This is a genomic window from Halanaerobium saccharolyticum subsp. saccharolyticum DSM 6643, assembly GCF_000350165.1.
Lineage (GTDB): Bacteria > Bacillota > Halanaerobiia > Halanaerobiales > Halanaerobiaceae > Halanaerobium > Halanaerobium saccharolyticum.
In genome coordinates this window covers 1-57,671 of record NZ_CAUI01000019.1, presented here as the reverse complement: position 1 = coordinate 57,671, position 57,671 = coordinate 1, and the positions used below count along the sequence as shown (strand labels likewise).

Sequence of the window (57,671 nt, the reverse complement as noted above, 5' to 3'; positions counted from 1 at the left end):
TCTGATAATGATCAAAATAGTTTAAAGCTCTGTTATTTAAAGTTAACATCGACTTTACTGCTGGATTATTTTCAGCATCTTCTATAAAGCCACCTTTAAGTGCAGAAATCATAACACCTGTTCCCAGTGGTTTCGTTAAGAGAATAAGGTCCCCTTCTTTAATGCCAGAGTTACTGAGCAAATCATCTGGGTGAACTATTCCTGTTACAGAAAGCCCATATTTAGGTTCTTCATCTACTACAGTGTGACCACCACATAAATTGGCTCCTGCTTCTTTTACCTTATCAGCACCACCCTGCAGAATACGCGAAAGAATTTCTCCCTCTAAACAGGAAGGAAAACCTACAATATTCATTGCTAAAATGGGCTGACCCCCCATCGCATATACATCACTTAAAGCATTTGCAGCAGCAATCTGACCAAATAAATAAGGGTCGTCTACAACTGGTGTGAAAAAATCAAGAGTCTGAATCAAAGCAATATCATCAGTTAAACTATAAACAGCCGCATCATCTGCTTTATCTAAACCAATCAGTAATTTTTCCGGATCAGCAGGAAAATCAACGTGACGCAGAACCTGCGCCAGAGCCCTAGGGCCCATCTTAGCTGCTCAACCAGAAGTTTTACTGTAATCAGTTAATTTTATTTTTTCCATTTTAACACCAACTTTCTAATTGTAAATCTAATAATTTATCTCAAAAAAATTAAACCTTGTCCAAGCTTAAATTGTAACAACATCTCCGCGGTTCAAATTATCAGCAATTTCAAACATATTACTTATATCTCCTACTCCCACTTCTTCCTGTAGTTCATAATAATCAACACAGGTTCCGCAAAGAAGAATTTCAACTCCCTGCTCTTCAAGTTCTTTTAAATAAAAAATAATATCTTCTTTTGTCGCTAATTTAACTCCAGAATTAAGGAAAATAATTTTTTCAGGTAGGGGGTCTAATTCTTTGATAGTAGAAATAAAACCTTTAATTAAGATTTGCCCCAATTCGCGCTCTCCATCTCCCATAGTATCTGATGGAATTAAATAAATTTTAGCTCCACTAGTTTCTGATTCTGAGTCAGCGTTTTCGCTGTCAGTACTTTTAGTTTTTTTAAACATGACTCTAAATTCAGTTTCAGATTCTTCGACAACTGAAACTTCTGCTCCCATTTTCTTGCCTAATTTAGTTAAGTTGGAAGCAGCAGTCTGATTATCAACAATTATTAGCACTTCTTGATTAGAAGTTATAGCCTTTTTAGCAAGTACAACTGGTTTGGGACAGGCTAAACCTTTAGCATCAATTTCTTTCATTATCAATTCCTCCAATTTTTAAATTAATTACAATCTCAAATTTCACTCTTTATATTCTATCTCTAATTCTTTACATATTTTTTCAGCAGCTACATAGGCCATCTCACCCGTGAAATCAACACATTGTTTAATATGATCTTTAGAGCCAAGCTTGTAATCTTTAGTTAAAACTCTGCAGCAGAGAGAACCATGTTCTTCTCTAAAATAATCATGTAATTCAGCTGACAGCTCCATCGTTTTATTTACTTTATTACTTCCCGCCTGCCTTCTGCCAAAAAAATAACCAAGCATCATCTGAGCTCCAATAACTGCTCCACAACTGCAGCCAGAATTACCCATGCCAACAGGAAACGCAGAAGCCATAGCTATTACATCATCGGGAAGATCAAGATCAAATTCTTCAATAAAAGTTTTAATTATCGATTCCGAACAGTAAAAATCACCGTTTTGATAATAGTTTTCTGCTTTTTCTTTGATACTGCTGAGATCAATTATATCATCTTCAAAATTTTTCTGCATCTCGCTGTAATCTGGGCCAAAAATGATTGATTTTAATTTGTTTATCATCCTAACATCCCTCTATTCTAAGATTATATGACTACTTTATTGATTTTATCAGTGATAAGATTTAATTTCAATTTTGTCTAACTATTTTTAGATCTTAATTTTGTCTAAAAGAATAAATAAAGTGGAGCAAAAAAACTAAAAACATCGTCAGTGTAAGATAGGGCAGGCCTAAAATATTGATCTGGTGATATTTAAATAAAAGATATAAAAGCAAAACATTCCAGAAGAAAGAACTAATATAGCTAAGTAAATTTTTAGTTTGAAGTAATTTATAAACAAGAAATATAAAAGTTAAAACCAATAAAATTTGCAGTAGTTTCAAATTAAAATTACTGAAAAGTGTCTTTTCCAATCTATAACTTCTGGTTACCAAACTGCGGTTTACTCCCTGATAATTAGCAGCCAGCTTAGTTAAAATTAAACTAGCTGCTACGCAAATATATGCTATAAAAAACAATATTCGTTTTATATTAGATTTCATTTTGACTACTCTTTAATAACTGGCTGCTTATTTTCGCTCCATTCAAACCAGCCTCCATCATAGACTGAAACATTATCCCAACCTAAGGCTAAAGCATAAAACCAAACTTCCGAAGCTCTCCAACCGGTTCCACAATAAAAATTATTATGATTTTCTGGCTTTATTTCCTGGTCCAACCATCTGGACTCCATAAAGGTATAACTAACCATTGTATTATCAGGATTGCGGTAGTCACTCATATCATAAGCATTTTTACCACCATAACCATAAATTGCACCTTTAATTCTGCCGGCTTTTGGAATATAATCATAACCTGTTGTTTCACCCCTAAATTCTTCTGGGCTTCTAACATCTATAAAATCTGCATTTTGATTGTTATAAACTTCTTTTGCTTTTTTTAAGTCAATAATATATTCTGGGTTTTCTGCTTTTTTAGCCCCAAACTCTACTGGCTCGACTTCAACTTTTTTTGTTTTTAGTTCATAACCGGCAGCCTTCCAGGCTGTAAGGTTACCATCTAAGATTCTAACATCGTCAACACCAGCATATTTTAAAATTGAAGCAAGACGAGCTGCAGGTGTGGTATCTGCTACACTATAAACAACTACTGTCTGTTCTTTATTTATCCCGTGTTGACCAAGTGCTTTAATAATTTCTCTATCACTTTTTCTATTCCAGATCGGACCTTCTTCGATTGCATCAGTATTGATATGTATACTCCCAGATATATGTCCTTTCAGATATTCAGCTTCATCTCCCCAGGAAGCTTCTAAGACAAAAACCTGATCAGCTTTAATTTTTTCGTTTAACCAACTTGGTGGGACAAGCATTTCAAAATTTTCCATTTTAGCTAAGTCATTATATTCTTTCAGATCAACTTCGATTTGGGAAGAGTTGTAACCTAATTCATTTAATTTATTTACTAATACTTCTGAATTATCTCCGTAAACATAAAGCTCTTTATCTTGAGCTATCTCAAATCTTTTGAGTTCATCCTTAATTGCCTGATTAGTTTCTAAATTTTTGAGCCACTTTGAAGAAAACAAAACAGCTCCAGGAATATGTCCTCCTGCTTTTCCATCAATCGCCCAACCATTATAGGAATATGGAGATCTAGAATCAATTAATATCATATCATCAGATTCAACTATTTCACCAATTTGAGCTTCCGCTAAAATAGTACCTGATATTAAAAACAATGTTAGAAATACACAAGCAAAAACAAATATTGATTTTTTCATTAAAAACAGCTCCCACTTAAATTATTTATTCAGAAATCTTTTTGAAGTTTTCTCCCTTAATTTGGTATATATCCTCATATTCTATTTGATTATCACTACAAACTTTTTTAACTTTTTCTAAATCTTGTCCACTAATTCTTCCTGATAAACCACAGGAAGAACTAATCTGCCTGGGCACTGGAGTTATTTTTAAATTTATTTCACTACTTTTTAACTCTCGTTCAAATGCTAAAGCCAGATGAGTCGAATAAAAAGTAAATAGTATATTATACTCTTTCAAAATTTTTGCTCCTTTATGATAAATTTAATGTCGTAAAACTAAAAATAATTATAAATTAAAAATTTATTTTTCTAGATTTTCAGTATCTTATTTAATCGATGTTCTTCGAGATTAAAGCTGCCCCAATAGCACCAGCAAATTGAGAATCTGAATAACTAAAAACTTCTGTTTGCAGCTTTTTGCTCAGCTGATTTCTAATAACTTCACTTTGGGCCAAACCACCAGTGAAAAGAACATCTTTCTGGAAAGTTATCTTGCTCAGCAAAATGTTAATTCTATTGATAATCGAATCAATAATACCCCCAGCTATTTCGCTTTTGCTAACTCCATCAGCTAAGAGAGAAATTATTTCTGACTCTGCAAAAACAGCACACATACTGCTAATCTCAGCTTTTTTATCATCTTTAACTAAATTATCCAGGTTATCAATTTGTTCTTCTAGAGAATTAATTGTCATCTCCAAAAATTTTCCTGTTCCAGCAGCACATTTATCATTCATCACGAAATCAATAACCTTACCCTCATCATTTAAAGATATTACTTTGCTGTCCTGACCTCCTATATCAATGATCGTTCTAATCTTATTATTAAGATAATAACCACCCTTACCATGACAGGTTATTTCTGTTACTGTTTTATCAGCAAACTGCTGCGAAACCCGACCATAACCAGTGGCTACTACTCCCTCTATATCTTTGGCTTTTAAGTCATTAGCCTCTAATAAATAATTAAGCGTCTGTTCTCCACTTCTTTGAGGATTCCAGCCTGTAGGTAATAGTTTTTTATCTACAATCTGATCTTTAAAAAGAACTCCTTTACAGCCAACTGAACCAATATCAATACCAATATAATACATTTTGTAGCTCCTTTACAGCATTTCTAAAAATGCAGTTAAGCGAGTTCCTAATTGACCCTTATCTGATTCCGAATAATCGGTTTCAATATTGATATAAGGAGTATTAGATTCTTTCAGCTCGTCTTTAATTCTTTTTGTCTCAACATTATAAGTATGGCAGGCCTGCAAAATCATGTCTACAACTCCATCAACCTGGTACTCTTCTACCAATCTGTTTATTAGCTCCACCCTGTTATCATTAGGACTCATACAGGAACAAGGAGTATTTAAATATTTTTCTGCAATTGCATCGATTGGACTTTTGTCCTGATCTACAGTCTCTTCATTAGGTTTTAAGCCAGTACAGTTTTCCAAACAAACTACTGAACCGCCATTATTTTCAATTGCTTCAATAACTTTTAGTGTAGCAGCACCCATTGGGCAGCCAGTAACTAAAATTCTCGGTGCATTTTCGCTGATTCTTTTTTCTCCCTGATTATACTTAGCTAAAACTTTTTCAGTAATTGCTTTTGTCCTCTTATTTGCAATTTCTTTATCAAAGGTATAGTTAGATCTATTTAAAACTTTAAAAATTTCAGTTCCATAAATCGGAGCAGGATTCAATTTTGCCAGTTCATAAAATTCTTTTAAGGTATTTCTTTCCTCATTTTTGATTTTTATTTCTTTTTCTAAACGCTCTTCAGTAATTTCTGTCTCAAATTTTTCTTCTAATCGTTCTTTTAATAAGACTACTTCATTTTTCCAAAAATCAAAATCAGCTTCCCGCTCAGCTGATTGAGGCAGCTGCATAACATGCACAGGTGTCACTTCATCTAAGTATTCGTACATTTTTTTCTTACCATCACAGGTTGTTTCACCAACAATAATATCTGCAAAATGGAAATAGGGGCATTTATCGGTAATTGCAAAGCCATAACTTGATTTGATCAGCGGACATAAATTTCTGGGCAAATCTTTTTCTGCTTCGTCAATAGTATCATTGCTGGTACTGCAGAGGGTTACCGGAACTGCATCAGCAGCCCTTATCACCTCATAAGGTGTGAAAACACAATAGGTACCTACAACATTTTTTCCTTCATTTTCTACCATATTTTTCATTGCAATGGGACCATGTCCTTCTAACTCTCCATCTAAAACATCAAAAATTTCTTCTATACTCTGCATAAATTATTTTCCTCCAATTTTCTAGTTTAGTGTTTTTTGCTTTTCATAAATAAGTCCAAATAATATTTGAATAATTTCTCGAATTTTAATATTTTTAAAAGTAATCTTCCATTTTTTTAAATACCTCAGCCCAGGACCATCTTTCAACTTTTTCTCTAAACTTTGGCCCATTCAAATCATTTCCACTTCTTAGTCTATCAATCTGGCTTTCAATTCCAGTCTTTAAGCGGTTTTCAAAATCAGGCAGTTCGGATTCAACTGGAATATGTGATTTTTTTAATTCAGGAAGTTCTACATATTCGACAGCTCCAGTCTTATTTATCTGATCTCCCAGCCAGCTTTTAACTCCTTCTAGATCAGTAGTTACTACTTGCAAGCCAGAAGCTAAAGCTTCAATTAATACTAGCGGCAGTCCTTCGTAAAAAGAAGGTAAACAAAAAATATCAGATTTCCTAAAAATCTTCCCTAATTGAGCTTGAGAAACAAGGCCCGGCATTTCAATCGAACAGTCGGCTGCCATTGCTAACTCTTTTATACATTCTGCCTCTTCTCCACTACCCCCACCTACAAGTTTAAGTTCTAAATCAAATTCAGAACTAAGGTTGCTGCAGACATAAATTAGCGATTTAAGTCCTTTAGCATAGCTTAGCTTACCGGCATAAACAATCTGTATTGGCTTTACAATCTGACTGTTATCTGAAGGATAAAAGATATCAGAATCATAACCACTGCCAACGACTGTAATCCTATCAGAATTAATATCATAAAGACGACTTATTTTTTGCTTCTGATCGCTATGGAGTGCAAAAATTGTATCAACCTTTTTACAACCTGCAATAACATAATCAGCAAATTTTTCGGCTTGGTTTAACTGTCTTAATCCAGTTCCATGACAGATAGCTTTAATCGGAATCTCAGTCACTAAATCCGAAAGCAAAGAAGTCAAGATCCAAAGATGATGGACTAGAATCACATCTGGCTTAAACTCTTCTACTGCTTTAATTATCTGTTCTTTGAAAGCCGTTTTCCATTTTTTAAGCATCTCAACTGTTAAATTTTTATACTTTTCACTCCGATATGGCATAACATTACTCATTCCAACTACCGGAAAAGGAATTTTGTCTGTCCCAAATTTAACTGGATAAAACTTCTGTTTATCTATAGCTCCAAGATCAACTTCTTCTAAATTAGCCGGAACTCCACTAATAACTGCTTGTTCATATCCATTTTTAGCTGCTATTTTGACTATATTCTGCAAGAAAATACCGCTGCCTGTTTTTTCAGGCCTTTGAGCTAAAATATGAAGTATCTTTTTCATCTTATCTCACCTCAATCTTAGCTGATCTCACGATTTGATCTATCTTTATGATTATATTTAACCGGTTTAACTTTACCATTTTTTACTGCTTTAATTAAATCTTTAGTAGTACTAACCCAGTCAGGAAAAGAAGTAACAAATTTACCTACTCTCTCAATTACATGAGTATCGCTACCACCTAAGCAGGGTAGCTCTAATTCTAAGGCCAAACTGTAAGCTTGAAAGTTATGATCGGGTTTAGTACTGCCATTAAAAGTTTCTATTCCAGCTAAACCAGTTAATTTTCTTATTTCTTCACCAATTCCTCTTCCATTATCTCTAAAAGGATGGGCAGCAATAGCAACCCCTCCAGCTCTATTAACTGAATCAATTAAATCCTGAGCTGGAATCTTCTCTTTAGGTAAGTCATTCAATCCAAAAACAAGAATATCACCTGCTTGAGTCAAAACTTCTGCACCCACTATAATTGGAAAATCTTCTTGAACGGATAACTTAGTTGCTTCAGCTTTAATTTGATTACTCTCATGATCAGTTATACAGATTCCGTCTAAACCTATAGACTTTGCTTTAGCAACTATTTCTTCTAAAGAAACATAACTATCAGAAGAATATCTACTTTCATGCATATGAATATCGATTAGCATTTTTAATCCTCCAACCCTCTAACACATCAAATATTTTTATTATCTTGTTACAATCAGCTTATAGCCATCTTCAATTTCACTTTCTTCAACTTCAGCTCCTGATTTTCTGACAAAACGGCTCACATTTTCTTTTGCAACTTCTTCTCCAACAAGTATCTCTAAATCTTCTTGACTATTTTCTAATGCTTCTTTTGTCATTACAACAGGTTCAGGACAAGAACGTCCACGAGCATCTACCTTTTTCATTATTATTTCCTCCTATTGTGTTATTCTAGATTTTAATTATTAATTTTTCAAATCCAATATATCAGCCAAAATTATAATTAAATTTTAAAATTAGAGTTATAATACTTTATTTAAAAATTCCTTTGTTCTTTCATTTTGAGGATTATTAAATATTATATCTGCTTTATTTTCTTCAATTATTTTTCCTTCATCCATAAAAATAACTCTATCTGCAGCTTCTTTAGCAAAACCCATTTCATGAGTGACAATTAACATCGTCATATTATTTTTTGCTAAAGATTTTATAACATCTAAAACTTCGCCAACAAGTTCAGGATCTAAAGATGAAGTAGGTTCATCAAATAAAATTACTTCTGGATTTACTGCCATTGCTCTTCCAATTCCGATTCGTTGTTTCTGTCCTCCGGATAATTGAGAAGGGTAATTATCTTTTTTATCACTTAAACCTATCTGGGCTAAGATATTTAGACCAATTTTTTCTGCTTTTTGTTTATTTATTTTTTTTACAGTAATCAAAGATTCAGTTATATTTTCTAGAGCTGTTTTGTTTTTAAATAAATTATAAGTTTGAAAAACCATAGAACTATTTCTTCTCAGTGCAGAAATTTCATGTTTATTCACATTTTCAGTGTCTATTTTCATATTTCCAATTTCAATTATCCCACTATCTGGACTTTCTAAATAATTTAAGCATCTTAACAGTGTCGATTTACCTGTACCTGATGGACCTATAACTACTATAACTTCACCTTTTTTGATTTCTAAATCAATTCCCTTTAATACTTCAAGATTATTAAATTTTTTATAGAGTTTTTCAATTTTTATCATATATAACCACCTTAATATGCTTTGCTCATCTTTATTTCAATTTTTTGCTGGATAAAGCTAAATAACTGAACAACAATCCAGTATATTATTATTACATTTGCAAAAGCTTCAAAATATCTGTAAGAAGAAGCACCTTCCATTTTTGCAGTAGCCATAACCTCAGTTACTCCTATTGTAAAAGTTAAGGCGGTTCCTTTTATAATATTAATAAAGCTATTAAAAAGAGTTGGGATTGCAACTCGGGCGGCTTGAGGCATTATTATCCGCCTCATAGCCTGAAAATAACTCATTCCAACAGACAAGGAAGCTTCCATCTGGCCTTTGTCTATAGATGAAATAGCTCCCCTAATCGCTTCAGACATATAAGCTCCTGAATTAAGGCTTAGACCAATTATTGCAATTGTAAAACCATTAACTCTATTAAAAAAAGGTATGATTTGCGGAAGACCAAAATATAGAAAAAACAATTGGGTAATTAAAGGTGTTCCCCTAAAAAATGAGACATATATCTTTGCCAGAGAATACAAACCTTTAAATTTGCAATTGCAGATAAAGGCAATAATTAAAGCTATTATTAAACCAAAGATTAGTGATAATAAAGATATACTTAAGGTTATATTTAATTTTTTAAGCATAAACGGGAATAAATTTATAGCATAATTAATATCAAACATTATTATTTTCAGCCTCACTCATTATTATATATATTATTAAATTTAAAAGGATAATTTGAAATTACGCAGCCTTTTTTGCAGCTTTCTTTTTATTCAAACCAGTAAGCATTAGAGCAATAGCTCCATCTCCTGTTATATTACAGGCAGTTCCAAAACTATCTTGAATAGCAAATATTGTTAAAACTAGACCTACACCTGTCTGATCAAAACCTAATATACCAGTAACCAAACCCAAGGAAGCCATAACAGTCCCTCCCGGAACACCAGGAGCTCCAATTGCAAATATACCGAGTAATAAAGCAAATAAAAACATAGTAGGAAGTGGTGGTACACTTCCATAAAGAACTTTAGAAATTACCATAACAAAAAAGGTCTCTGTTAAAACTGAACCACATAGGTGGATAGTTGCTCCAAGTGGTATCGCAAAATTGGTTATTTCTTTTTCTAATACCTTAGACTTATTAGCAGATTTTAATGACACTGGTAGTGTTGCAGCACTAGACATTGTACCAATAGCAGTTAAATATGCCGGTAAGTAATGTTTTACAACTTCAATTGGATTCTCGCCTGATATCATTCCTGCAATAGAATAAAGTACAGTTAACCAAATATAATGTCCAATTAAAACTAAAATTATCACTGTCAGAAAAACTGGTAAGTGCTCAGTTATCGTTCCTTCATATGCCAGCTCAGCAAATGTTGTTGCAATGAAAAATGGTAAAATTGGAATAATTATTTTTTCTACTAATGATAAAATCATATTCTGAATTTCTTCTAGGATCTCAGGAACTATTTCTGCCTTAGTCCAGGCAGCTGATAATCCAACAAAAAGAGCGAGTACAAGAGCACTCATTACCGGCATAATCGATGGTATATCAAGCTGAAACATAATTTCTGGAAGCTCTTTTAATGCAGTTGTTTCTTCTGCTATCTGTAAATATGGAATTATTATTTTACCTGCCAGAATAGAAAATATTGCAGCCCCAACTGACGACAAATAAGCAATTGAAACAGCCTGTCCTAATAATTTGCTTGCTTTTTCCTTTAGTCTAGTTATTGAAGGTGCTATAAATCCGATAATAACAAGTGGTACAGAATAAAAAATCAGTTGTCCTAAAACATACTTAATAGTAGAAATAATTTGCATTAAATCTTTATTTACAAAAACACCTAAAAGAACACCTGTAAAAACAGCTATTACCAGCCTAAATACCAGGTGATCTGTTAATTTCTTTTTGCTCATATTAAATTACTCCTCCAAAATATCTATTTTAATTAATAATTGATTATTTTGTAGTTGTTTCAATATCGAACCATTTCATTGATAAAGAAGATAATGTTCCATCATCATGCATGGCATTAATGGCTTTATTTATTTCAGTTATTTTATTTTGACTATCACTATTTTTGGTAAATGCATAAGCATTAATTTCAGTTCCAATTGTTGTATTTACCCCCATTAATCTTAAATCCATATTTTCTTGTTCAATTACAGATTTAGATTTAACAGCTGACTGCCAACAAGCATCAAGTCTTCCAGATTCAACTAGTTTTTCTAAAGGAGCACCATCGTAATATTTTTTATTTAATTTAAGTTCTTTTTCTTTATCTAAATTTTCTAAAGTTCTTTGGCCATTTCCACCCAACCAAGCACCAATTTTCTTATTTTTTAAATCTTCCATAGATTGATAAGAACTATCTTTTTTTACTATAAAATCATATTTACTATAAGCATATGGTGTAGTAAAAACATACTTTTTTTCTCTTTCTGGTGTAATAGACATCTGATGGGCAACAGTGTCAACTTTATTTGTATCTAACATTCCCATTAGTCCACTAAATTCAGCAATCTTAAACTCAACCTTATAACCTGTCCTTTTAGATATCTCATTCCAAACATCAATTTCGAAGCCTTGTAATTTACCATTTTTTTGGAAACACCAGGGGTTATAATTACCACCTGTACCTACAACTATTAAATCCTCAGCACCCACCTGTGCTGCCCCAATAAGATTAATTGATAAAAATACTGCTGTTAATAAAACTACCGCTATTACATTTTTATTTTTCATTGTTTTCCTCCTTAGTGTTTTAAAAAATACTTTATACTGCTTTTTTATTAAATTGAATGCTGCTATAGGCAATTATAAATAAAATTACAATCCCACTGATTACAGCTATTCTACCATTAGTAGACACTCCACTACCTGATCCAGCCAATCCAAAATTATGAGAAATAGCTGCTCCCACTAAATAACCAACAAAAGCTACAGCCGAATCAGTATTACCTTCACCTGCTAAAATAGTTTGACGAAGTGGACAGCCACCAAGCATTACTGAACCAAGACCAGTTAAAAACATACCTAAAAGATTCCAGAGCCACTGACTGTGGGCTGCTGGCTGGCCTGCAAAACCTGGATTGAAATTACCAAAAATTAGGTTCACTATAAAAGCAAAAATAAAAATTGAAATAAAACCAGTAATTAAATGAGAATCTTTGATTAAATAAAGATCTCTAATTCCTCCGGCCATACAAATTCTACTTCTCTGAGCCAAAATTCCAATAATTATCCCTGCTGCAAGTGCAATTGCCCAGAATGCATAGCTTGCACCAGGACCCTTCTCACTAAAAATTATAAAAGAAGGTCTTACTATTCTAAAAATCAATAAAACAACTGCAATAATTGGTAGTATATATCCATTTATCTGATTAATTTTATAACTCCTACCTAATGTGAAACCTTTTTTAAGAAGTTGGGAGCCAGCTAAAACCCCTAAAACAAAACCTATAATTCCGGCAATAGCATTCCAATCGCCTCCGGCTAATCTAAGCACCATCCGTAAAGGACACCCTAAAAATACAAGGGCTCCAATCATCACAAACATAGCTATTACAAATCTTGTTATAGGTGAAGAACCACCTTTAACTTTGAATTCACCTGTACTGCGAGCAATCAAAAAAGCTCCTAAAATAAAGCCTATAATTTCTGGTCTTATGTTTTGAACAACTGCCGCTCTATGTAATCCAACTGCACCAGCAATGTCTCTGATAAAACAGGCTACACAAATCCCCATGTTAGCTGGGTTACCAAAGACCACTAGTAAACCTCCTAAAATACCAATAATTCCCCCTGTGAAAATAATACCTTTTTTACTATTCATTTTTACCTCCCCCAAGACATAATCATGATTATTATTTCTTTCACATAAATTATAGCATAAATTATTATCGATATAAAGTAATATTATTATTTTTATAATATTTTCTTATAATTCTTGAAATATAATAGTTATGAGCATATAATAAAAACAGTTGGTGCTGATATTTAAGATTATAATTAGCAATATTTGTAGTAAAATAATCATTAATAAAAAACTGAGGAGGAATAAAAATGGATAAGATTTATCTTGATAATGCAGCAACAAGCAGAGATAAAGCGGCTGTAGTAAAAAAAGCAATCCTGAACTATTATGACAATATTGGCTGTAGTCCAGGGCGCGGAGGCTATGAAGATTCTCTTAAAGCAGGTCGAATAATTATTGAAGCCAGAAACACAATTGCTGATTTTTTTAATGTTGACAATATAAAACAAATAATTTTTACTCACAACATAACTTATGCTCTAAATATTGGAATTAAAGGGATTTTGAAAAAAGGAGATCATGTTATAACCTCAACTATGGAACATAATTCTGTTTTAAGACCATTAAATAGACTTGAAAAGAATGGAATTATAGATGTTGATTACATACAATGTGATCAGAAAGGAAGATTGAATCCAGCGAAAGTTAAAGCAGCTATTAATAAGAAAACTAAACTAATCATTTTAACATATGCTTCAAATGTAAGTGGTACAATAATGCCAGTTCAAGAAGTAGGGGAAATTGCAGCTAAAAATAATGTTTATTTTATGCTTGACACGGCTCAGGCTGCAGGTGTTTATGGTATTGATTTCAAAAAACTTAAAGTAGATTTTTTAGCTTTTACAGGTCACAAAGCCCTAATGGGACCAACAGGAACTGGTGGTTTTGCGATAAGTAAAAAAATGGCTGCAGAAATGGAACCTTTAATTGAAGGGGGAACTGGTAGTAAATCTGATCAGGAAACACAGCCTAATTTTTTGCCAGATAAATTTGAAAGTGGAACCATGAATACCATGGGAATCAGTGGTTTAAAAGCAGGGGTAGAATTCATACAAAAAATAGGAATTGAGAAAATAAGAGAACATGAACACAAATTGGGGAAATTATTTTTAGAAGGCCTAAAGAAAATACCTGAAATAAAGATAATTGGCCCTGCCAATCTTAAAGAACAGGTGCCAACATTTTCTATAACAGCCGGTGATAGAGATTTGGGGCAGTTAAGTTTCGAATTAGATGAAAAATATAATGTTATGACTAGATCTGGACTACATTGTGCACCATTTGCTCACAAAACATTAGGTACTTTCCCGGCAGGAAGCCTTCGTTTCAGCATCGGTTATTTTAATACCATCGAAGAAATAGAATTTGCTTTAAATGCTCTCAAAAATATTCTATAAAATATTCTTAGCAGATTCAATAAAAATATTAATTAAATAGTCATCATGACGATTTTTATTATAGGCTAAATAAAATTTGCGTTCATATTCTACATCTGCAATTTTTATTTCAGCAACTCTTCTACAAATAGCAGCTTTTTTAGCTGCTATTTTTGAAATAAAAGAAATACCAAGCCCAGATTCAACAGCAGAAATAACAGCCTCTGTACTTCCCAGCTGACTTATTACATTAAAATCATCCGTTTTAAGACCTGCTTCTTCAAAAGCAGAAATGGTAGCTTTTCTAGTTCCTGACCCTTCTTCTCTCATTAATAAATTTTGATTTTGAAGTTCAGCTAAAAAAACTTTTTCTTGTTCAATTAAAGCATGGTTTAAAGGTGCTATCAAACTTAAGTGATCACTACAAAGTTCTATTGCGTTAAATTTATTATTTTGAGGTTTAGAACCAACTATTATTAAATCCACCTCACTATTTTCCAATAAATTAATCATCGCTCTACTGTCACCAACTGAAACTTCTGTTTTTAAATCATCAATATTTTTATTTAAAGTTGAAATTATCTCTGGCAGTAAATATACCGAAGGAATAGTACTGGAAGCAATTTTCAGCTTCTTGATCTTCATGTTTTTTTTACTTTCAACTCTCTGCTTTAAGTATCCCCATCTTTTCAAAATCTTTTTACCTTCCTGATAAACAATTTTGCCGGCAGGGCTAAGATTAATCTGACCTTTTTCTTTATGAATCAATTCTGTCTCAAAATATTTTTCAAGAGATTTAATCTGCATACTTACGGCTGGCTGGCTAATCTCAAACTTTTCAGCTGTCAGCGAATAACTTTCTAAATCAACTAAATTAATAAAAGTTTTTATCCTTTCAATTTTCATTTTATCATTCCTTTTTTAAATATATGATTATAATAAATTTAAATTTATCTAATAGTTTTGATCTTAATTATTATTATATCACTAATATCAGATTTTTTAAGCTTTCTAGCCTTAGATTTAAATTTAAATTCCTGCTAAGAACAAACTTACTCTAAATTAAGCTGATAATCCTTTAAGCTTCCTGCCCCCTTGTTTATCCAGGTATATAAGATCAAAGTTGCTTGATCAGAGTCTGATTTTAGTTCATGTACTTTACCGGCTTTATTTAAAATAAATGATCGTTCTGCTAAAATTGCCTGCTTATTATAAATAGTTTTTCCCGTTAAAAAAAGGTAACTTTCCTCAATTTGAGAGTGTCTATGTTTAGGATAATAAAAATCTGGGGCCAATAAAACAAAACCTATTATCATCTCCTCCGAATAAATAGGGCCTTCAGGACCGATAATTTCAGTATACGCATATTTTTCAATCATTTCTTGGGAAGGCGCTTGATAACCATATCTCCAAAAAAGTTTGTCCTTCAATTTCTTTAAGTGGTTTATAATCATTTTATAATCATCAGCTTTATTTTCAAGACTAATCTGAGAAAGATAAGAGACAACTGGCTTTGTTTCGGATTTAATTTCAATAATTTCTAATTGATTCTTTAATTTTTCAAGTTTTCCTACAATAAACTTAAGATGCTTTAAAATAATTGTGTCTTCTTTTGGAAAATTAGATTTAACAAATGATAATTCTTTTGAATATAATAAAGTTAATTCATCTAAAATATTTTTTAACATCTATTTTCATCTCCTTTATTCTTAGATAGCAAATACCTTAAACCATTTTAATAACTGATACCTCTAATAATATCAAACTTTAATCGCTTTCCAAAAATTCCGGCTCAAAAATTAAGACTAGCGCAGGAAGAATTAATAAGGCACCCACTAAACAGGCAGCAATAGAAACTGTTACCAAAAAAGCAAAGAATTTAACCGGTAAAAAGCCAGAAACAAAAAGTATTGAAAACCCTACTATTACAGAAAGAGCATTAAAAGTTATACCCCGGCCTGAGGTTGTCAGGGTTTGAATCACAGCCTCTTTTTTATCTAAGTTTCTTCTTTCCTCTCGATAGCGCCAGAGAAAATGAATTGTATAATCAATTCCAACCCCAATCATAATTGAAGAAAGCATTGCTGTAATCATATCAAGTTTGATATTTAAAAATCCCATTAAAGAAAATAGAGAAACTAAAGCTGTTACCAAGGGAACTGCTGCATAAAAACCAGCTGTAAAAGATTTAAATAGGATCATCACTACAGCTATCACAAGAATTATTGATAGAAAAAGACTAATTATCTGACCCCGAACAACTGCATTAACCAGTTCGGAAAGAAGATCACCAAAACCACCTACTAAAGGAAAAATACCCTCTCCATAATTTTTAGCTTCACTTCGAATTTGTTTTAAAACTTCACTAATTTCTTCAGTACTATTAGTTTCAATTCTGGCAGTCAAGAGAGCATTTTCTTCTTTAAAATCAATCATTTTATCAAGGTCACCTGACATTGAAAATAGCAGTAAATACTGGGATAAAGCAAAATCATCAGCTGGGATCTTTTCAAATTCTGCCTGACCATTATGGAATTCTCTATTAATTGTCCTGATAATTTTGGAAACTGCATTTACTTCTCCTACATTTTCAAATTCCTTAATTTTAAGTTCAAAATCACTAATTTTCTGCATCATTTCAGACTGAGTGATATTGCCCCTGGCAACTACAGAAATAGTATTTGCACCACCAAAGTTTTGATTAACTATCTCGGTTGCTTGAACAATATCAGATTCCTTATCATAAAAGCTGATTGGATTGGTGTCAACATTAAGCATGAAAATTCCAAAAGAAATAACTAGAACAAACAAAGAACTTAGAATTAAAATCATTTTAGCTTTTTTGCCGACCAGTTCTGCTGTTTTAAAAAGAATTGCAGCTATAATTCCTTTTTTTATACTTTCTTTATTGTTTTGAGCCTCAACCCGATAATTCTGCAGTGGTGTTTTAACTTTAAGCAGAGATAAAACTGCCGGAATAAATAACAGACTTGCAAAAAGAGCAAAGGTGATCCCAGCTCCTGCCAAGACTCCCAGCTCTCTGGCTGGAACTATTAAATGAGTAGAAAGTGAGAGCAACCCAACAACCGTTGTAATTCCAGCAATAATTACCGGAGCTCCCAGCTTTAATACTGAATCTTTACTGAGCTGAACTGAATTTTTTTCTCCGACTGCAAGCTCCTGATAAGCAGCTATAATATGGATTCCATAATCATTAGTTACAGCAATTAAAATTACCGGCAAAATAACTGTCAGCAGCTGAAACTTCCAGCCCAGAGTTGGCAGCAAAGACAGAGAAAAAATTATTGACATTACAACAACTATAAAAGGTAAAAATACTCCCCGCAGCTGTTTGAAACAGAGAAAAAGAAAAATCAACATAATAACTAAACCAAATGGCATTAAAAGCCTCATGTCATGCTGCATTATTTCTGCATTTAAGGCTCTAATAATGGGCAGTCCCGTTTTTAAAACCCGTGTTTCTGTTCCATATTTCTCATCTGCCTCTGCTAAAATATTATCAATTTTTCCCATGACCTCTGCATCATCAAAATTATCAGATAGAATAACAGCGATATTAACCGCTTTAAAGTTTTTTGCAAAAACTGATCCCATCACCAACTCACTATTTTTAAGCCTTGCTCTTAAACTTTCTTTTTCAGCCTCATCGGCCGGGATTTTATTAACAGCACTTTCTATCAGCAGTTCATCATTTCTACCCTCAATAATATTTACAGTAAAAGGACTGTTAACCTGATCAACTTCTCCTAATTTAGTTAGTTCATCTGAAATAAACTTAAGTTTTTTCAGCAGCTCAGCTTCCAACACATCTTCTGCCTCAACTGTAAGCATGATCATTTCTGTACCACCAAAGATATTTTCGATTTCTTCCAGTCGGCTTCGAGAAGGCATAGATTCTGGAATCTGACTTTTAATTGCTGTATCAAACTCTATAGCCTGTAAATTATAGAGAGAAAAAAGTGTAATTAAAATAAAAATGATGATTATTGGAAGCGGGTGTTCTACTGCCAGGGATGCTATTTTTTCTATTATTTTTTTCAGCATTCAGATCAGCTCCTGTACTAAAAGTATTTACTTAAAGAAAGATATATAAGTTCTTGATTCAATTGATTTAAACTGCTTTCTCTTTTTTGATTGAGCTTGATTACCGCTCCAGTTTCTAAATCAAGGCCTTCTTTTAAAGAAAATATAAGTTTAGGTCTGACTAGAGACATCCCACTTTTAAGATCAGAAATTAGATTGAGCTCCCAGTTATGAAAATAGGCAAAGGGTTTTTCGACCCGAAAAATTAATAATTTATTTACTGAAGCTTGAGCTGGAGCTAATTCCTGATAATAATACTGTCCCAAAAGATAAAGGTTATTCTCAAATTTATAATCCATGCCGATAATTATTTCATTTGTATTTTCTAATCCATTATTCTGATAGTCACTGTAAACAAATTCAGAAAAAAGACCTATATTTTTACTGCTAAAATCACCTTTAAAATCAAATCCAACTTTATTTACTGCCGGATAAAAATTTCTCTGTCGAGGCTTTGGAAGTACATTTAAACTATTACCGCTAAAAACAGATGCGGCAAGATCATAACCCCGCCAGCGCCTGCGGATCAGCTGAACTGCGGCCTGCAGTTCATCGACTTCTGCATGCTGAGTTAAAACTCCTGTCAGCTGCCAATCAAAAGCTGGATAATAGGAGGCGCTGATTCCATCAACTGACTCTCTGGCTTCAAAGGGGTCCAAGGCATTCCTGTCAACAGGGTTAAAATAATTTAGGGGATTAATATTATAGGAACTCCCCCAGCTGAAACTTTGCCTTCCAAGCCGCCAGTCGATCTTATCTGTATAATAATTTAAATAGGCTTCTTTAAGTTCTAAATCAACTTCCCGCTCCTTTTTATCCTGCTGGTAATAACTCTCAAAAATTAAGGCGCCTTTTATATAATAGTTTAAATCAAAATTTAAATCATGCTGATAATCTAATTCCAAAAAGCTTTGATCCCGCCAGCGCTCAGACTCCAGCTCATAAATTACTGAAGTACTTAATTCTCCACTCAAGGAAGCTGCAGTTAGACTAAGTGTAAATATAAAATTTAATATTAAAGTCAAAACTAAAATAAAAATTATTGTGATTAATATATTATCCGCTTTAAAATTAAGCATTCTCTGCCCTCCTCTAAAATCATCTATCACCATTTTACTGACGCTGCAGATAGCGGGTTGTAAATATATTGGGATCAAGCTCAGGATCAAATTCTACTTCCAGCATTTTCAAAATTGTACTGCTTCCTTTCTGAACATTTTTAACTTCAATTTTTCTGGCCAGGCGGTTACCATCAATTTCATCATAGCTGCTTAAATTAATAACCTTAATTAACTCCTCTTGCTGATTATAATATTCTATTTTTTCTCCTAACCAGAGGTCTTTTCTAACCCACATTTTCCCATAGCTGTAGTCAATATCTGGATCAATAATTTCTAAATACAGCTCTATTATTTCTTCATTTTCTGATATAATTTCTGCCCGATAATTATCACTGAAATTGGATCCACTAAAAATACTGATATCATTGTATGTCAAATCTGAGCCAACAAAACTACCATTCTTCTGGCTGCCTGATATTTTTCTAACTCCACCTAAAGCTGGCAAATATAAATACATATCTTCCTGATCATTTGCCTGATCATCTAATAGCAAAAATGAAGTGCCTTCTATATCTGCTGGCTCAGTAAACTGCATCAGTGAGCGATCAACTTCTCCCTCCTGACGATAGTTGTTAAGCTTTCTGCTTCTCATATCACCAGAGCTGCTGTAGAGTTCCATTTCCATTAGCATCTGATGACTTTTAGCCTGTCTGGAAGCCTCCAGTCTTTTTAAAACCTCTGCTCCATCTAATTCCTGGGCCAGACTGAATGATGTGCTCAAAACAAGTAATGAAATTAAGAAAATCGAGATTTTTTTAAGCATTTTTAAGCTTCCTCCTTTTATTTTTCCCTGATATTCTCCCAGAAAAAACAAATGTGTTTTTGAGTTGCCTCTTTCAGCTCTTCAAAGCTGTCCAGTTCAAAGAGCAGATAACGCATACGGTAATATATCAGAGCACTGACAAATTCATTAGCAGTAAATGCTGGCTCTAAATTGCTTTTTATTTTTCCCTGCTGCTGCAGTTGAGCAAAAAATTTAGTGATTCTTTCTATATTATTTTTCATGCGGCTCTGCAGCCTTTTTTTAACAACCGGATTATTATTCTCGCGAAGCATCATTTTTAATAGTTTAACTTTATTATTATCCTGCATTTCTTCAATAACAATATTGGCAAAATAATTTAAAACTTTAAGCGGATCAGTATCTGCTGCCATAAATTTTTCTTGAAATTTTTCAGACTCCAGATTCAAAGGTGCCAGATAATTAAAAAGTTCTGAAAAAATATCTTCTTTGCCGCTGAAATGATTATAAATTGAGCTGCCTTTAATCCCAACTGCTTTAGCTATCTCCCGCATTGAAGTGCCGTGATATCCTTTGGCTGCGAATAAATCTAAAGACTCATTCAAAATCTTTTCTCTAGTAGAAATCACCAACTCACCTCCAGAATTAAAATATAATTATTTTATATTATGTAACTTCTGCTTAAGTAGAAATACTTTCAGCTGTCTTACAATTTAATTATAACTAACGTTTGTTAGTTTGTCAATAAAAAAAAGTCTCAGCTAAAAATAGAAACTGTCGCTTGCTTAAATTATATCAGCTTATTATTACAGGATTGTAAATTATAAATTAAAAGCCTGTAAATAATTTTCTAATATGTTAACTACTTTTTAGATTATAAAGTAAAAAAGTAATACAATTAAAATATATAATGAATTAAATCTCAAAATACTGGGAGGTAAAAATCATGAGGAGATTCTTTTTTCTGAGCTTAATAGTTATTATAGCTTTTTCACTTTCAGTTCAGGCTCAAATTAGAGTTGGTGAGTTTCCACAGAATGTAGAAGATGAGTTTAATCTAGAACCGGAAGCAATTGAAGTTGAAGTCTGGCAGCAGAATTTAGACGTGCCCTGGGAATTGGTTTTTCTACCCAAAAGCGATAGAGTTTTAGTTACAGAAAGGGACGGAGTGGTAAAACAAATTATTGATGGTAAGCTCCAGTCAGAAAATTATCTGGATCTCGATATTAATTCTCGAGGAGAAGGTGGCCTCATGGGAATGGCCCATCATCCAGACTTTCCAGAAAAACCATATATCTATTTAATGTATACTTATACTAGAAGTAATAGGACTTTATATAATAGAGTTTCCCGATTTAAAGATCAGGGTCAACAAGGAGTTGAAGAAGAGATTCTTATTGATCAAATTCCTGCTGGTAATAATCATAATGGGGGCAGAATTGCTTTTGGTCCGGATGAAATGCTCTATATTACAACAGGAGATACTTTCAATAGAGAAATTGCTCAGGATTTAGATAACCTTGGAGGTAAAATCCTCCGCCTAACACCTGAGGGAAAGATTCCCGCGGATAATCCATTTGATAATTCTCCAGTTTATAGTCTCGGTCACCGCAACCCTCAGGGACTGGCCTGGCATCCAGAAACAGGTGATCTCTTTATTTCTGACCACGGCCCTTCTGGTGAAGATGGTCTGAGAGCAAAAGACAGAATTAAAGTTGTTAAAGCCGGCAGTAACTTTGGTTGGCCGGATAAAATCGGCTATTTTGAAGCTGAAGAATATGCGAATCCACTGATAATGTGGGAAGAAGCCGTTCCACCCTCGGGTATGACCTTTTATCGTGGAAATTTGTATGTTGGAACTCTCCGCAGCCAGTCTTTAGTCAGAATAGGACTTAACAGGAAAAACAATACTTTTGAAGTAGAAAAAATTGAACATCTATTCCGCAATGCCAATAGCTCTATTTATGGTAGAATCAGAACTGCTGTTGCCGGTCCAGATGGCTATCTTTATTTCTTAACCAATAACCGTGACGGTAGAGGCAGACCACGAGAAGGTGATGATAAGATTTTAAGGTTTAAAATTGAGGAGTGAAAAATATGGAATCTCAACTCAAAAAGGCAGTCATTAACCACAGGCAAGAAAAAATCAAGAATTATCTCAAAGAATTAGAAAATGATAGAAGCTTTTCGCTGGCTTCACTTATTGATGAGTTGCTGGATTTAATGCTAATGGAGTGCAGTCTGCGTTATGGATCCTTTCATTTTGTGAAAATGAGTCTGTTTTTGAGAGAGCTTTCGCAGAAAAAATACTTTTCCAGAGAATCTGAACTGGAAATGGCAAGAGTTGTACTGCTTGGTCTATCCGAAAGACACTTTATTAAGCTTGAAGCTGACAGCAGCGGCTATAAAGAAGAGAGGATAAATCAAAAAACTTTCGCTAAACTGGCTGAAGAAATAAACAAAGGCAACACCCATAATGCTTTCTACTATGCACTGGGAATTCTGGAAAAAGAACCGAAAAAACTAAAAGAATTTCTTTTGAACCTCGGAATGGAAAGAATTCCAGACAGCCTGGGCCACAGTGTCAGCTGTTTCTTTCCGGTAATGAGAGATCTGATCAATCATCATCAGGATCTTTCGGCAACTGCTGTTTTAAGTTATGTAATGTATTTAAGCCGCTACAGCTATCAGGGGAAATATAATGCTGATCAAGAAAAACGGGAAAAACCCTCTCCAGATAAGCTAGAGGACTTAGGCTTAAAAGCAGCCTCGGGTGGTGGAATAGTTAACTTACACCATATGATTACCTACTATATCTTTTTCATGCTGGAAGAAAGTTCATTTTATGAGGAGCTACCACCCTACAGTATTTTAGAAAGTTACTTTGGCAGTAAAAATATCGATCAACAGCGCCTGGAACTTGCTGATTCAAATAATGATAAAGCAAATATCGCAGATAATTATCAGCAGTTTAAAGATGATTTTTCTCTAGAAAATTATAAAGACAATCTTGACTTTCTCTTTTATAATTTAGATCAGAACTATACACAAACTGTCAGTCATCTCCACAGATTATTTGCTGAATATTACAGCAGCAGCTGGAATCCACATTATTATACTGGCCTTTACTGTTCTTTAGGAATCTACAGTTCTGATAAAATAAATAATAGAATAATTAAAAAAATGGCTGTGATACAGGCAATTGAATATTTTACCAGTAATGTACTTTGATAAATAAAAAGCCTTCTTTGCTTATTTCACAGTCAAAGAAGGCTTGATTTTTTATTTTTTTTTACTATTAAATTATATAAAAGCTAGAGTTACCACAATTATTAATGTAGTTATAATTGCTATAAAATAATAACCCATCCCAACAGCAAGGCCAATTCCAGCAACAGACCAGAGTCCTGCAGCTGTGGTCAGTCCTCTAATTTTATTATCATTTTTAAGTATTGTCCCTGCACCTAAAAATCCAACACCACTTACAACCTGAGCTGCAATTCTAGCAGCATCAGCATAGGCCTTTTCATCACCTAAATCCATTGCTAAATTATAAGAAGTGAGCATAATTAAACATGATGTTACAGCCACTAAAGCATAAGTTCTGATACCTGCAGCTTTATCTCTTTTTTCTCTTTCGGTACCTACTATGCCACCCAAAATAGCCGATAAAAAAAGTCTTAAAGCATATTCGAAAATTATAACCTCACCTCTCATTTTGAAAATAATTTTTGCTAGGCTTCTGCTATAACATGAAGCTCATCAACAGGAAAAGAAATGCTTACTTCCCCGCCAACATTATATTCTTTTTTATTAATTGGATTAACTACATCAACCGTAATAATATTTCCATCAGGCATTTTTAGTACATATTGATAATAAGATCCTAGATATGTTTTTCTTATTACTTCAGCATCTAGAAAACCTTTACCCTGTTCATCCACAATTAATGATTCAGGTCTTACTGCAATTGTAACTTCTTCGTTTTTATTTAATTCTATTTTTTGTTCAATTCCTTCAATTTTATTGTAACCTAAATCAATATCGATTAAGTTTCCTTCTTTTTTACTGACTTTTCCACTCAGAAAGTTAACCTTACCAATGAAATCAGCTACAAATTTTGTGTCAGGTTTATAATAAATTTCTTCTGGAGATCCAATCTGTTCAATTTCACCTTTATTCATAACTACAATTCTATCTGAAATACTCATTGCTTCAATCTGATCATGAGTTACATATAAAGAGGTAATCGAAAGCCTTTTTTGAAGTTTCCTAATTTCATCCCGCATTGATTCTCTTAATTTTGCATCAAGATTAGAAAGCGGCTCATCAAATAATAAAACTTTTGGTTCAACTACTAAAGCTCTTGCAAGTGCAACCCGCTGCTGCTGACCTCCTGATAACTCTCCTGGGTTTCTATTACCATAACCACTTAATCCTACAAGTTCCATAATTTCTGCTGCTTTTTCTTTAACAGCTTTTTTATTCATATCTTTAAATCTTAAACCATAGGTTATATTCTCAAAAATGGTCATATGGGGAAAGAGACCATAACTTTGAAAAACCATTGCTGTATCCCTTTTATTGGCAGGCCTATTAACAACATCTTCTCCACCTAAATATATGCTACCTGAGCTTGGAGTCTCAAATCCAGCAACCATTCTTAAAGTTGTAGTTTTTCCACATCCAGAAGGTCCTAAAAGCGTTACAAGTTCTCCCTCTTCTATATTTAAGTCAAAGTCATTAACTGCAATGACTTTATCATCTGATTTTTTTGATTTAAATATTTTTGTAATATCAGTTAATTTAACTGCTGTATCATTCATTTTTATTCCTCCTACAATTAAGTCATCATTTCACTTAAATCTTCATCATCACCAATAAATTTACCCATTAAATAAAAGACAAACATAACTATCGCTATTAAAATTAAGGATAATACACTTGCTGCTCCCAATCTCATAATCTCTGTCTGAGCTAAAATTAGAGTTGTCAGATGGTTCCATCTTGCAGAAACTAAAAAGATAATCGCACTTACTGCAGTCATAGCTCTAACAAAACTATAAGAAAGTCCTGAAAAGAAAGCTGGCTTAATTAGTGGTAAAGTAATTTTACTAAAAGTATAAGCACTATCTGCACCTAAATCTGTGGAAGCTTCTTCTATAGAAGGATCAATCTGCTTTAAGGAGGCAATCCCTGCTTCTAAACCAACCGGCATATTTCTAAAAATAAAACATAGGATTATTATTGCTGCCGTACCAGTTAATAGAAATGGTTTTTCATTAAAAGCTAAAACATATCCTATACCAACAACAGTTCCAGGCACTGCAAAACTTAGTAATGAAGAAAATTGTAGTATATGTTTTCCATAAAAGTTTTTACGAACAACTAAGTAAGCAACTATCATCCCTAAAAGACCAGTAAATGGTGTTGCTACACTCGCTAGGAATATAGTATCTTTAATACTATTAAAACCTACATCCCAAGAATATTTGAAATGTTCTAATGTCAAAGAATAGTCAATTCCCCATAATTTAAAGAAAGAACCTGCTATCACTGTTAAATAAAATAAAAGTATAATAAATGTTAGAGAAGATAAAAATCCAAGCAATAAATTTTTAGTGGTCTTTGAGACCATATCTTGTTTAGCCCCAGTTGGCTTTCCAGTTACTGTTATAAATGATTTTCTTGAAATCCAATATTTTTCTACTATAAAAGCAATTAGAGCTGGGATCAAGAGCATAATTGCTAAAGCTGAACCTCTTGGAATATTGTACATACCTGTAAATTGGAGGTAAGCTTGAACCGAAAGTACATCATAATTACCTGCAATAACCATTGGGTTAGCAAAATCAGCTATAGATGTTACAAATACTAAAAGCCAGGCACTTGCTACTCCTGGAATAGATAGTGGAAAAGTTATTGAGCGAAAAACATAAGATTTTGTACTCCCTAAATTTAAAGCAGCATTTTCTAGCTCCGGACTTATCCTTGCTAAAACACCTGTTAAAACTCGATAAGCGATTGGAAACATACATAAAGTCTGAACAAGAACTAAACCATGCAGCCCATAAATGCTATAACTAGTAATTCCTAAAATCTTTTTTGTAATTAAACCATTTCTCCCTAAAAGTAAAATTATTGAAATTGTAAGCATAAAAGGTGGAGAAATAAGGGGTAACATAACAATTTGTCTAAAAAAACCACGACCTGGTAATTTAACTTTATAAAGACTATAAGCTGCTATATAACCCACAATAGTTGATGAAGTTGCAACAATAACTCCCAATCTTATACTATTAAAGAATGTTCTACGTAGCCATTCTTTTTCAAATATGTATTTATATTCAGATAAAGAAAAACTGCCATTTGGCATGACACTTTCTATAATTACTTTGATTAAAGGATATACCACAAATAAAGCAATTAAAGAAAATATCACTGTTACAGTTATTCTAGTAATAGAATCTTTATTTCTTTGCATCTTTTCACCCCTTTAAAATTTTGATGGGCAGAAATTAATCCGCCCATCAATTTCCTATATCTTTCTATCTAAAAGTTACTGGCTATAAATCTCATCATTCCATCTTTCAACAAGTCTTTCTTTATTTTTTCCTGCCCAAACATCATCCTGATCAATTGTGTTTACTTCAGAAATTGGAACTGCACCAGGCTGTAATTCAGCATCTCTAAAGGGCACTACAAATGTATCAGCATATATTTGTGCTGCTTCTTCACTTAACAACCAGTTATATAACTCTTTAGCTGTTTCAGTTTCGTCGCCACCTTTGATTAAAGAAATAGATGCTACCTCATAACCTGTACCTTCTTCTGGGAAAGTGATTTCTAGAGGATAACCTTGTGATTTAAGTTTTACCTGATCATGTGCATACCCAATTCCAATTGGTACTTCACCAATAGCTGCGTTTTTACCAGGAGCTGAACCTGATCTTGTATACTGAACTACACTTCTATCTAACTTCTTCATATATTCAAAAGCTTCGTCTTCACCCATGATTTGTACCATAGTAGCTAAAACATTATAAGATGTTCCAGATGTTCCTGGATTTGCAACCTGAACTTGATTTTCATATTCTGGCTTTACTATGTCTGCCCAAGATTTAGGCGCTTCTAAACCAAGCTCTTCTAAACGACCAGTGTTGCTTACAAAACAAAGTGGACCAGCATAAATCCCTGTCCAATAATTATCTGGATCTTTAAAGTTTGCTGGAACATGCTGTGCATTTTCTGCTTCAAATGGAATTGTAAGTCCACTATCTTTAGCCTGAATATGTCCAAGTCCTACTCCCCCAACCCAGATGCTGGCCTGAGGATTTGCAGACTCTGCCATCATTCTAGAAACTGCTTCTCCTGTAGATAAACGAACCCATCTAATCTCTACACCTGTCTCGTCTTGATACCTTTCGAATACTGTACGGGCTAACTCTTCGTCAAGACTGGTATAAACATTAACACTTTCTGCTAAAATTGGTGCTGACATTAAACCAATAATTAAAACTGCTAATAATAAACTTAAAAATAAATTTTTCATAAATAAATTCCTCCTAATTTTTTTTATGTTTATTGAAAAAACTAATAGAAGTTACTTTTCACCTCCCGTTAGATTAACTATCTTCAACACTAACACAAGAAAATTATGAAAACAATAAGCAAAGGTTTAAACTTTTTTTAAGACTAATTTTTAGTTTAAACAAAAGTATAATTTTTTTAAAAAAAACCATTGCTTTTATACTTTTGTTTAAACTAATCCAAATTTTTTAAAGGAAATCTACTATTTCTGAAGAATAAATATTTAAGTGAAGATTTTTAGAAAGGTGAATTTAATTATGTCAAAAAAGACTAAAGGACAAATTGAAGCTGAAATCTCAGAACTTATAATGAAATTTGAAAAAGAATATATTGGGCGAGGACCACAGAATATTAAAACATATATTATAGAGGACAATATTTTAATCAAGGAAAAGGGAGTTTTAACTCTAGCAGAGCAACAACTTGCTAAAGAAGAAACGGGTGTTAAATTAATCAAAGAACTAAGAGTAAAGTTAATAGAAAACTCTCGTGAAATTTTATCAACTCTAATCAAAGATATTACCTCTCTTGATGTACTAGCTGTTCATTCTGATATCAGCACAGAAAATGGTGAAAGAATAATTGTTTTTTCTCTAGAAGAAAATTTAGAAAGAAAGATAATGAGCAAATAGTGTAAAAATTCTAATTATAGCTTGCTTTTAATTAAATTTAATGTTAATATATATTAGACACAACAAAATGGTAACTAGATACACGGCAAACTACTTTAGGTAGGGGGCTGTCTAGAGAGTAACCATCATCAAATAATTCCTTGCTTTTTCTATGGGATTTTTTGGTGATGGTTTTTCTGTTTTTTAGATAAAAATTCCAATTTTATAAAGAGGTGTTAATATGAAGAGTAATTCTGTTAGAAACACTGATAAAGAAGAAATGTCTCCTCGGGAGAAAGAAATCGCTGTTATTTTTAGGAAAGTAGAAAAAAAATACTGGGGTAAAAAATCAAATCATTTAAAAATATATTTAGTTGATGATTTGATTATAATAAGAAGCTGCGGTAATTTAAGCCCAGCTGAAGAAGAATTCGCAAAGACGGAAGAGGGCAGGATTTTATTAAAACAATTAAAAATAAAAGAAATGAACGGAATAAAAAATGTACTCAAGTTTATGTTAGAAAACAAATTAAATACTCAGGTCTTATCTCTTACTATCGATACTAATCCAGAGTTAAATGAAACAATTATTATTTCAAGATTAAAGGAACAGTTGAAATGAAAACATGCAGAAAATTATTAATTGCTTTTTTATTACTTTCTTTACTCAGTTCTACTACTAAAGCTGCAGAAGATAAATTAATAATTTATACTGCTTTACAGCAAAATGAGGCCCAAACCTATATTAATGCTTTTGAAAACTATAGTGGTATTAAAACCAAATTAGTTCGCAAATCAACCGGAATTTTATTGAATATTTTAAGAAGACAAAAAGACTATAGACCGGAAGTTGATATTCTATTTGGTGGTCCAGCTGAACTATATTATTTAGCTGCAGAAGAAGATCGATTCTATAAATATTCATCCCCTTATAAAGATCAGATACCTTATGAATATATGGATAATCAAGATCGCTGGTGGGGAATCTATATTGGCTCTATTGGTTTTGCTGTTAATAATAAAAAACTAGAAAAGCTAGGGATTAATCCACCCAAAAGCTGGCGCGATTTAGCAGATCCTCAGTATAAAAATTTAATTACTATTCCCAACCCAGTTTCTTCCGGAACCGGTTATACAATTCTTTCTACAGTCTTGCAAAGTTTCTCAAATGAAGAAGCTAAAATAATACTTAAACAGATTAGTCAAAATATCAAAGAGTATACAAACAGTGGCGCTATGGCTAGTAAATTAACTGCTTTAGGTCATTCTGCAGTTGGAATTTCTTTTAGCCATGATATACAAAAGCTTCAAAAAGAGGGCTATAAGTTAGAACTAATTATACCAGCCGAAGGAACCGGTTATGAAATTGGTGGTATGGCAATTATTAAAGACAGTCATAATCTGGATAAAGCAAAAAGCTTTGTTGATTTTATGTTAAGTGAAAAAGGACAAAATCTCTATTCTGAAATTGGAGAATATCGTTTACCTACAAATTTTTTAGCTAAAATACCTGAAGCATCAATTAAATTAGAAAATGCTAATTTAATTGATTATAATTTAAAATCATCTGCACTAAATAAAAAAAAGAACCTTGCTTTCTGGCAGCAGGAAATATATTTTGGAGGAGAAAATATTGAGTGATATTAAAATTCCTTTTTATTTAAAATTAAGTATAATAATCTCGCTTTTAATAATCACAACTGTTACTGGTATAAGTTATACCCTCTTAAAAGAGACAAAACAAGCTTATAAGGATCAGATTACTTCAAGTAGTAATTTGCTGGCAAATATAATAGTAAAATATAGTGCTGAACCAATAGTTATGGAAAACTATTCCTCCCTTACAAGCATTATTAACAACTTAAAAAATGACCCTGATTCTAATATAAACAGAGTTTCTGTGACAAATGCTCAGGGTATAATCGAAATTTCTACTGATGAATCGACTATTGGACAGAAAATAAATATTGATTCTAATGCGAAAAGCAATCGATTAGAATTTAATAATGACTATTTGAATGTTAAAGCTCCAATAATTGCATATGACAACCTTTGGGGATTTTTAGAATTTAGATATTCTTTATCATTTCTAAACCAGATGATTTATAATACTCGTTATCAGATATATCTAATGTCTATAATTTTTATAATTTTCGGACTCCTAATTTCATTAATTATTTCTAAGAATATAGTTAAACCAATTAATAAATTAGTTGAAAGTTCAAGAAAAATTGCTGAGGGAGATTTTAATAATCCTATCTCAGTCAAAAGCAAAGATGAATTTTCTTTTTTAGCAGAAACACTTGAAGAAATGAGAATAGATTTAAAATATTTTGTCAGTAAAGTTGCAAAAAAAGCTATCAGTTATGAAGGAGATTTGAAGATCTTTAATATTACTACTCTCTTAAAATTATTAAATACTGCTAAACATAATGGAGGCCTTGTCTTAAAGCAAAAGAATAAATTCGGAATAATCTATTTTAAAAATGGAGAGATTATTAATGCTATTTTAGATGATTCAAAAGGTGAAAAAGCCCTTTTTGAATTTTTGCACTGGCAAAGGGGAGAATTTAAATTTAGCCCCAATTTAAAAAGCGATAAAAAAATTATTGATAATAAGTTTAATGAGTTATTATTAAATCTGGCTCGACAAGTTCAGAGTCAAAAAATTTTCAAGCAGTTAATTCCTTCAGAAAATATTATTATCTACCCAGCTGTATCAAAAATTAAAAGAGCTGCTGATTCGATTAATCTCAACAGTGATGAAGAAACTATTCTCAATCTGATTAATGGTCAAAAAACACTACAAGATTTAAGAAAAATTTTAGCTTGGAATCCAGAAAAAACTTTTGAAATTGCTTATCGTTTAATAGTAGCTGGACTAATTACAATAAGAGCAGAAGAATTAAATAAAAGCAAAGATTATAATTTAGACAATATTATACCTTTTCCACAAAAAATGTAATATACTTCAAAGGAGGCAAGTTTATGTTAAGCAGCTTAAAAAATTCTTGGTTCAGATGTTACCAAATGGGTATTTCCAAAAAAATAAATTTCCCTCAAGAAACTGCAGCTAGAGAAATTTTGGAACAATCCCATAACTCAAATGAGAAGCTAATCAAAAGCTTTAATCATAACGTTGAATATATTGTTAAAAATTATCATCTAGATAATAATTGCTATTTATTATTTGATGAAAAAGGCATTTTAATTAAATCATATATACCTAAAAAAATTAAAAAGATAAGTTACTTAGATAAACTCAAAGAAGGAGTATACTTCACAGAAAAAAGTTGTGGAACTAATTCAGTTTCTCTGGCAATGGAAACAGAGGAAACAGTTTGTTTTTTAGGGGATGAAAATTATTGCGAATTTTTACAGCATTGGATGAGTATAACTGCTCCAGTTAAAACAAATAATAAAAGTGCCTATTTGTGCATTTTAAATGACAATTTGACTAAGAATAAAAAAGAAGATTTACGACTAATTCTAGAGCTCTTACGCAGCAAAATTAGCAATGATTTAAATTCAATTAATTATTACAAAGAAAATAGTGATTCGCTTACTGAAATTAGAAGTAAAATTTTAAAGCTTTCTGCAAATGGTTTAACTATTAAAGAAATTAGTGAAAATTTAAATCTATCTGAAGCTGCAATTAAATACCACCGCAATAAAATCTGTCAAAAATTATGTGCAGCAAATATAGTGCAAGCAATAGCTAGATCTATTAAGATGGGATACTTGCATCTGGATACAATCCATTAAAAAAAGGCGGAATTATCCGCCTCCCAAAATTATATTTACCTAATTTCTAAATCTTTATTATTTTTTTTAGCCTGATACATTGCATAATCAGCATTTTTAATTAAATCTTCTAGATTTTTACCATCATTAGGATAAATACTAATACCAGCACTCAGGCTAATATTTATTTTTTCTCCTTTTATTGACAATGGTTCATTAAATTTATTTATCAAACGCTGAGTAATTTTTATTGCTTCTTCTTGAGAAGAAATGTTACTTAAAGCTAAAACAAATTCATCTCCACCCATTCTTGCCAGTTTGTCTTCGGACTTTAAATTATTTTTCATTCTAAAAGCAATTTTTTCTAAAACTCTATCTCCAAAATCGTGTCCATAATTATCATTGATTTCCTTAAATTTATCAATATCTATGAAAATAATGGCTGCTTTAGAATTTAATTTATTTGCTTCTGTTTCAATCTCTTTAAATTCATTTACAAATAATTTTCTATTTGCTAGTCCTGTTAGCTTATCATGATTGGCCTGATGTTCGAACTTATTTATTAAATAAATAACAATTATAACAAAAGCAATAAAGAAAATACTCATTAACAAAATATTAATACCAAATAAATATTGATGTTTATTTAATTCAGCTGCCATTACTTGATCGTTATAAGTAATTCCAACAACATATGAATTCCATCCCTGATGTTTATCTTGATTACTGACTAAAGTTGGAAAAAATCTAAGGCTGTACTTTAAATTATCTTCTTCAATCTCTGCTGACTGCATTTTGCCAGTTAAAACAGCCTTTCGAGCTAAATCTTCTCTTACGTCTGACACATCAGGATCTAAATAAGGTTTTTTGCTGCTTCTCAATTTGGCCACACCATAATTGATCGGCTCAACACTGTAAAAAGCAATTTCTTCTACTATCTCATATTCTTTAGTTAATTCGCCTGCATCTGTAAACATGTTTAATTGTTTAAAACTTGGATACTTATCCTCAACCGCTATACTAAGCTCTATTAGATATTTATTATCAGGAGTTGGCAGATAGCTATACTTTTTTACTTCACCAGTCTGGGTTGACAAATCAATACGGTCAGCCTCAAAAGAATCCCCTTCAAGCCGCTTCTTGACTATATTAGCAAAATTTCCAAATTTAGAAAAATCAAGTCCTAAATCATCCTCATTAGTCGTCCTTATTATTTTTAAATCAGTGTTTATAATATAAATATCATAGTACTTAAATTTTTCTTTTAATTCTTCTAAATTCCAGCCCATAATATCAGAATTATTTTGATACTTATCTACTATTAACTTTGAATATTCCTTCATCTCTTGATTTAATTCCTGCTCCACTACTTTATAAGAACTATCTATATAATTAACAGTTTGAATGATATTTTTTTCCACTAACTGCTGATGGCTCTTATACTTGTCTATAATAATATTTTTAATACTGCTGTATTGACTAGAAAAAATAAAAATCATAATCATTGCTAAAAGTATTATGATTATATATTTAAAATTTTTAAATAATTTGTCCAAACTACCTCCTCCTAAAAGATAATTATTTTTCTATATTATACCACACAATTAAAAAAAAGACAGCCCTGATCTACAGAACCGTCTTTTTGAAATAAAGTTCCAAATAAACAAGCTAGATCTTGCTATCTGGCAGATATATATATTTACCTATTTATGTCGCTTTTTTAATTCTTCTCTTATCTGATCCGGTGTTATTCCTTTTTCAGCCAGTAAAACCAGCATATGATAAACTAAATCAGCAGTTTCATAAACCAATTCTTGATCTGGATCATTTTTAGAAGCAATAATTACTTCTGCTGATTCCTCTCCAACCTTTTTTAAAATTTTATCTATCCCCTCTTCAAAAAGGTAAGTAGTATAAGATTCTTCCGGCCTTTCTTCTTTTCTTTGTAAAATCAAATCATAAAGAAAATCTACTACTTGATCAATTTTAAAGTCAGTTTCTATGCTCTGAGCCTGCTGCTGCATTTCCATCATTTTCTCAGCCTTTGCCTCAGTTTCCTCTGCAATTTTACGATAAAAACATGAATTTTCCCCTGTATGACAAGCAGGTCCAGCCGGATCAACCATAAACAAAATAGTGTCCTGGTCACAGTCATAATAAATTTCTTTAATTTCTTGTGTATTGCCGGAACTTTCCCCTTTATGCCATAGTTCCTGCCGAGAGCGGCTGTAAAAAACTGTTTCTCCCTTTTTTAAACTTAAATTAAGTGACTGCTCATTTACATATGCCACCATCAGTACCTCTTTAGTCTGATAATCTTGAACAACTGCAGGCATTAATTCCTGAGAATTATATTTAAAATCAATCTCTTCTAATTGATTAATAATTTCTAACACTAAATCACCCTTTCTGTTCTGATATATAAAACTTTTATGATTTATTTTTTTCAATTCTGACTGGTATCTCTTCTTTTTTAAGCTCAAATTTTACATCTCTGATAGCTATTTCCCCAAAATGAAAAATCGAAGCTGCTAAAGCTGCATCTGCTCCTGTATTTTTAAAAACATCTATAAAATGTTGAATACTACCAGCACCACCAGAAGCAATAACTGGAATATTAACTGCCTCTGTTACAGCTTTTAACATCTCCAAATCAAAACCATCTTTGGTACCATCAGAATTAATACTGGTCAATAAAATTTCCCCAGCTCCCAGCTCTTCCAGCTCTTTAACCCAGTCAATTAAATCAATCCCTGTTTCCTTACTGCCGCCGTGAATGAAAATTTCCCAGCCATTACCCGAATCTCTTTTAGCTGCATCAACAGCTCCAACAATACACTGAGAACCGAATTTAAGTGCACCCTCTTTTACCAGCTCTGGGTTTTTGACTGCAGCTGAATTTACTGAAACTTTATCAGCTCCAGCTCTTAAAATAAACTGCATATCTTCTACAGTTCTGATTCCACCACCAACTGTCAGCGGAATAAAGACCTGTGCTGCAACTTTTTCTACCAGTTCAGCTAAAGTTTTACGCTTTTCCTTAGTTGCAGTAATATCTAAAAAAACAAGCTCATCTGCTCCCAGATCATTATATTCTTTAGCAGATTCGACTGGATCTCCAGCATCTCTTAGGCCAACAAAATTTACACCTTTTACAACCCTGCCATCTTTGATATCCAAACAAGGTATAATTCTTTTTTTAAGCATTTACTTCACCCAGCTTTTTTAAAACTTTTTTCAAATTTACTTTATCTTGATAAATCGCCTGACCGGTAATTGCACCATAAAAATCTTCAGCAGCCAGATCATATAAGTCTTGATTCGAACTGACTCCACCAGAAGCAATAATCTTTAAATTGGTTTCCGCTTTTAACTTTTTTAAACCTTCAAAATCAGGTCCGCTGAGCATGCCATCTCGGCCGATATCAGTATATAATATATATTTCACACCTAGAGCTTCCATTTCTTGAGCAAAATCGAGCATATCTCTTTCACTTGCTTCCAGCCAACCAGAGGTTGCAACTTTTCCATCCCGGGCATCAATACTAACTAAAATACTTTCTGCTCCAAATTCTTCAATTATCTCTGATAGAATTTCTGGATCTTTAACTGCCAGAGTCCCAATTATAGCTCTTTTTACTCCCAGATCTAACAGGCGTTTTACGTCTTCTTTTTTTCGGACACCGCCCCCAGTCTGAATCTTAAGCTCAGTTTCTGCTGCAATTTTTTTGATAACATTAAAATTTTTACTCTCACCTGCCGAGGCACCATCTAAATCAACTAAATGAAGCCAATTAGCTCCATTCGCCGCAAAATCTTTTGCAATCTGAAGTGGATTCTGACTATAAACAGTTTTGCGTTTAAAATCACCCTGCTTCAGTCTAACTACCTCACCTGCTTTCAAATCAATTGCCGGCAATACTATCATCTATAACAGCTCCCTAAAATTTTTTAAAAGTTTAATTCCATTATCTCCACTTTTTTCGGGATGAAACTGAAAAGCAATAACATTATCTTTTCTGATAACTGCTGGAATTGTAGTCCCATAACCAACTGTAGCCAATACCTCATCTGTAATCTCAGCTAACTGATAGGAATGCACAAAATAAAAATGGGGGTTTTCTGGCAGCCCTTCAAATAATGGATCATTTTTAACTATTTCCAGCTGATTCCATCCCATATGTGGAATCTTGTATTCAGTCTTCATTTTGATAATATCTCCTTTAAGAAGTCCCAGCCCTTCTGTTTTTTGATCCTCAAAACCCCACTCAAATAAAAGCTGCATCCCTAAACAAACTCCTAAAAATGGTTTGCCAGTAGCCACAAAAGCATCTATAAATTCATCAAATTTATTTTCTTTTAATCTTTTCATTGCTCCTGGAAAAGCACCTACTCCTGGCAAAACCAGCCCTGAATATTTATCTATTTCCTTTAAATTTCCTGTTTCTAAAATAATAGTCTTTTCTCCTATAAACTCCAGCGCTTTTTGAATGCTATTTAAATTTCCTGCTCCATAATCTATAATCGCTATCATTTAAAGCACGCCTTTCGTTGACGGAATTTTATCTGACTCAATTTCAACTGCATCTTTAAGTGCTCGAGCTAGTGCTTTAAATACAGCCTCAATCTGATGGTGGCAGTTCTCACCATGTAGTATCTCTAAATGTAGTGTAATCCCTGCATTAAAAGCAAAAGCCCGCATAAATTCATTTACCATTTCAGAAGGGAAATCTCCAACCATTTCTCTGCTGAATGGTAAATCGGTATATAAATAAGGACGGCCACTAATATCAACAACTGCTCTCACTAAAGTTTCGTCCAACGGAACTAAAGCACTACTAAAACGGGTTATTCCCTTCTTGTTACCTATTGCCTTAGCAAAAGCCTTACCTAAAGCAATACCTGTATCTTCGATGCTGTGGTGAGTATCAATATGAAGATCACCTTTTGCCGAAAGCTCCAGATCAATATTGCCGTGGCGGGCAATTTGCTCCAGCATATGGTCAAAAAATCCGATTCCAGTTTTTATTTCACTTCGACCTTCCCCATCTAAATTTACACTGGCAATAATTTCTGTTTCTGTAGTTTTGCGCTGCTCAACTGCTACCCGATCTCTACTCATCTTAAATCACTCCCAATTTTTTTCTTTAAATTCTGCAAAAGCTTCTAAAACAGCTTTATTTTCTTCTTGACTACCAACAGTAATTCTAATTGCTGGATTCTTTTTTGAATAAGATCTTATTTTTATCCCACGCTGATTTAAAATCTTTTTAAATTCTAAAGTTTTTTCCCCTTCAATATACAAAAAATTGGCCATCGAAGGATAAAGCTGCCAGTTTTGATACTGATTTAAATTTTGATAAAGCTTTTGTCTTTCTTTTTTAATAAATTCAATTCTTTCTTTTATAATATCATTATTGTTGAGTATTAAACAAGCCAACATATCAGTTAAAGAGTTTAAATTATAAGGTTTTAATACTTTTTTTAGCTCTTCGACTAAGACTTCATTCCCATATAAATAACCAAAACGAATGCCTGCTAGACCAAAAGCTTTAGAAAAAGTTCTAGTCACTGCTAAATTAGGATAGTTTTTAACATCAGGCATCAGATCAATTTCACTGAAGTCTGCATAAGCCTCATCTACTATAACCGGTCCAGCAAAATAATCAGCCAACTTTAAAACCAAATCTTTTTCTATAGTTTCACCAGTTGGATTATTGGGAGAACAGAGAAAAATCAGTTTCGGTTTTAATTTATCAATTTTTTCTTTTAAATTTTTAAAATCAAATTCTTCATCTAAGAAAATTTCCTGATACTGCCCACTGTTTAATTTGGTGAAATATTTATACATCGAAAAAGTTGGGGCCTGTGAAAGCACAACATCTCCAGATTCAACAAAAGTTCTAATCAGCATATCAAGGATTTCATCTGAACCATTACCAACTATTACTTCTTTGGTATTGACTTCTTGATTCAGTTCTCTGCTTAGATAATCAGCTAAAGTCTGATGTAAACGTTCCGAGTAAATTTCAGGATAGCGGTTTATATCATGCTTATCAAATTCTGCCTTAAATTTTTTCTTAATTTCCTGCGGCAAATCAAAGGGAGATTCATTACCTGCTAAATTAATTTCAACCTCAAAGTTGTCTTCTTCCCCATAGTAAGGAGAAATTTCTTTAACTTCAGGTCTCAGCAGTTCTTTTAAGTTTTGCTCTTTTTTATTTAAATTATTACTGCTCATTATTTCCTCCTTCAATTTTTAATACTTATTTGAGTACTAAAATCTATATTTATATTCTAATAATTTAATTTTCTTTTCTAATTCTAACTGAGTTAGCATGAGCATCGAGTCCTTCTCCCTCTGCCAAACAAATTACATCGCCACTGGCTTCTTTAAGTGCCTCTTTACTGTAATGAATAAATCCTGAGTACTTAACGAAATCTCTGACAGATAAAGGTGAAAAGAATCGGGCGGTAGAATTTGTTGGCAGCACATGATTTGGTCCTGCATAATAATCGCCAATTGGCTCAGGCGTATATTCCCCTAAAAAGATCGAACCTGCATTTTCTACTGCTGGCAGTAGTTCAAATGGATTTTTAACTGCCAATTCTAAATGTTCAGGTGCAACCAAATTAATCATTTCCATTGCTGCTTTCTGGTTTTCAACTTCAATCATCAAACCAAAGTTTTCCAGTGATTCTTTGATAATATCTTTTTTGCTCATTTTTTCAATTTGCTTTTCTAATTCTCTTTCCACTTCTCCAATCAGCTCTGGTGCATCGGTAACCAAAATTGAAGATGCAAGCGGATCATGTTCCGCCTGACTCATTAAATCAGCTGCTATATAAGCTGGATTAGAATCTTTTTCTGCCATAATCATAATTTCACTGGGACCAGCAATCATATCGATTTTAACTTGTCCAAAAACTAGTTCTTTGGCCATTGAAACATAAATATTACCTGGCCCAACAATAATATCAACACCAGGAATTGTTTCAGTTCCATAAGCTGCTGCAGCCACTGCCTGAGCTCCACCAACTTTAAAGATCCTATCAGCACCGGCAATTTCAGCTGCTGCTAGAATTACTGGACTTACCTTTCCCTCTTTATCAGGAGGTGTTAGCATTATTATTTCTTCAACCCCAGCTACTTTAGCTGGAATAACAGTCATTAAAACAGAAGACGGATAAGCTGCTCTACCTCCAGGTACATAGACTCCCGCCTTTTTTAGTGGTCTACAGACCTGACCGGTAATAATTCCAGGCTTTTTTTGCTTCTGCCAGGACTTATCTTTTTGTTCAGCATGAAACTCTTCTATATTTACTGCTGCATTTTTTAAAGCTTCAATAAAATCAGTATCCACCTCTTTTAAAGCAGCTTTGATTTCTGCCTCAGTTACTTCAAGTTCTGAAGCATCAAATTCAACTCCATCAAAACGAGAAGTATAATCTAAAACTGCTTGATCTCCTTCTGCTTTTACCTTCTTTAAAACATCTGCTGCAACATCTCTATATTTAGCTAGGTTATCTCCAGAGCGACTATCCAATAATTCCTTAACTTGATCAACATTTTTTCGGCCATCTTTAATTCTTTTAATTTTAAGCATTATTATCATCTCCATTAACTACTTTATCTAAAGCTTCAATAATAATTTCAATTTCTTTTTGTCTTGTTTTCATACTTACTTTATTTACAATTAAACGAGCAGATAAATCTCTAATACTCTCATAAATCACAAGCCCGTTTTCCTTTAAGGTTCTGCCAGTCTCTACAATATCCAAAATCGTGTCCGCAAGTCCAGTTAAAGGAGCCAGCTCAATTGACCCATTAAGTTTTATTATTTCTACTGGTTCACCTTTGCTTCTAAAATAGCGTCGAGTAAAATCAGGATATTTGGTTGCAACTTTTCGCTCCAGTAATGTATCTTTACGATCCGGCAATCCCGCTAATGCAAATTCACAGACTCCATATTTCAAATCTAAGACTTCATAAAGATCGCGATTTTCTTCTAATAATGTGTCTTTCCCCACAATTCCTAAGTCAGCAGTGCCATACTCTACGTAAATCGGCACATCAGCTGGTTTAACAAGAATAATTTCTAATTTTTCACTTTCTATTTCAAAAATCAACTTACGTGATTTAAGCATATTTTCGGGTAAATTATAATCAGCCTGACGAAAAAGCTTAACTGCTTCTTTAGCCAGTCTTCCTTTAGCCATGGCAATACAGAGATTATCCATTATTCCCACTCCTCTATTTTATTTAAGATCAAATACTCCAGTGCTTCTTTCTTGTTTTTTTCAATTATGGATTCTTCCCCATTATTTTTTCTTAATTTTAGTGTATCAGCTTTTAAATAAATTTTGTAATCTACCTGCTGAAAGTCTAAATATTCTCTATCTGCCTTATTATAGACCTCTGCTACAAAACCAATATTTCTTAAATCTTCGGCCAACTCATAAGCAAGTTTGAAATCATTTTCTTTTTCAAAAGAGATCAAAAATCTTTTTTGTATGTTCTCACTAAAATTTTCAGTTTTATTTAAATAATCAAGAAGATTTTCTATTTCTAAAGCAAAACCAACTGCTGGTTCTTCAACGCCAAATTTTTCTGTTAAATTATCATAACGCCCACCACTTGCCAGTAAATTACTATATCCTTTTGCATAACCTTTAAATATAAGTCCTGTATAATAACCATGCCGAGAAATTAACATTGGATCAAAAGTAATATATTTAAGAGCATCAAAAATTGCTAATTTATTAAATAGTTCTTCTAATTTTTTTAAAGCTTCTTTTGTTTCAGATGATAAAGGCATATTCTTTAATTCTTTAACAACCTCTTTCGGATCACCAAATAATGATGGCAATCTTAACAACACTTCTTCTGCATTTTTGCTAAGCTCAATCTCTTTAATATAATTTTTTATTCCAATTCTATTTTTAGCAGCCAAAAGCTCTCTTAGGTCTCTCTTTTCATTTTCTGCAATTTTTAAATCTGTAAATATTTCATTTATTAAATCAGCATGTCCTATATCAATCAATGGTTTTTCTACTCCTACTTTTTTCATTGTTTTTATTAAAAGTAGAATCATTTCTAAATCAGATTTCAAAGCTGCCGAACCTATCAGTTCGACTCCAGCCTGAGTTTTTTCTTTAAGACTTAAACTTTGGGAATTCTTTGATTGAAAAGCTGAACTCAAATAAGAAAACTTTAAAGGGCGTGGACTATCTTGAAAGCGACTTGCTGCCAATCGAGCAATTGGCATTGTCAAGTCAGGCCTTAAAACTAAAATTTGTCCTTTATCATCAACAACTTTAAACATCTCACTTTTATCAACCAAACCCTCAATACCCGCATATAATTCTAATGACTCCAAAGTTGGAGTAATTACTTCTCTATAGGCATTTGCCTCAAAAACCTCTCTAATTATTTTATAAATAGTTTTTCTCTTTCTTAATTCTGCTGGTAAAATATCTCTAACACCTTCTACAAATGCATTCATCTATTTTGCCTCCCACCTATTATTTTAGTGCTTTATCATATTAAAGTATTAAAATGTTGTATTAATTATAATTATATTTAAGTCAGCTGTCAAGTTATTTAAGCAATTTCTTTTGATGTCTTAATTTTAACACTATTTGACTTTGATTTAAAATCAATAAAGGTCTGCCGGGAAATTAAACCCTGACAGACCTTTGTTTTTACCAAATATTAATTTAAAAATAACTCAGGTTTTTTTGTTCTTCCAATCTATCTGTTGCAGGGGGAGGAGTAATAGAAAGTTCTGTTATTTCCTTCCTCCACTTTTCATTCATTTCTATATCCAGTGCTCCAAGAGAACCTTTAAGTTGTTCTAAATTACGAGCCCCTATAATCGCCGATGTAATTATAGGATTGGACATAACCCAGGCTACTGCTAAAGAAACAGGATCAACGCCTCTTTTATCAGCATGATTAGTAAAATCTTCAGCAATTTGATAATATTGTTTTAAGCCATAGCGAGCTGCATAATCTTCTCTATCTACTAATCTTCCTTTACTGGGCCGCTTATCTTTGCCATATTTGCCGGTTAAAAGCCCGCCACCTAAAGGACTGTAAGAAACAACACCTAAATCTTCTGCTTCAGCCATCGGCAATATTTCAACCTCTGCCTGTCTTTTGGCCAGATTATACATGGGCTGTACACATTCAAAGCGGGATAAACTCTCACGCCTAGAAATCCCTAATGCTTTTTCTATCTGCCAGGCTGCCCAATTACTAACTGCTGGATATAATATTTTACCCTCTTTAACTAAATCATCCATAGCTCTTAGAGTCTGAATCATATCTGTCTTAGAATCAAAACTATGTACAAAATAAAAATCTATCCGGTCAGTCTTTAATCTTTTTAAACTTTCTTCCACCCCAACTTTAATATGTCGACGAGAAAGACCTTTGGCATTAACATCTGCAGCAGTTTTCCCAAAAACTTTAGAGGTGATAACTAATTCATCCCTACAGTTGTTTTCCTGCATAAATTTACCTAACAGTTCTTCTGAGCGCCCTTCATTATAGACATCTGCTGAATCAAAAAAATTAATTCCCCGCTCAAGTGCTGCTTTAAACATTTTACGCGACATTTCTTCATCAGCAAGTCCACCAAAAGGCATTGTCCCAAAGCAAAGTGAAGAAACCTGCACTCCGGTTTTACCAATAGTCCTATATTCCATAATTAACCCCTCCCAAATTGTTTGCTATCTATTCTTATTATATTCAATTTGACAGCTGAATACAAATTATTCTTAAAATTTGCTTTCCTCTTCTGTTATGCTATGATAGATATAAAGATACTCATTTTAAGATTAAATTTAATTTTACACATTATAAAAGTATCGAGGAGAGGAAGGAAAAATATGTTTTTTGACTATCACCTACACTCACATTTTTCTGCTGATTCAGATATGACAATGGACGAACTTTGTCAGGCAGCGATTCGAAAAGGTTTAAATGAAATAGCTATAACTGACCATCACGATATTGATTATCAAGATGATACAATCGAGTTTTTAATTGATAAAGATAAATATTTACAAGAGATAAAAAAAATGCAAAAAAAATATGAAAATAAATTAACTATCAAAAAAGGCATAGAAATGGGACTCCAATCACATATTCTTAAAGAATCCCAGCTATACCTTAAAGATGATTTTGATTTTGTGATTGGATCTTTTCATACTGTGGAAAAATCTGATTTATATAATGGTGATTTTTTTGAGGGATACAGTCAGTGGGAGTCCTATATTAAATATTTAAAAACTGTATCTAAAGTAGTAAGAAAATATGATAATTATAATGTACTGGGACATCTTGATATCATTAGACGTTATGGTGATTTTGAAAACAAACCCAAACTACTAGAAAATAAGGAAGCCGCTTCAATCATAGAAAGTATCTTAAAAACAATTATTCAAAAAGACAAAGGCCTTGAAGTAAACACTTCTGGCTATAGATTGGATGGGGAAAATCCACTCCCCAGTTTTGATATTTTAAAACTATATTATGAACTTGGGGGCCAAATTTTAACTATAGGCTCAGACAGCCATAAAACTAAAGATATTGCGCAAAAATTTGATTATACTATTCAAAAACTTAAAGAAATTGGTTTTGAAGAACTAACTACTTTTAATAAAATGAAAGCAATACCCCACAAAATATAAGTTATCTTTTAAAAAATTAAATCAAATATATATGAATTTAAAGCAGGAGCCTAAGACTCTCCTGCTAATTTTTTTAATAATTTTGCTGTATCGGCTGGATCTTCAAGGTAAAATTCTGCTTCTGTATTCAAATCATCTTCATTCTGGACATATACTGTAACTCCATCTTCTAAAGCTTTAAAAGCATCTTCATCTGTCCGATCATCTCCAATATATATTCTTAGTACATTATCCAAATTAAAATGAGCTTTGATTTGATCACTAATATAATTAATTGCTTTCCCTTTATCCCAACCAGCCGGTCTAATCTCTAAGATTTTCCTGCCCGAAAGAACTTGATAGGCAGTGTTTTCAAATAAAGCTTTAAATTTTTTTTCTTCTTCAGACTGTTTTTCTTCAGAATTAAAATGAAGTGCCAAGCCAAAACCTTTATCTTCTAGCTCAACCGATTCTGATTTCAGAAATCTTTCTTTAATGGTCTGATATTTTTTTTTGCTTAATACATCAATTTTTTGATTTTGATGAGGATAAATCACTTCTTTTGTAAAAAACATATCGATTTCTAAACCATGGCTGCCGGCATAATTACTGTGACTAAGGTTAATCATCTTTTTTAGCTCCTTTAATTTTCTGCCTGAAACAAGGCTTATATAATAATTAGTGCTTTTTTCTAATTTCTTTAAAATTTTTTCAGTTTCAGGCAGAGCAAAAGCAGAAAGTGGATCAGCTTTAAAAGGAGCTAGGGTCCCATCATAATCTAAAAATAGCAATGTTCTTTCTGCTTTTGATATTTTTCTTTTAAGCAAATCTAAATTGTTTACATCTAAAATATATTTTTTATTCATAAGATTCCACCCATTTTTTCAGAAAATAGTCACGCCACCAGTTAATATCATATTCTTTAAGATCAGCTTCAGCTTTCTGCAGCCTCTTTTTCTTTTCGGTTTCTGGCATTTCTAAGCCCTGATAAATACTATCAGCTAACGCTTCGGTATTATAAGGATTTACTTTAAGTGCACTGTCCAAGTATTCGGCTGCCCCTGCAAATTCGGAGAGCAAAAGCACACCTGAATCTTGAACAGCCAGATATTCTTTGGCTACAAGATTCATACCATCAATTAAAGCTGTGATTAAAGCTAAATCTGCTGCTTTATAATATGGTAGAAGCTCGGCCTGAGGCACTGAACCGTAAAAATACTTAACAGGTGCCCACTGATCTTTTTGATATTTACCATTAATTTCAGCTATCTTTTTCTCTATTCTTTCTTTCATTTGCTGATATTCTTCAATTCCTGTTCTACTGGGAGCAACTCTCTGGACAAATGTAACCTTTCCTTTATATTCAGGATATTTTTCGAAAAACTTATCAATTCCTTTTAGCCTTTCTTCTATACCTTTAGTATAATCTAATCTGTCCACAGCAAAAATTAATTTTTCAGTATCATAACTTGCTTTCACAGCTTCTGCTTCTGCAAGATAGTCATCATCCTGAGCCAGATTATTGAACCGCTGATAATCAATTCCCAGAGGAACACTTTCTACCTTGGTTTTAGATCCCTGATAAAAAACTTCTCTAGCAGAAAAATCAACTTTTGCACCAATTTTTTTAGCACAGCTTAAGAAGTTAAAAACAAATAAATCAGTATGAAATGCTATGAAATCTGAAGCCAGCATCCCTTCTAAAATCTTTTGACGCCAGGGAATAGTTCTAAAAGCTTCCCAAGCCGGCCAAGGTATGTGCCAGAAAAGAGAAGTTTTAGCATTGCTTTCAGATAGGAATCCTGGAACTAATGCTAAATGATAATCATGAATCCAGACTAGATCATCTGAGTGAAGTTCCTCTTTAATACTTTCAGCATATTTTTTATTTACTTTCTGATAACTCTGCCAATATTCTTTTTTAAAATTAGCTTTTGAGATAAAAGTGTGACTAATCGGCCACATTACTTCATTTGCAAATCCATAATAAAACCCATTTTTTTCTTCTTTACTAAGCTTAATCCTTTTTAAAGTATAACCTTCAGCATCAGGTACCTTAACCTTATTGTTCTGATCAACTACTTCAAAGTCAGCTTCACCTCTACCCCAAGCAATCCAGAGTCCTTTGTCTTTTTGCATCATTGGATCAAGACCGGTTGTTAAACCACCTGCAAGTTTTTCTATTTCTATATTTTGATTCTGATATACATGTTTGTATGGTTCACCATTGGAAACCAGAACAAGTCTTTTACCTTCTAATTCTGCTTCCATAATTTTTTGCCTCCTAACTTTCATAAACTTTTTCAATATCCTACAATATCAACATAACAAAAATCACTCTTTAAAAAAGTAATTATTTAACAAAAAATTCGATAAATTTTATAGAAAAATAAAACTGCAAAAAATAAACGGCTTAAGCCCTTTAGAATTAAGAGACTTAGCCGCCTAGATGATTTTATTTTTTTACTGATTAATTGATAGATTTATATTCTTTTTTCATGATTTTTAATTTGACTAATATTTAAATCTCTAATTCTTCCCCAATTTCTATAACCTTAGATTTACAGCCTATCTGTTCAAATTTACTGGACAAACCTTTTGCCTGCAGTAATTCCTGCCTTTCTTCTGGATCATAATGATAAGGCACTGCCATTTTAGGATTGAGTTTAATAACTTTCTCTAAATAATCAGAAAAATGGTCGTTAAAACAGGCAGTAAATAATAGTTCTATTTCTTCCCCAGGATCCGAATAATTTGAAGCATCAGCAGTTTGATATAGACCTTTATAATAATAAGCTACAGAGCCTTCTGAATTATAACAGTCAACATCTAAGACCTTTATTTCCTCTTCAATTAAATCTCCAGCTTTTACAACTTCCCCTTTGATATCAAATTTATCGTAAACTGATTGAGGTGCATAAACCTTTGTCTCTTCTGTTATTACTGTTTCTAAATCGTCTAAATTAATATGATCATCATGCTCATGTGTAATTAATACAATATCTGCCTCAAAATCAGCTTCCATTTCAAAACTGGGATCAATTACAATTTTCTGCTCAGAATCAACCAATAGAGCTGAATTACCTAACCACTTAACTTTGATAATAATCATCTCCTATTAAAAATATTAATTTCAACTAACTTAATTTTAGCACAAATTAACTAATAAATAAAATACCCCCTCAGCTAAGAAGGGGGCTTAATAATTAACTATGCTTTTTAAGTGTTTAATTCTCTAACATGAGTTTCGTCTCCAGCAGCAACTTTTTCTCCAATTTCAGATGTTATTGTACTACCACTGTCAATATTTTTAGAACTAAAATCATCTACTCCAACATAAGAGAAAATTCTACAATTTCTACCTATTGTTGTTCCTTCTGGTATTGTAGCTCTCTTAGCAATTACATTTAATCCATTTTCTAAAAGGTCAGGCTTATCTTTATTTGGAGTTAGATCGTCACCATAACCAATTTTACAGTTAGCCATAATTTCTACTTCTTTATCAATTATAGCCTTTTCTACAACTGTGTTACTCCTAATTACTGTGTCATTAAAAATGATTGAATCTTTAACAACAGCACCTTCTTCAACATAAACACCCGGACTAATAATTGAGTTTTCTACAACTCCATTAATTATAGATCCATTGGAAATAAGACTTTTAGAAGCACAGGCATCTTTTCCAAATTTAACCGGAGGTTTTTCCTCACTTCTGGTATGAAGTTTCCAGTCATCATTATAAAGATTTAGACTTGGAATTGGATCAGTCAACTCTAAACTACTTTCCCAGTATGCAGCAAGTGTACCTACATCTTTCCAGTAGTCATCAAATTCATAAAGATAAACACCTTCTCTTTCAATCATTGGTGGTATAATATGATGTCCGAAATCTGAATCTTCTTCACTACAGTATTTTTCTAATACTTCCAATAGAACTTCTTTTTTGAAAACATAGATACCCATTGATGCCAAATTGCTGGGTGGATTTTCTGGTTTTTCTACAAAATCTGTAATTCTCATATCATCATTATAATCTAAAATACCAAAACGATTCGCATCCTCATAAGGAACAGGTTGAGCAGCTATAGTTAAATCTGCATCTTTTTCTTTATGATACTCAACCATTTTACTATAATCCATCTCATATACATGATCACCGGATAAAACAACTACATCTTCCGGATCTTTATTCTTAATAAAGCTCATATTTTTATAAATTGCATGAGCTGTTCCTTCATACCAATCTGTACTTCCTGGCTTACCTCTAAATGGCTGTAAAATTGTAACTCCACCCATTCTACGATCTAAGTCCCATGGCTTTCCAATACCTATATGATTATTTAATGACAATGGTAGATACTGGGTTAAAACTCCCACATTATAGATACCAGAGTTAACACAGTTACTTAAAGCAAAATCAATAAGTCTAAACTTACCTGCAAATGGTACACTTGGTTTAACTCTATGTGCTGATAAAATGTCAAGTCTAGTTCCTCGACCACCTGCCAAAATTAATGCTAATGTTTTCATAGAATACCCCCTATTTTTTATAACTATAAAATTTTTATGCATCTCATATTTATATATTAGGCAAAATTAGGTAGAATCCTTTATTTTTTTGTTTGCCTTTTAATAATTTAATGGTCAAATTATCTATTTCCTTAATTTTCTGATAAATATAGTTTGTTTATAATATTTATGCTATAATATTATTATAGAAGGATGGTGGCACAGATGCAAATAATAACAATTTCAAGGCAAACAGCAAGTGGTGGTGAAGAAGTTGCCCAAGAGCTAGCGAATCGTCTTGGTTTACAATTAATTGACCGCAAATATGTATTAAAAGAATGGCTGCCTGAGGTTGCTGATGAACATCAGCTTCACATGCTCGAGCAAAGTTCAAAATTTTATACTAAGATTTTGAATCCAAACGATAAACAAGATAAACAGATTAGTTTTGCCGGCTATATTGCTCAAAAATTAAAGAAACAATCCAAAACTACAAACTTAATTGTTTTAGGATTGGGTTCTCAAATAATATTTAAAAATAATCCTTATGCTCTTCATTTTAAAATAGTCGCTTCTGAAGAATATCGCTGCAAGCAGTTGAAAAAAAATTATGGTCTGCATCATAATGAAGCAATTAGAGAACTTGAATTGGCAGACCGTAAACACCGCCGCTACGTCTGGAGAATACATAATAAAGACTGGGAACAAACAACTCTTTATCACCTGACATTAAATATGGATGGTCTCAGTCTAGAAGAAAGCCTATCAATCATAATGAATATTGTTGATCTAAAAAAGGAAAACCCTCAAGCTCTAAATAACAAAATAATAAAAGAAAAAAAGGTTGAAAATAACAGTCAAAGAAACTTTGGTCATGAAAGTGAAAAGGAATTTGCTAAAATACTGGATATGCATCATATTAAATGGGAATATGAACCCAGTGAATTCCCTTTAGAATGGGATCCAGAGGGAAATGTGATCATGGCCTTTAGACCAGATTTCTATCTAAGTGAACACAAAACTTATGTTGAACTGACAACAATGAAACGAAAGTATACTACTGAAAAAAACAAAAAAGTAAGGCTGCTGCAGGAACTATACCCCCACATTAACATCAAGATTGTTTATAAAAAGGATTTTGAGCAGCTGGCAGAAAAGTTTGAACTTAATGGGAGTGATAAATAAATGGACACTCAAAAATTAGAAAAAATAATTATTTCTGAAGAAGAAATTTCTCAAAGAATTGATGAATTAGCAGCTCAATTAAATAAGGACTTTAAAGATAAAGAAGTAATTATGGTCAGCATTTTGAAAAGTTCACTTTATTTTATGGCAGATCTCAGCCGCAAGCTCAAATTTCCAATTAGGCTTGATTTTTTGGAATTGAATCATTATGCGGATGAAGATAATTCAGGGGTAATTAGAGTAACTAGAGATTTAGAATTTAGTATTTCTGGAAAAAATGTCTTGATTATTGAAAATATTATAAGAACAGGTTTAACTCATAGTTATTTATTAAAAAATCTTGGTGCCCGGAATCCTAAAAGTATAAATATTTGTACTCTCCTCCATATTTCAGATAATAAACTTTTAGATCTACCGGTCCAATATACTGGTTTTGAAATTGAAGATAAGTTTGTAGTGGGATATGGACTTGACTATAAAGAACAGTATAGAAATTTATCATATATTGCAGAATATAAAGAAAATCCTCAGTCCAAAAACTGAGGATTTAATATATTCTACTTTAATTTATCTAATTCTTTCTCAATTTTTTTCATAGCTGTACTTGCTTTTTCTTTAATAAATATTTCTGTTATATCATCAGTGAAATTAGATTTTTTAATATTAATTTCTACTATTTTAGCTCCTTTACTGTTGGCTACAACAGGAATTAGAGAGGCAGGCTGGATTTCTCCAGTTGTACCAATTATAATGAATAGTTCTGCTTTTTCTGCTTCTTCAAACGATAACTTTTCTTCACGTTCTGGTATCGCTTCACCAAAAAAAACAAAATCAGGTTTTAATACATCTCCACATTTTTTACACTTTGGAGGCAGCTCTGATAACAATTCATCATTAACAGAATATTTTTCTCCACACTCAGTACAAATTAAATTACGGGAATTACCATGAAATTCAAATACATTTTTACTCCCCGCATTTTGATGAAGATTATCTATATTTTGGGTAATTACTGCTTTAACATATCCCTCTTTTTCTAATCTAGCAATAACCTTATGAGCATCATTTGGTTCAGCCTTACCAAAATAATCATAAAATATTTTTTTAATTGTATCCCAGCTTTTTTCTGGATGTTTATAAAAATTCTTAAGATCTAAAATAATTGGATCATAATCATTCCAAAGACCGTCTTCACCTCTAAATGGAGGTACACCACTTTCAACTGAAACCCCGGCACCAGTAAAAACTGTTGTATGTTTAGAGTTTTTTATAAGCTCAGCTACTTTTCGGTATTTATTCATATTCTTCACCTCATAAGTATTATACCACACTTTTTGAAGGAATATTAGTTAATATTTTGAATAATTTCTTTAATCTAAAAAATCAGCTTTATCATCTTCAAATGTCCTCATAAAATCAACAGCTTTTTTATTAATCTTAAAAAATTCTCCTCGCTGTCTTTCCCTAAAATAGCTGCTCTGTTTAAAACTAACAAAATTGTCGTTATCAATCTGATAAATTTCCATTAAACTCCAGCCCCAATCAAATTTATTTCCTATTTCCTGGCTGAATATTTTTTTAGAATTTAAAATATTCTCGACTTCATAGTTTGTATGATTAAATGGCTCTACATTCTCATCTTTGTTATAAGTGATTAATTTTTTAATATCTTCTTTATTATTGTCCATTAATCTTTCAAATTTAATATGATCTTTGTCTTTTTCTACTGCTTCAATTTCTTTTTTATTCAAATAATAACGGTTAAAATCATATAATACTTTCATTTTAAGATATTTATATTCCTTAACATCGGAAAAACGCCCTTTAACTTTTTTAACAGAATAATTTATAGCTTTTCTTTGTTTTAAATTATTATCTTTATCATTTTTAACTAATAAAACAATGTCTCCTATAACAGCAGCACTTCCCACTTCATTTCTATTTAATAAAAGTCTATCCTTTCTATTTCCTAATAAGCTTATTATACTGACTTGATTATCAATATCTTTTATTTTATATAAATTGATTTCACTTAATAAACTCATATTCTTCACCTCAAATATGATTATCTAATAAATTACCTAAAATCTTTTTTTCTGCAAATAGTGCATTTGTGCCTCCGGTATGCCAGAATAATAAATCTGACCCCTTTTCTATTTTTCCTTTTTCTAAATAATCAATCATTCCAGCAGCTGCTTTCCCGGTATAAACTGGATCAAGAAAAATCCCTTCATCTTCTGCAAAAATCTTTACAGCCCTATTAGCCCTAGTGGATGGAATTTCATATCCAGCACCAACATAATTATTATCAACTATTATATCTCTATCACTTAATTTAAAATCAATACCCAAAAGATTTAACGCTGCTGTAGAAAGTTCAGCCACTTCTTTTAGATAACTGTCATCCTTATGACTAACATTAATACCATGAACTTGAATATCATCATTTATGAATTTGTTAGCTGCGGTTAAGCCCCCCAGTGTTCCACCAGTACCAGTAGCATGAAAAACATTTTTAAAGTTCAAGTCTTCCTTAAATTCCTGTGCTTTCATCTCTAAATAAGCATTAACAAATCCCAAAGTACCAAGAGGAGATGCGCCTCCTGGAGGAATTAAATAGTAATCATCTTCACTTTCAGAAATTTCTTGGGCATAATTTTTAGATTCTGCTTTAGCTCTATACATTGCTTCAAATTCATCTTCATTTTCTTTAAATTCAATGATTTTAATTTCAGCTCCTAATACTTTATCAAGTAAAATATTAGCTTTAGGATCTTTTATACCTTCACCAATCACATCAACCAGATATAATATTGGATTTAAATTATATCTACGGCAGGCAATTGCAGTCTGTAAAGCATGATTAGATTGAGTCGCTCCATAAGTAAATATATTTTGAGCTCCCTGTTCTAGAATTTCTCCAAATAGAAACTCTAATTTCCTGATTTTATTACCACCAAAAGTACTAAAACCACTTAGATCATCTCTTTTTAAATATATATTTACTCCATAGCGAGCAGAAAGATTCTCTAATTTATATATTTGAGTCGGAAAAAATCCTAATTCTGCTCGCTCTATCCTATTAATTTTATTTTTCAACTTCTGATATTTTGCTAAGTTATACATAAAATCCCCCTATGTTTAATATTTTATATTAATTTCTGAGTCATTTTTTATTTAAAGACCATAAATTATTTCTTTTTTATATCTTGATTTTTTACCTTTTCTTAACTCTTTTAATAACTTGGTTGTGAATTTTTCTAAATTATAATTTTCAATTTCAGTTAAATCAATCCATTCATACGACTGAGCCTCTTCGTTCAAAACTACATCATTTGATTTACTACTACAGATAAAATCAACAAAGATGAAGTGCTTCTTATTTTGAAATGATTCAGAATAAATGCTTTCATTAATACCGAGCAGTTCAATCTCAAAAACATCGAGTCCGGTTTCCTCTTTTACCTCTCTAACAAGAGCTTCTTCCATACTTTCTCCAGCCTCAATATGACCACCAGGGATTACATATTTATGATTCCATTTATTTGACTTGCAGATTAATACTTTCGCTTCAGAATTTAAAATAACCGCACCTACTGTAGCTTCTGGATATCTCATCTTATTCTCCTATAATTTTGACTAACACTCTTTTTTCGCGCTGACCATCAAATTCACCATAAAATATCTGTTCCCAGGGCCCAAAATCAAGTTTACCATCAGTTACAGCAACAACTACTTCACGACCCATGATCTGCCGCTTTAAATGAGCATCAGCATTTTCTTCATATCCATTATGGGCATACTGTGATATTGGCTCATGTGGAGCTAATTCTTCCAGCCATTCTTTATAATCTTGATGGAGACCGCTCTCATCATCATTAATAAAAACACTAGCTGTAATATGCATTGCATTAACAAGACATAAGCCTTCTTGAATACCGCTATCTTTCAAAACTTTCCTTACCAGCTTAGTGATATTGCGAAGTTCAACTCTCTCCTCAGTGTTAAAATAAAGATATTTTCTAATTGATTTCATTTAACTCACTCCTCTTATAATATACTTAGTGATATTGAAATATATCACCATTTAAATCTAAATTTAATTTTTTTATAAGTTTTAAAATTTATCAATTTTTAAAAGTTCAAAGCAAAGATTACAGCAACTGCAAAAGAAATTAGAGGTGCTACAACAGTAACAATAAAGTAATCAAAATAACTTTCTCTAAATTTAAGCCCTGTATAGGCAAGCATTGCCAGATAAGAACTATTGTGCGGGAGTGTATCTAAACCAGTTGAAGCAATAATTGTAATTCTATGTAATTTTTCTGGATCAACTAACTGAACTATATTTTCTCCAACAGTACTTAATGTTAAAAGTATTCCTCCGGAGGCACTTCCTAAGAGTCCTGCTGCAATATTGGTAATTAAACCAACTAATAAATAAGGATGTAACGGAAGGTTTAATAAAGTCTGCAGAAAACCCTTAAACACTGGCAGTGAAGAAATAACTCGACCAAAACCCATGGCAGAAGCGGCAAACATCAAGGGTAAAACTGCGTTTGAAATACTCTCATTTAAAATTTTAAACAAATCTATTTTTTTAAAGTTTTTAATTATCGAAACTATAACCCCTAAAAATAATGCGAGCACTGGATCTTTTGATAAAACTGCAAGTAAAATAAAGACTGTCAATAAAGGCAGTGTGGCTGTAATAAAGTTCATCATTTTAGCAAGTTCTGGCTTCTTCAAAACACTTTTACTTATTTTACCCCCACTTTGGGCTAGAAATGAAATACTCCTGTGTCTTAAATATAAAACAGCAGCTAAGGCTCCAGCGGAAACGCTAACTAATCCTAAACCCAGACCAGCTAAAGCAGAAGTGTTTAGATAATCCATCATGATTAAATTATGAACCTGGGGGCTCCCGGGTAAAGGAAGTCCAACAACAACTGTTCCACCTGCTATAGCAGCTAAGATGAGAGATTTTGGTAGATTAGCTTCTTCAAAAACAGATTTAGCTATTGGATAAATGGTAAAAATTAATACAAATCCAGAAATCCCCCCTAATGACAAAAGCACACTAACAAAAAAAATACCTACAGCTGCATACTTATATGATAAAACATTTAAAACAAATTCTCCAATCGAAGTGGCATCATCCGATTCTTCCATTATTTTTCCTAAAATAGCACTCAAAAGGAATATAAATAAATAGTCTTGAACAAAAGCTGCAAAACCAGGTAAGTATTGAGTATTCAGCACTTCTAAAACATTTAAGTTGTTCAAATATAAAATTACTATGGATGACAGTGGTGCAGCAATAACTATGCTTACTTTTAGAATAATAAGCGTAATTAAGATAACAAATCCAATTCCAATACTTAACAAAGTTATTCTCCTTTCAAAAAAACCTATCAAGATTAGATTGCCTTGATAGGTTAAAATTTCACTATTAAATTAAAGAGTGATGATCTGATATCCCTGCTTTGTAAAAGCTTCCATTGAAGGGTGTCCACTCATATCTCCCTTTAAAGGAATATTCGTGCTTTGATTATATTCCAGCACTCCAAGACTGGCTGAACAAGCTTTACAGATGCAGTCAATCAATCCTCTTTCTTTTGCTTTAAAATAATGTTTGTTATTCGACTCTTCTAATTTTTGAACTAAGGTTACCGCTTCACCTTCAATAATTATTTTAGCTTCCTTACCTTTATCAGCTAGATCTAAAGCATTAAGTAAGATATGTTGAAAACACATCATATTACTATTGAAAGCAAAAAAGGCAAATTTATTCATTTTATAACACCCCCATTTTAATATAATTCTCTATTTAATAATAAAATCCTTTAATTTGGAAGTAAAAATATCTTTTCTAAAATTCATTAAAATGAAAAAAGCATTTATTATTAACTAAAATAACTCTAGTAACAATAAATGCCTTCAAAACATATTTAATTATAAGTAATTATCTAGCTTACAATTGCTTTTGTATCTTTAGCAATTACTAACTCTTCATTTGTTGGAATAACCATAGCTTTTACTTTAGAATCATCAGTTGTAATAATTTGTGCTTTACCTCTAATATCATTGGCTTCTTTATCGATTTTAATTCCCATATATTCTAAGTCAGCCAGGATTTCTTCTCTAGTTTCAATAGCATTTTCCCCAATACCGGCTGTAAACACTACTGCATCTACTCCACCCATAGCTGCAGAATAAGATCCAATATATTTTTTCACTCTATAATTAAAGATATCTAATGCTACCTGAGCCTGATTATTTCCTTCTTCAGCAGCGTCTTCAATATCTCTCATATCGCTACTAACTCCAGACACTCCATAAAGACCACTTTCTTTATTTAAAACACTGTCAATTTCGGAAGCGGTCATATCTTCTTTGTCCATGATAAATGGAACAATTGCTGGATCAATGTCTCCACATCTTGTTCCCATTACTAAACCCTCAAGCGGAGTAAAGCCCATACTTGTATCTATAGATTCACCATTTTTTACTGCAGCAATACTTGCGCCATTTCCTAAATGACAGGTAACAATTTTAAGATCTTCAAAATCTTTGTCCATCATCTCAGCAGCTCTTCTAGCTACATAACCATGAGATGTACCATGAAATCCGTATCTTCTTACTCCATATTTTTCATAATATTCATAAGGAAGAGCATAAGTATATGCTTCTTCTGGCATAGTTTGATGGAATGCTGTGTCAAATACAGCAACCTGAGATGTTTCAGGCATTAATTCTTTACAAACTTCAATCCCCATTAAATTTGCTGGATTATGAAGTGGAGCTAAATCAGAAATATCTTCGATTTCTTTCATTACTTCATCATCAATTAAAGTAGAATGTGCAAATTTTTCTCCCCCATGAGCAACTCTATGACCAACTGCTTTAATTTCATCCATATCTTTTAAAACACCGTGTTCATCAGAAAGAAGTGTCTCAATTAATAATTCTATCCCTTCTTTATGAGTTGGTATTTCATGCTCAATTTTAATATCTGTTCCTTCTTTTGTTTCATATTGCAAAAATGAATTTTCAATTCCAATTCTTTCAATAATCCCCTCAGCCAAAACATCTTCATCTCTCATATCAAATAATTTATATTTTAAAGATGAACTTCCACAATTAATAACAAAAATTTTCATTAATATCACTCCCGGTTGCTTTATTTGCTTAGGTTTTAGTACCATACTCGCTTCTAAACTGCTTGATAAAATTCTTAAATTTAATTTAAAAAGGAGACTGCTGGTTTGGACTCCAGCAGCCTTTTATTTATAATGACAAAACTAAATAGCTATTTTTTACTTCTCTCCACACTTAACTAAAAGCTGTTCCCAGCGGTGGTCTACTTCTGCCTGGATCTCTTCTATCATATCTCTTTTTTCTGCTTTTGTTACATGCTTGAAGCGTCCCTGTGCTTTTAGGAATTCTTCGATAGGCAGCTTTTTCTTTGGCTTGTAGTTTAATCTCCACTCACCGTTTTCTATCTCATACATTGGCCAGTAACATGTCTCTACTGCAAGTTTACAGAGTTCCATTAACTTTTCTGGTGGATATCTCCATCCTCTTGGACATGGTGCCATTACGTTTAAGAAGGTCGCTCCTTCTGTATAGATAGCTTTTTTTGCTTTTGTATGCAGATCTTTTAAGTTACCAATAAATGTTGTTTGAGCTACATATGGTAAGTTGTGATCTGCCATGATTGCTGTCATGTCTTTTCTGAATTCAGATTTTCCTCTTCCTTCTTTTCCTACTGGTGTTGTTGTTGTATCTGCATAACGTGGTGTTGCTGATGATCTCTGGATTCCTGTGTTCATATAGGCTCCATTATCATAACAAACATATGTCATATCATGGTTTCTTTCCATTGCTCCTGATAATGACTGGAATCCGATATCATATGTTCCTCCATCTCCACCAAAGGCTATGAACTTATAATTTGTATCTTTATCTATTTTTCCCTGCTTTTTTAGGGATTTATAGGCTGCTTCTGCTCCACTTGTTGTAGCTGCTACGTTTTCAAATGCATTATGAATAAATGAATCTCTCCAGGATGTATATGGATACATAAATGTTGATACTTCTAAACATCCTGTTGCACATCCTATTACTGCTTCATCATCTTCTTCTAATGCTCTCAGCACTGTTCTTACTGCTACTGGGGCTCCACAACCTGCACACATTCTATGTCCACCTGTAAACTTCTTTCTTTTTAATTTAATTCTTCTTTGAATTCATATTTCATT

At 32.5% G+C, this 57,671-nt stretch carries 60 protein-coding genes and 1 pseudogene (1 of these 61 running past the window's edge); 11 read left to right on the top strand and 50 right to left on the bottom strand.

Annotated features, from left to right (window positions below; genetic code table 11):
- The 16 genes from selD to yedE all read right to left on the bottom strand — a co-directional run.
- On the bottom strand, positions 1–655 hold the 5' portion of the coding sequence (gene selD, locus HSACCH_RS07825; protein WP_005489028.1) for a selenide, water dikinase SelD. It extends 386 nt beyond the left edge of the window; only the first 655 of its 1,041 coding nucleotides appear in the window; its start codon is at positions 653–655; its stop codon lies beyond the left edge, outside the window.
- Between the two features lie 66 nt (positions 656–721).
- Positions 722–1,303 carry a sulfurtransferase-like selenium metabolism protein YedF gene (yedF, locus tag HSACCH_RS07820; protein WP_005489026.1) on the bottom strand — a complete coding sequence of 194 codons (582 nt, stop codon included), beginning with the start codon at positions 1,301–1,303 and terminating at the stop codon, positions 722–724.
- Between the two features lie 42 nt (positions 1,304–1,345).
- Positions 1,346–1,822 (bottom strand): C-GCAxxG-C-C family protein, encoded by a 477-nt coding sequence (locus HSACCH_RS07815; RefSeq protein WP_040477274.1) that lies wholly within the window; start codon positions 1,820–1,822, stop codon positions 1,346–1,348.
- 142 nt (positions 1,823–1,964) lie between these two features.
- On the bottom strand, positions 1,965–2,351 hold the full coding sequence (locus HSACCH_RS13930) for a hypothetical protein (RefSeq protein ID WP_005489023.1): 387 nt from the start codon (positions 2,349–2,351) through the stop codon (positions 1,965–1,967).
- 5 nt (positions 2,352–2,356) lie between these two features.
- Positions 2,357–3,592: a sulfurtransferase gene (locus HSACCH_RS07805; protein WP_005489022.1), complete on the bottom strand. Its 1,236-nt coding sequence runs from the start codon at positions 3,590–3,592 to the stop codon at positions 2,357–2,359.
- A 25-nt stretch (positions 3,593–3,617) separates the two neighbouring features.
- Positions 3,618–3,872, bottom strand: coding sequence for a DUF3343 domain-containing protein (locus tag HSACCH_RS07800; RefSeq protein ID WP_005489020.1), 255 nt, complete (start codon positions 3,870–3,872; stop codon positions 3,618–3,620).
- Positions 3,873–3,963: 91 nt separating this feature from the next.
- Entirely contained in the window at positions 3,964–4,728 is a 765-nt protein-coding gene (locus HSACCH_RS07795) for an acyl-CoA dehydratase activase (protein ID WP_005489019.1), read from the bottom strand.
- Between the two features lie 12 nt (positions 4,729–4,740).
- On the bottom strand, positions 4,741–5,892 hold the full coding sequence (locus HSACCH_RS07790; protein ID WP_005489018.1) for a double-cubane-cluster-containing anaerobic reductase: 1,152 nt from the start codon (positions 5,890–5,892) through the stop codon (positions 4,741–4,743).
- A gap of 94 nt (positions 5,893–5,986) precedes the next feature.
- Positions 5,987–7,210: a glycosyltransferase family 4 protein gene (locus HSACCH_RS07785; protein ID WP_005489017.1), complete on the bottom strand. Its 1,224-nt coding sequence runs from the start codon at positions 7,208–7,210 to the stop codon at positions 5,987–5,989.
- Positions 7,211–7,227: 17 nt separating this feature from the next.
- Positions 7,228–7,854: a PHP domain-containing protein gene (locus HSACCH_RS07780; protein WP_005489016.1), complete on the bottom strand. Its 627-nt coding sequence runs from the start codon at positions 7,852–7,854 to the stop codon at positions 7,228–7,230.
- A gap of 39 nt (positions 7,855–7,893) precedes the next feature.
- Positions 7,894–8,100 carry a sulfurtransferase TusA family protein gene (locus HSACCH_RS07775; RefSeq protein WP_005489015.1) on the bottom strand — a complete coding sequence of 69 codons (207 nt, stop codon included), beginning with the start codon at positions 8,098–8,100 and terminating at the stop codon, positions 7,894–7,896.
- Positions 8,101–8,196: 96 nt separating this feature from the next.
- On the bottom strand, positions 8,197–8,928 hold the full coding sequence (locus HSACCH_RS07770) for an amino acid ABC transporter ATP-binding protein (protein WP_005489014.1): 732 nt from the start codon (positions 8,926–8,928) through the stop codon (positions 8,197–8,199).
- A gap of 11 nt (positions 8,929–8,939) precedes the next feature.
- Positions 8,940–9,602, bottom strand: a complete 663-nt coding sequence (locus HSACCH_RS07765; protein ID WP_005489013.1) for an amino acid ABC transporter permease — start codon at positions 9,600–9,602, stop codon at positions 8,940–8,942.
- Between the two features lie 61 nt (positions 9,603–9,663).
- Positions 9,664–10,845 (bottom strand): dicarboxylate/amino acid:cation symporter, encoded by a 1,182-nt coding sequence (locus tag HSACCH_RS07760; RefSeq protein ID WP_005489012.1) that lies wholly within the window; start codon positions 10,843–10,845, stop codon positions 9,664–9,666.
- A gap of 43 nt (positions 10,846–10,888) precedes the next feature.
- Complete coding sequence (locus HSACCH_RS07755) at positions 10,889–11,674, bottom strand: transporter substrate-binding domain-containing protein (protein ID WP_005489011.1); 786 nt, start codon at positions 11,672–11,674, stop codon at positions 10,889–10,891.
- A gap of 31 nt (positions 11,675–11,705) precedes the next feature.
- Entirely contained in the window at positions 11,706–12,764 is a 1,059-nt protein-coding gene (gene yedE / locus HSACCH_RS07750; RefSeq protein ID WP_005489010.1) for a YedE family putative selenium transporter, read from the bottom strand.
- Positions 12,765–12,994: 230 nt separating this feature from the next.
- On the opposite strand from yedE, the gene HSACCH_RS07745 reads away from it, so the two are divergent.
- On the top strand, positions 12,995–14,143 hold the full coding sequence (locus HSACCH_RS07745; RefSeq protein WP_005489006.1) for an aminotransferase class V-fold PLP-dependent enzyme: 1,149 nt from the start codon (positions 12,995–12,997) through the stop codon (positions 14,141–14,143).
- Here HSACCH_RS07745 and HSACCH_RS07740 read toward each other — a convergent pair.
- The 6 genes from HSACCH_RS07740 to HSACCH_RS07715 all read right to left on the bottom strand — a co-directional run bounded on the left by HSACCH_RS07740 (position 14,138) and on the right by HSACCH_RS07715 (position 20,718).
- Positions 14,138–15,028 (bottom strand): selenium metabolism-associated LysR family transcriptional regulator, encoded by an 891-nt coding sequence (locus tag HSACCH_RS07740; RefSeq protein ID WP_005489005.1) that lies wholly within the window; start codon positions 15,026–15,028, stop codon positions 14,138–14,140. The genes HSACCH_RS07745 and HSACCH_RS07740 overlap by 6 nt on opposite strands.
- Positions 15,029–15,174: 146 nt before the next feature.
- On the bottom strand, positions 15,175–15,810 hold the full coding sequence (locus HSACCH_RS13590) for a dimethylsulfonioproprionate lyase family protein (protein ID WP_005489004.1): 636 nt from the start codon (positions 15,808–15,810) through the stop codon (positions 15,175–15,177).
- Between the two features lie 79 nt (positions 15,811–15,889).
- Positions 15,890–18,187, bottom strand: a complete 2,298-nt coding sequence (locus tag HSACCH_RS07730; RefSeq protein WP_005489003.1) for an efflux RND transporter permease subunit — start codon at positions 18,185–18,187, stop codon at positions 15,890–15,892.
- Between the two features lie 17 nt (positions 18,188–18,204).
- Complete coding sequence (locus HSACCH_RS07725) at positions 18,205–19,305, bottom strand: DUF1302 family protein (protein ID WP_005489002.1); 1,101 nt, start codon at positions 19,303–19,305, stop codon at positions 18,205–18,207.
- Positions 19,306–19,339: 34 nt separating this feature from the next.
- Complete coding sequence (locus tag HSACCH_RS07720) at positions 19,340–20,110, bottom strand: outer membrane lipoprotein-sorting protein (protein ID WP_005489001.1); 771 nt, start codon at positions 20,108–20,110, stop codon at positions 19,340–19,342.
- A 17-nt stretch (positions 20,111–20,127) separates the two neighbouring features.
- Positions 20,128–20,718 carry a TetR/AcrR family transcriptional regulator gene (locus HSACCH_RS07715; protein ID WP_005489000.1) on the bottom strand — a complete coding sequence of 197 codons (591 nt, stop codon included), beginning with the start codon at positions 20,716–20,718 and terminating at the stop codon, positions 20,128–20,130.
- A gap of 317 nt (positions 20,719–21,035) precedes the next feature.
- On the opposite strand from HSACCH_RS07715, the gene HSACCH_RS07710 reads away from it, so the two are divergent.
- Together HSACCH_RS07710 and HSACCH_RS07705 are read left to right on the top strand one after the other, a co-directional pair.
- Positions 21,036–22,181 (top strand): PQQ-dependent sugar dehydrogenase, encoded by a 1,146-nt coding sequence (locus tag HSACCH_RS07710; RefSeq protein WP_005488999.1) that lies wholly within the window; start codon positions 21,036–21,038, stop codon positions 22,179–22,181.
- A 5-nt stretch (positions 22,182–22,186) separates the two neighbouring features.
- Positions 22,187–23,320 carry a hypothetical protein gene (locus HSACCH_RS07705; RefSeq protein ID WP_005488997.1) on the top strand — a complete coding sequence of 378 codons (1,134 nt, stop codon included), beginning with the start codon at positions 22,187–22,189 and terminating at the stop codon, positions 23,318–23,320.
- Positions 23,321–23,392: 72 nt separating this feature from the next.
- Here the strand turns inward: HSACCH_RS07705 and HSACCH_RS07700 are convergent, their stop codons facing one another.
- The 4 genes from HSACCH_RS07700 to HSACCH_RS07685 all read right to left on the bottom strand — a co-directional run bounded on the left by HSACCH_RS07700 (position 23,393) and on the right by HSACCH_RS07685 (position 27,641).
- The gene (locus HSACCH_RS07700) at positions 23,393–23,806 is read right to left on the bottom strand and encodes an MgtC/SapB family protein (RefSeq protein ID WP_005488995.1); all 414 of its coding nucleotides are present in this window, start codon (positions 23,804–23,806) and stop codon (positions 23,393–23,395) included.
- Between the two features lie 17 nt (positions 23,807–23,823).
- Entirely contained in the window at positions 23,824–24,915 is a 1,092-nt protein-coding gene (locus tag HSACCH_RS07695) for an ABC transporter ATP-binding protein (RefSeq protein WP_005488994.1), read from the bottom strand.
- A gap of 17 nt (positions 24,916–24,932) precedes the next feature.
- A complete protein-coding gene (locus tag HSACCH_RS07690; protein ID WP_005488993.1) occupies positions 24,933–26,573 on the bottom strand; it encodes an ABC transporter permease in 1,641 nt (546 codons plus the stop codon).
- A 75-nt stretch (positions 26,574–26,648) separates the two neighbouring features.
- Positions 26,649–27,641 (bottom strand): ABC transporter substrate-binding protein, encoded by a 993-nt coding sequence (locus tag HSACCH_RS07685; RefSeq protein ID WP_005488992.1) that lies wholly within the window; start codon positions 27,639–27,641, stop codon positions 26,649–26,651.
- A gap of 295 nt (positions 27,642–27,936) precedes the next feature.
- On the opposite strand from HSACCH_RS07685, the gene HSACCH_RS07680 reads away from it, so the two are divergent.
- The 5 genes from HSACCH_RS07680 (at position 27,937) to HSACCH_RS07660 (ending at position 32,055) form a co-directional block, all read left to right on the top strand.
- A complete protein-coding gene (locus HSACCH_RS07680; protein ID WP_005488991.1) occupies positions 27,937–28,311 on the top strand; it encodes a DUF2294 domain-containing protein in 375 nt (124 codons plus the stop codon).
- A gap of 220 nt (positions 28,312–28,531) precedes the next feature.
- Positions 28,532–28,912, top strand: a complete 381-nt coding sequence (locus HSACCH_RS07675) for a Na-translocating system protein MpsC family protein (RefSeq protein WP_005488990.1) — start codon at positions 28,532–28,534, stop codon at positions 28,910–28,912.
- Entirely contained in the window at positions 28,909–29,931 is a 1,023-nt protein-coding gene (locus HSACCH_RS07670; protein WP_005488989.1) for an ABC transporter substrate-binding protein, read from the top strand. Before HSACCH_RS07675 ends, HSACCH_RS07670 begins: the two co-directional genes overlap by 4 nt.
- Positions 29,924–31,255, top strand: a complete 1,332-nt coding sequence (locus HSACCH_RS07665) for a DUF4388 domain-containing protein (protein ID WP_005488988.1) — start codon at positions 29,924–29,926, stop codon at positions 31,253–31,255. Before HSACCH_RS07670 ends, HSACCH_RS07665 begins: the two co-directional genes overlap by 8 nt.
- Positions 31,256–31,278: 23 nt before the next feature.
- The gene (locus tag HSACCH_RS07660) at positions 31,279–32,055 is read left to right on the top strand and encodes a response regulator transcription factor (protein ID WP_005488986.1); all 777 of its coding nucleotides are present in this window, start codon (positions 31,279–31,281) and stop codon (positions 32,053–32,055) included.
- Between the two features lie 35 nt (positions 32,056–32,090).
- Here HSACCH_RS07660 and HSACCH_RS07655 read toward each other — a convergent pair whose 3' ends face one another.
- From HSACCH_RS07655 to HSACCH_RS07605, 11 genes are all read right to left on the bottom strand, one after another.
- Positions 32,091–33,590, bottom strand: coding sequence for a GGDEF domain-containing protein (locus HSACCH_RS07655; RefSeq protein ID WP_005488985.1), 1,500 nt, complete (start codon positions 33,588–33,590; stop codon positions 32,091–32,093).
- 147 nt (positions 33,591–33,737) lie between these two features.
- On the bottom strand, positions 33,738–34,370 hold the full coding sequence (gene hisIE / locus HSACCH_RS07650) for a bifunctional phosphoribosyl-AMP cyclohydrolase/phosphoribosyl-ATP diphosphatase HisIE (RefSeq protein WP_051056337.1): 633 nt from the start codon (positions 34,368–34,370) through the stop codon (positions 33,738–33,740).
- A gap of 94 nt (positions 34,371–34,464) precedes the next feature.
- Positions 34,465–35,241, bottom strand: a complete 777-nt coding sequence (gene hisF, locus HSACCH_RS07645; RefSeq protein WP_005488982.1) for an imidazole glycerol phosphate synthase subunit HisF — start codon at positions 35,239–35,241, stop codon at positions 34,465–34,467.
- Positions 35,234–35,962, bottom strand: coding sequence for a 1-(5-phosphoribosyl)-5-[(5-phosphoribosylamino)methylideneamino]imidazole-4-carboxamide isomerase (gene hisA, locus HSACCH_RS07640; RefSeq protein WP_005488979.1), 729 nt, complete (start codon positions 35,960–35,962; stop codon positions 35,234–35,236). Before hisA ends, hisF begins: the two co-directional genes overlap by 8 nt.
- The gene (gene hisH, locus HSACCH_RS07635; RefSeq protein ID WP_005488977.1) at positions 35,963–36,568 is read right to left on the bottom strand and encodes an imidazole glycerol phosphate synthase subunit HisH; all 606 of its coding nucleotides are present in this window, start codon (positions 36,566–36,568) and stop codon (positions 35,963–35,965) included.
- Positions 36,569–37,156 carry an imidazoleglycerol-phosphate dehydratase HisB gene (gene hisB / locus HSACCH_RS07630; protein WP_005488975.1) on the bottom strand — a complete coding sequence of 196 codons (588 nt, stop codon included), beginning with the start codon at positions 37,154–37,156 and terminating at the stop codon, positions 36,569–36,571.
- Positions 37,157–37,162: 6 nt separating this feature from the next.
- Entirely contained in the window at positions 37,163–38,275 is a 1,113-nt protein-coding gene (gene hisC, locus HSACCH_RS07625; RefSeq protein ID WP_005488974.1) for a histidinol-phosphate transaminase, read from the bottom strand.
- A 64-nt stretch (positions 38,276–38,339) separates the two neighbouring features.
- Positions 38,340–39,641, bottom strand: coding sequence for a histidinol dehydrogenase (gene hisD / locus HSACCH_RS07620; RefSeq protein ID WP_005488973.1), 1,302 nt, complete (start codon positions 39,639–39,641; stop codon positions 38,340–38,342).
- A complete protein-coding gene (gene hisG / locus HSACCH_RS07615) occupies positions 39,634–40,275 on the bottom strand; it encodes an ATP phosphoribosyltransferase (RefSeq protein ID WP_005488972.1) in 642 nt (213 codons plus the stop codon). The genes hisD and hisG overlap by 8 nt, the downstream gene beginning before the upstream one ends.
- Entirely contained in the window at positions 40,275–41,540 is a 1,266-nt protein-coding gene (hisZ, locus tag HSACCH_RS07610; RefSeq protein ID WP_005488971.1) for an ATP phosphoribosyltransferase regulatory subunit, read from the bottom strand. The genes hisG and hisZ overlap by 1 nt, the downstream gene beginning before the upstream one ends.
- Before the next feature lie 214 nt (positions 41,541–41,754).
- A complete protein-coding gene (locus HSACCH_RS07605; RefSeq protein WP_005488970.1) occupies positions 41,755–42,747 on the bottom strand; it encodes an aldo/keto reductase in 993 nt (330 codons plus the stop codon).
- A gap of 183 nt (positions 42,748–42,930) precedes the next feature.
- Between HSACCH_RS07605 and HSACCH_RS07600 the strand changes: the two genes are divergently transcribed.
- On the top strand, positions 42,931–43,734 hold the full coding sequence (locus tag HSACCH_RS07600) for a histidinol-phosphatase HisJ family protein (protein ID WP_005488969.1): 804 nt from the start codon (positions 42,931–42,933) through the stop codon (positions 43,732–43,734).
- A 50-nt stretch (positions 43,735–43,784) separates the two neighbouring features.
- Here HSACCH_RS07600 and otsB read toward each other — a convergent pair whose 3' ends face one another.
- The 4 genes from otsB to HSACCH_RS07580 all read right to left on the bottom strand — a co-directional run bounded on the left by otsB (position 43,785) and on the right by HSACCH_RS07580 (position 48,243).
- Positions 43,785–44,579 (bottom strand): trehalose-phosphatase, encoded by a 795-nt coding sequence (gene otsB, locus HSACCH_RS07595; RefSeq protein ID WP_005488968.1) that lies wholly within the window; start codon positions 44,577–44,579, stop codon positions 43,785–43,787.
- Positions 44,572–45,984 (bottom strand): alpha,alpha-trehalose-phosphate synthase (UDP-forming), encoded by a 1,413-nt coding sequence (locus HSACCH_RS07590; protein ID WP_005488967.1) that lies wholly within the window; start codon positions 45,982–45,984, stop codon positions 44,572–44,574. The genes otsB and HSACCH_RS07590 overlap by 8 nt, the downstream gene beginning before the upstream one ends.
- A 250-nt stretch (positions 45,985–46,234) precedes the next feature.
- Positions 46,235–46,825 (bottom strand): MBL fold metallo-hydrolase, encoded by a 591-nt coding sequence (locus tag HSACCH_RS07585; RefSeq protein ID WP_005488966.1) that lies wholly within the window; start codon positions 46,823–46,825, stop codon positions 46,235–46,237.
- Positions 46,826–46,932: 107 nt separating this feature from the next.
- Complete coding sequence (locus tag HSACCH_RS07580) at positions 46,933–48,243, bottom strand: glucose-1-phosphate adenylyltransferase (RefSeq protein WP_005488965.1); 1,311 nt, start codon at positions 48,241–48,243, stop codon at positions 46,933–46,935.
- A 204-nt stretch (positions 48,244–48,447) separates the two neighbouring features.
- Here HSACCH_RS07580 and HSACCH_RS07575 point away from each other — a divergent pair, with 204 nt between their 5' ends.
- Together HSACCH_RS07575 and hpt are read left to right on the top strand one after the other, a co-directional pair.
- Complete coding sequence (locus tag HSACCH_RS07575; RefSeq protein ID WP_005488963.1) at positions 48,448–49,407, top strand: cytidylate kinase family protein; 960 nt, start codon at positions 48,448–48,450, stop codon at positions 49,405–49,407.
- Positions 49,408–49,950: a hypoxanthine phosphoribosyltransferase gene (hpt, locus tag HSACCH_RS07570; RefSeq protein WP_005488962.1), complete on the top strand. Its 543-nt coding sequence runs from the start codon at positions 49,408–49,410 to the stop codon at positions 49,948–49,950.
- Positions 49,951–49,964: 14 nt separating this feature from the next.
- On the opposite strand, the gene HSACCH_RS07565 is transcribed toward hpt, so the two are convergent.
- The 9 genes and pseudogenes from HSACCH_RS07565 to HSACCH_RS07525 form a co-directional block, all read right to left on the bottom strand.
- A complete protein-coding gene (locus tag HSACCH_RS07565; RefSeq protein ID WP_005488961.1) occupies positions 49,965–50,708 on the bottom strand; it encodes an SIR2 family NAD-dependent protein deacylase in 744 nt (247 codons plus the stop codon).
- Positions 50,709–50,777: 69 nt separating this feature from the next.
- Positions 50,778–51,452 carry a hypothetical protein gene (locus HSACCH_RS07560; RefSeq protein ID WP_005488960.1) on the bottom strand — a complete coding sequence of 225 codons (675 nt, stop codon included), beginning with the start codon at positions 51,450–51,452 and terminating at the stop codon, positions 50,778–50,780.
- Positions 51,453–51,462: 10 nt separating this feature from the next.
- Entirely contained in the window at positions 51,463–52,533 is a 1,071-nt protein-coding gene (locus HSACCH_RS07555) for a 1-aminocyclopropane-1-carboxylate deaminase/D-cysteine desulfhydrase (RefSeq protein ID WP_005488959.1), read from the bottom strand.
- Positions 52,534–52,584: 51 nt separating this feature from the next.
- Entirely contained in the window at positions 52,585–53,025 is a 441-nt protein-coding gene (locus tag HSACCH_RS07550; RefSeq protein WP_005488958.1) for an NUDIX domain-containing protein, read from the bottom strand.
- Position 53,026: 1 nt separating this feature from the next.
- Positions 53,027–53,443, bottom strand: a complete 417-nt coding sequence (locus HSACCH_RS07545; protein ID WP_005488957.1) for a secondary thiamine-phosphate synthase enzyme YjbQ — start codon at positions 53,441–53,443, stop codon at positions 53,027–53,029.
- Positions 53,444–53,541: 98 nt separating this feature from the next.
- Positions 53,542–54,795 (bottom strand): GntP family permease, encoded by a 1,254-nt coding sequence (locus HSACCH_RS07540; protein WP_005488956.1) that lies wholly within the window; start codon positions 54,793–54,795, stop codon positions 53,542–53,544.
- A gap of 69 nt (positions 54,796–54,864) precedes the next feature.
- Positions 54,865–55,203, bottom strand: a complete 339-nt coding sequence (locus tag HSACCH_RS07535; RefSeq protein ID WP_005488955.1) for a hypothetical protein — start codon at positions 55,201–55,203, stop codon at positions 54,865–54,867.
- A 173-nt stretch (positions 55,204–55,376) separates the two neighbouring features.
- The gene (locus tag HSACCH_RS07530) at positions 55,377–56,570 is read right to left on the bottom strand and encodes an acetate/propionate family kinase (RefSeq protein WP_005488954.1); all 1,194 of its coding nucleotides are present in this window, start codon (positions 56,568–56,570) and stop codon (positions 55,377–55,379) included.
- Positions 56,571–56,726: 156 nt separating this feature from the next.
- Positions 56,727–57,670 (bottom strand): annotated as a pseudogene (locus HSACCH_RS07525) (thiamine pyrophosphate-dependent enzyme).
- Between the last annotated feature and the right edge of the window lies 1 nt (position 57,671).

Excerpts from the sequence above, each read along its gene's own strand:
- HSACCH_RS07725 (WP_005489002.1), bottom strand. The coding sequence starts at position 19,305 with ATGCTTAATTTTAAAGCGGATAATATATTAATCACAATAATTTTTATT.
- HSACCH_RS07530 (WP_005488954.1), bottom strand. The coding sequence starts at position 56,570 with ATGAAAATTTTTGTTATTAATTGTGGAAGTTCATCTTTAAAATATAAA.
- HSACCH_RS07740 (WP_005489005.1), bottom strand. The coding sequence starts at position 15,028 with ATGAAAATTGAAAGGATAAAAACTTTTATTAATTTAGTTGATTTAGAA.
- hisC (WP_005488974.1), bottom strand. The coding sequence starts at position 38,275 with ATGAGCAGTAATAATTTAAATAAAAAAGAGCAAAACTTAAAAGAACTG.
- otsB (WP_005488968.1), bottom strand. The coding sequence starts at position 44,579 with ATGAATAAAAAATATATTTTAGATGTAAACAATTTAGATTTGCTTAAA.
- yedF (WP_005489026.1), bottom strand. The coding sequence starts at position 1,303 with ATGAAAGAAATTGATGCTAAAGGTTTAGCCTGTCCCAAACCAGTTGTA.
- HSACCH_RS07700 (WP_005488995.1), bottom strand. The coding sequence starts at position 23,806 with ATGAGAGGTGAGGTTATAATTTTCGAATATGCTTTAAGACTTTTTTTA.
- HSACCH_RS07685 (WP_005488992.1), bottom strand. The coding sequence starts at position 27,641 with ATGAAAAATTTATTTTTAAGTTTATTATTAGCAGTTTTAATTATTGGT.
- HSACCH_RS07575 (WP_005488963.1), top strand. The coding sequence starts at position 48,448 with ATGCAAATAATAACAATTTCAAGGCAAACAGCAAGTGGTGGTGAAGAA.
- hisG (WP_005488972.1), bottom strand. The coding sequence starts at position 40,275 with ATGGATAATCTCTGTATTGCCATGGCTAAAGGAAGACTGGCTAAAGAA.
- HSACCH_RS07585 (WP_005488966.1), bottom strand. The coding sequence starts at position 46,825 with ATGATTATTATCAAAGTTAAGTGGTTAGGTAATTCAGCTCTATTGGTT.
- HSACCH_RS07815 (WP_040477274.1), bottom strand. The coding sequence starts at position 1,822 with ATGCAGAAAAATTTTGAAGATGATATAATTGATCTCAGCAGTATCAAA.
- HSACCH_RS07730 (WP_005489003.1), bottom strand. The coding sequence starts at position 18,187 with ATGCTGAAAAAAATAATAGAAAAAATAGCATCCCTGGCAGTAGAACAC.
- HSACCH_RS07675 (WP_005488990.1), top strand. The coding sequence starts at position 28,532 with ATGAAGAGTAATTCTGTTAGAAACACTGATAAAGAAGAAATGTCTCCT.
- HSACCH_RS07755 (WP_005489011.1), bottom strand. The coding sequence starts at position 11,674 with ATGAAAAATAAAAATGTAATAGCGGTAGTTTTATTAACAGCAGTATTT.
- HSACCH_RS13590 (WP_005489004.1), bottom strand. The coding sequence starts at position 15,810 with ATGTTAAAAAATATTTTAGATGAATTAACTTTATTATATTCAAAAGAA.
- yedE (WP_005489010.1), bottom strand. The coding sequence starts at position 12,764 with ATGAATAGTAAAAAAGGTATTATTTTCACAGGGGGAATTATTGGTATT.
- HSACCH_RS07705 (WP_005488997.1), top strand. The coding sequence starts at position 22,187 with ATGGAATCTCAACTCAAAAAGGCAGTCATTAACCACAGGCAAGAAAAA.
- HSACCH_RS07790 (WP_005489018.1), bottom strand. The coding sequence starts at position 5,892 with ATGCAGAGTATAGAAGAAATTTTTGATGTTTTAGATGGAGAGTTAGAA.
- HSACCH_RS07775 (WP_005489015.1), bottom strand. The coding sequence starts at position 8,100 with ATGAAAAAGGTAGATGCTCGTGGACGTTCTTGTCCTGAACCTGTTGTA.
- HSACCH_RS07660 (WP_005488986.1), top strand. The coding sequence starts at position 31,279 with ATGTTAAGCAGCTTAAAAAATTCTTGGTTCAGATGTTACCAAATGGGT.
- HSACCH_RS07745 (WP_005489006.1), top strand. The coding sequence starts at position 12,995 with ATGGATAAGATTTATCTTGATAATGCAGCAACAAGCAGAGATAAAGCG.
- hisF (WP_005488982.1), bottom strand. The coding sequence starts at position 35,241 with ATGCTTAAAAAAAGAATTATACCTTGTTTGGATATCAAAGATGGCAGG.
- HSACCH_RS07580 (WP_005488965.1), bottom strand. The coding sequence starts at position 48,243 with ATGAAAACATTAGCATTAATTTTGGCAGGTGGTCGAGGAACTAGACTT.
- HSACCH_RS07690 (WP_005488993.1), bottom strand. The coding sequence starts at position 26,573 with ATGCAAAGAAATAAAGATTCTATTACTAGAATAACTGTAACAGTGATA.
- HSACCH_RS07545 (WP_005488957.1), bottom strand. The coding sequence starts at position 53,443 with ATGAAATCAATTAGAAAATATCTTTATTTTAACACTGAGGAGAGAGTT.
- HSACCH_RS07565 (WP_005488961.1), bottom strand. The coding sequence starts at position 50,708 with ATGAATAAATACCGAAAAGTAGCTGAGCTTATAAAAAACTCTAAACAT.
- HSACCH_RS07600 (WP_005488969.1), top strand. The coding sequence starts at position 42,931 with ATGTTTTTTGACTATCACCTACACTCACATTTTTCTGCTGATTCAGAT.
- HSACCH_RS07795 (WP_005489019.1), bottom strand. The coding sequence starts at position 4,728 with ATGTATTATATTGGTATTGATATTGGTTCAGTTGGCTGTAAAGGAGTT.
- HSACCH_RS07710 (WP_005488999.1), top strand. The coding sequence starts at position 21,036 with ATGAGGAGATTCTTTTTTCTGAGCTTAATAGTTATTATAGCTTTTTCA.
- HSACCH_RS07560 (WP_005488960.1), bottom strand. The coding sequence starts at position 51,452 with ATGAGTTTATTAAGTGAAATCAATTTATATAAAATAAAAGATATTGAT.
- hisZ (WP_005488971.1), bottom strand. The coding sequence starts at position 41,540 with ATGAATGCATTTGTAGAAGGTGTTAGAGATATTTTACCAGCAGAATTA.
- HSACCH_RS07535 (WP_005488955.1), bottom strand. The coding sequence starts at position 55,203 with ATGAATAAATTTGCCTTTTTTGCTTTCAATAGTAATATGATGTGTTTT.
- HSACCH_RS13930 (WP_005489023.1), bottom strand. The coding sequence starts at position 2,351 with ATGAAATCTAATATAAAACGAATATTGTTTTTTATAGCATATATTTGC.
- hisA (WP_005488979.1), bottom strand. The coding sequence starts at position 35,962 with ATGATAGTATTGCCGGCAATTGATTTGAAAGCAGGTGAGGTAGTTAGA.
- HSACCH_RS07680 (WP_005488991.1), top strand. The coding sequence starts at position 27,937 with ATGTCAAAAAAGACTAAAGGACAAATTGAAGCTGAAATCTCAGAACTT.
- HSACCH_RS07590 (WP_005488967.1), bottom strand. The coding sequence starts at position 45,984 with ATGGAAGCAGAATTAGAAGGTAAAAGACTTGTTCTGGTTTCCAATGGT.
- HSACCH_RS07805 (WP_005489022.1), bottom strand. The coding sequence starts at position 3,592 with ATGAAAAAATCAATATTTGTTTTTGCTTGTGTATTTCTAACATTGTTT.
- HSACCH_RS07760 (WP_005489012.1), bottom strand. The coding sequence starts at position 10,845 with ATGAGCAAAAAGAAATTAACAGATCACCTGGTATTTAGGCTGGTAATA.
- hisD (WP_005488973.1), bottom strand. The coding sequence starts at position 39,641 with ATGCTTAAAATTAAAAGAATTAAAGATGGCCGAAAAAATGTTGATCAA.
- HSACCH_RS07780 (WP_005489016.1), bottom strand. The coding sequence starts at position 7,854 with ATGCTAATCGATATTCATATGCATGAAAGTAGATATTCTTCTGATAGT.
- hisIE (WP_051056337.1), bottom strand. The coding sequence starts at position 34,370 with ATGCCTGCAGTTGTTCAAGATTATCAGACTAAAGAGGTACTGATGGTG.
- HSACCH_RS07785 (WP_005489017.1), bottom strand. The coding sequence starts at position 7,210 with ATGAAAAAGATACTTCATATTTTAGCTCAAAGGCCTGAAAAAACAGGC.
- HSACCH_RS07770 (WP_005489014.1), bottom strand. The coding sequence starts at position 8,928 with ATGATAAAAATTGAAAAACTCTATAAAAAATTTAATAATCTTGAAGTA.
- HSACCH_RS07550 (WP_005488958.1), bottom strand. The coding sequence starts at position 53,025 with ATGAGATATCCAGAAGCTACAGTAGGTGCGGTTATTTTAAATTCTGAA.
- HSACCH_RS07765 (WP_005489013.1), bottom strand. The coding sequence starts at position 9,602 with ATGTTTGATATTAATTATGCTATAAATTTATTCCCGTTTATGCTTAAA.
- hisH (WP_005488977.1), bottom strand. The coding sequence starts at position 36,568 with ATGATAGCGATTATAGATTATGGAGCAGGAAATTTAAATAGCATTCAA.
- HSACCH_RS07555 (WP_005488959.1), bottom strand. The coding sequence starts at position 52,533 with ATGTATAACTTAGCAAAATATCAGAAGTTGAAAAATAAAATTAATAGG.
- hisB (WP_005488975.1), bottom strand. The coding sequence starts at position 37,156 with ATGAGTAGAGATCGGGTAGCAGTTGAGCAGCGCAAAACTACAGAAACA.
- HSACCH_RS07720 (WP_005489001.1), bottom strand. The coding sequence starts at position 20,110 with ATGCTTAAAAAAATCTCGATTTTCTTAATTTCATTACTTGTTTTGAGC.
- HSACCH_RS07695 (WP_005488994.1), bottom strand. The coding sequence starts at position 24,915 with ATGAATGATACAGCAGTTAAATTAACTGATATTACAAAAATATTTAAA.
- hpt (WP_005488962.1), top strand. The coding sequence starts at position 49,408 with ATGGACACTCAAAAATTAGAAAAAATAATTATTTCTGAAGAAGAAATT.
- HSACCH_RS07605 (WP_005488970.1), bottom strand. The coding sequence starts at position 42,747 with ATGGAATATAGGACTATTGGTAAAACCGGAGTGCAGGTTTCTTCACTT.
- HSACCH_RS07670 (WP_005488989.1), top strand. The coding sequence starts at position 28,909 with ATGAAAACATGCAGAAAATTATTAATTGCTTTTTTATTACTTTCTTTA.